The sequence below is a fragment of the Runella sp. genome, assembly GCF_027484545.1.
Lineage (GTDB): Bacteria > Bacteroidota > Bacteroidia > Cytophagales > Spirosomataceae > Runella.
Window position 1 is genome coordinate 1 of record NZ_JAIXST010000244.1, and the last position, 55,638, is coordinate 55,638.

General features: G+C 41.3%; 33 protein-coding genes. 32 read left to right on the top strand and 1 reads right to left on the bottom strand.

All coding sequences use genetic code 11. From position 1 onward, the window contains the following. Positions 1-487 precede the first annotated feature (487 nt). The 32 genes from Q0081_RS22070 to Q0081_RS22225 all read left to right on the top strand — a co-directional run bounded on the left by Q0081_RS22070 (position 488) and on the right by Q0081_RS22225 (position 51,896). Positions 488-2,140, top strand: a complete 1,653-nt coding sequence (locus Q0081_RS22070; protein WP_298358648.1) for a hypothetical protein — start codon at positions 488-490, stop codon at positions 2,138-2,140. 174 nt (positions 2,141-2,314) lie between these two features. After that, the gene (locus tag Q0081_RS22075) at positions 2,315-2,845 is read left to right on the top strand and encodes a DinB family protein (RefSeq protein WP_298358651.1); all 531 of its coding nucleotides are present in this window, start codon (positions 2,315-2,317) and stop codon (positions 2,843-2,845) included. A 36-nt stretch (positions 2,846-2,881) separates the two neighbouring features. Continuing rightward, positions 2,882-3,640, top strand: a complete 759-nt coding sequence (locus Q0081_RS22080; RefSeq protein WP_298358654.1) for a type III pantothenate kinase — start codon at positions 2,882-2,884, stop codon at positions 3,638-3,640. Then, entirely contained in the window at positions 3,633-4,901 is a 1,269-nt protein-coding gene (locus Q0081_RS22085) for an OmpP1/FadL family transporter (RefSeq protein ID WP_298358656.1), read from the top strand. Before Q0081_RS22080 ends, Q0081_RS22085 begins: the two co-directional genes overlap by 8 nt. 108 nt (positions 4,902-5,009) lie before the next feature. Continuing rightward, the gene (gene lptC / locus Q0081_RS22090; protein ID WP_298358659.1) at positions 5,010-5,678 is read left to right on the top strand and encodes an LPS export ABC transporter periplasmic protein LptC; all 669 of its coding nucleotides are present in this window, start codon (positions 5,010-5,012) and stop codon (positions 5,676-5,678) included. A 124-nt stretch (positions 5,679-5,802) separates the two neighbouring features. Beyond that, complete coding sequence (locus tag Q0081_RS22095; RefSeq protein ID WP_298358662.1) at positions 5,803-6,534, top strand: RNA polymerase sigma-70 factor; 732 nt, start codon at positions 5,803-5,805, stop codon at positions 6,532-6,534. Further along, positions 6,531-7,532 (top strand): FecR family protein, encoded by a 1,002-nt coding sequence (locus Q0081_RS22100; RefSeq protein WP_298358665.1) that lies wholly within the window; start codon positions 6,531-6,533, stop codon positions 7,530-7,532. Before Q0081_RS22095 ends, Q0081_RS22100 begins: the two co-directional genes overlap by 4 nt. A gap of 23 nt (positions 7,533-7,555) precedes the next feature. Next, positions 7,556-10,957 (top strand): TonB-dependent receptor, encoded by a 3,402-nt coding sequence (locus tag Q0081_RS22105; RefSeq protein WP_298358667.1) that lies wholly within the window; start codon positions 7,556-7,558, stop codon positions 10,955-10,957. A gap of 20 nt (positions 10,958-10,977) precedes the next feature. After that, complete coding sequence (locus tag Q0081_RS22110; protein WP_298358670.1) at positions 10,978-12,840, top strand: RagB/SusD family nutrient uptake outer membrane protein; 1,863 nt, start codon at positions 10,978-10,980, stop codon at positions 12,838-12,840. 100 nt (positions 12,841-12,940) lie between these two features. Next, the gene (locus tag Q0081_RS22115; protein WP_298358673.1) at positions 12,941-14,305 is read left to right on the top strand and encodes a DUF1080 domain-containing protein; all 1,365 of its coding nucleotides are present in this window, start codon (positions 12,941-12,943) and stop codon (positions 14,303-14,305) included. 141 nt (positions 14,306-14,446) lie between these two features. After that, positions 14,447-16,153 (top strand): hypothetical protein, encoded by a 1,707-nt coding sequence (locus Q0081_RS22120; protein ID WP_298358676.1) that lies wholly within the window; start codon positions 14,447-14,449, stop codon positions 16,151-16,153. A gap of 10 nt (positions 16,154-16,163) precedes the next feature. Then, positions 16,164-17,702, top strand: coding sequence for a hypothetical protein (locus Q0081_RS22125; protein WP_298358679.1), 1,539 nt, complete (start codon positions 16,164-16,166; stop codon positions 17,700-17,702). Positions 17,703-17,746: 44 nt separating this feature from the next. Beyond that, positions 17,747-20,059, top strand: coding sequence for a c-type cytochrome (locus tag Q0081_RS22130; RefSeq protein ID WP_298358682.1), 2,313 nt, complete (start codon positions 17,747-17,749; stop codon positions 20,057-20,059). A gap of 13 nt (positions 20,060-20,072) precedes the next feature. Further along, on the top strand, positions 20,073-22,358 hold the full coding sequence (locus tag Q0081_RS22135; protein WP_298358739.1) for a GH92 family glycosyl hydrolase: 2,286 nt from the start codon (positions 20,073-20,075) through the stop codon (positions 22,356-22,358). A gap of 31 nt (positions 22,359-22,389) precedes the next feature. After that, positions 22,390-24,771 carry a GH92 family glycosyl hydrolase gene (locus Q0081_RS22140; protein WP_298358685.1) on the top strand — a complete coding sequence of 794 codons (2,382 nt, stop codon included), beginning with the start codon at positions 22,390-22,392 and terminating at the stop codon, positions 24,769-24,771. Between the two features lie 116 nt (positions 24,772-24,887). Next, complete coding sequence (locus Q0081_RS22145; protein ID WP_298358688.1) at positions 24,888-25,640, top strand: alpha/beta hydrolase; 753 nt, start codon at positions 24,888-24,890, stop codon at positions 25,638-25,640. Between the two features lie 10 nt (positions 25,641-25,650). Continuing rightward, positions 25,651-27,165 carry an arylsulfatase gene (locus Q0081_RS22150; RefSeq protein WP_298358691.1) on the top strand — a complete coding sequence of 505 codons (1,515 nt, stop codon included), beginning with the start codon at positions 25,651-25,653 and terminating at the stop codon, positions 27,163-27,165. An 8-nt stretch (positions 27,166-27,173) separates the two neighbouring features. Then, positions 27,174-28,652 carry a sulfatase gene (locus tag Q0081_RS22155; RefSeq protein ID WP_298358695.1) on the top strand — a complete coding sequence of 493 codons (1,479 nt, stop codon included), beginning with the start codon at positions 27,174-27,176 and terminating at the stop codon, positions 28,650-28,652. A gap of 59 nt (positions 28,653-28,711) precedes the next feature. Further along, a complete protein-coding gene (locus tag Q0081_RS22160; RefSeq protein WP_298358697.1) occupies positions 28,712-29,566 on the top strand; it encodes a LamG domain-containing protein in 855 nt (284 codons plus the stop codon). Between the two features lie 250 nt (positions 29,567-29,816). After that, entirely contained in the window at positions 29,817-32,486 is a 2,670-nt protein-coding gene (locus Q0081_RS22165; protein WP_298358700.1) for a DUF6797 domain-containing protein, read from the top strand. Positions 32,487-32,592: 106 nt separating this feature from the next. Next, the gene (locus tag Q0081_RS22170; protein WP_298358703.1) at positions 32,593-33,978 is read left to right on the top strand and encodes a sulfatase-like hydrolase/transferase; all 1,386 of its coding nucleotides are present in this window, start codon (positions 32,593-32,595) and stop codon (positions 33,976-33,978) included. A gap of 49 nt (positions 33,979-34,027) precedes the next feature. Then, the gene (locus tag Q0081_RS22175; protein ID WP_298358706.1) at positions 34,028-35,413 is read left to right on the top strand and encodes a sulfatase; all 1,386 of its coding nucleotides are present in this window, start codon (positions 34,028-34,030) and stop codon (positions 35,411-35,413) included. Position 35,414: 1 nt separating this feature from the next. Further along, entirely contained in the window at positions 35,415-37,013 is a 1,599-nt protein-coding gene (locus Q0081_RS22180; RefSeq protein ID WP_298358708.1) for a sulfatase, read from the top strand. Positions 37,014-37,018: 5 nt separating this feature from the next. Then, complete coding sequence (locus tag Q0081_RS22185; RefSeq protein ID WP_298358711.1) at positions 37,019-38,383, top strand: sulfatase; 1,365 nt, start codon at positions 37,019-37,021, stop codon at positions 38,381-38,383. A 157-nt stretch (positions 38,384-38,540) separates the two neighbouring features. Further along, entirely contained in the window at positions 38,541-40,142 is a 1,602-nt protein-coding gene (locus Q0081_RS22190; protein ID WP_298358713.1) for a hypothetical protein, read from the top strand. 9 nt (positions 40,143-40,151) lie between these two features. Further along, positions 40,152-41,660: an alpha/beta hydrolase-fold protein gene (locus tag Q0081_RS22195; RefSeq protein WP_298358716.1), complete on the top strand. Its 1,509-nt coding sequence runs from the start codon at positions 40,152-40,154 to the stop codon at positions 41,658-41,660. Between the two features lie 6 nt (positions 41,661-41,666). After that, on the top strand, positions 41,667-43,685 hold the full coding sequence (locus Q0081_RS22200; RefSeq protein WP_298358719.1) for an NPCBM/NEW2 domain-containing protein: 2,019 nt from the start codon (positions 41,667-41,669) through the stop codon (positions 43,683-43,685). A 223-nt stretch (positions 43,686-43,908) separates the two neighbouring features. Continuing rightward, positions 43,909-44,865, top strand: a complete 957-nt coding sequence (locus Q0081_RS22205; protein WP_298358722.1) for a family 43 glycosylhydrolase — start codon at positions 43,909-43,911, stop codon at positions 44,863-44,865. Between the two features lie 25 nt (positions 44,866-44,890). Further along, complete coding sequence (locus Q0081_RS22210; RefSeq protein WP_409034089.1) at positions 44,891-47,152, top strand: c-type cytochrome; 2,262 nt, start codon at positions 44,891-44,893, stop codon at positions 47,150-47,152. A gap of 16 nt (positions 47,153-47,168) precedes the next feature. Further along, a complete protein-coding gene (locus Q0081_RS22215; protein WP_298358727.1) occupies positions 47,169-49,625 on the top strand; it encodes a glycoside hydrolase family 95 protein in 2,457 nt (818 codons plus the stop codon). Positions 49,626-49,677: 52 nt separating this feature from the next. Further along, positions 49,678-49,920, top strand: coding sequence for a hypothetical protein (locus tag Q0081_RS22220; protein ID WP_298358729.1), 243 nt, complete (start codon positions 49,678-49,680; stop codon positions 49,918-49,920). Then, positions 49,917-51,896, top strand: a complete 1,980-nt coding sequence (locus Q0081_RS22225) for a S9 family peptidase (protein WP_298358733.1) — start codon at positions 49,917-49,919, stop codon at positions 51,894-51,896. The genes Q0081_RS22220 and Q0081_RS22225 overlap by 4 nt, the downstream gene beginning before the upstream one ends. Before the next feature lie 153 nt (positions 51,897-52,049). On the opposite strand, the gene Q0081_RS22230 is transcribed toward Q0081_RS22225, so the two are convergent. Then, a complete protein-coding gene (locus Q0081_RS22230; RefSeq protein ID WP_298358736.1) occupies positions 52,050-55,598 on the bottom strand; it encodes an AAA domain-containing protein in 3,549 nt (1,182 codons plus the stop codon). Positions 55,599-55,638 lie beyond the last annotated feature (40 nt).

Sequence of the window (55,638 nt, forward strand, 5' to 3'; positions counted from 1 at the left end):
CCATTCCGGATGGTTTTCCTTAAATTTGTTCAATAAGTGAGCGTACATTTTGCGTTGTTTTGGTTGCACAACAACAACACTTCTTTTACCTCACTTATTCATTGTGTACCGTATTATAGATGAAGATAATAAGTTTTTACTTATAAGCTCGGTCCTAAAATCGGGGTACATTATAGTAAAAAGAAAATCACGTCGGTCAATACATTGGGGTGATTGATAGACATCGCTTCTGAATTGGTTTTTCATTTACGGTATCCCCAAACCGAATCCATTTGTTTCTTCAACAAGTAGAAGTTGACCGAATCATCCAAAGGCTATCATTCGGATACTTTTTCCCTAACCCAAGTCAGATACAATTTTTCTTTTATCGGATAATCATGGGCTCAAACCTATTTAGCCGATTTTGTTATAACTTTACTCAAAAAGTAATGTTCAGGCAATCGCACTGACTTTTCTAAAATTAATGACGACTAAGCTATCTCTTATTATGAAGCATCAACTCCTGATATTCCTCTTTTTAATCGGTACATTGGTGATCCAAGCGCAGGATAAGGGCCCGCTTGAAAATGTAGTAATCACCTCCCAAAAGGAAAAAACCCGGGTGTATACCAATGAAAACGGAGACTTGCAGGTAAACGTCTCCCCCAAAAATGTCGTTAAATTTAAAGCCGCCGGATGGGTTCGGTACAGTGACTTTGGCGCCCGAGGTGATGGCAAAGCCGATGATATAGATGCTATTGCTGCCACCCATGCATTTGCCAACCTGCATGGCCTTTTGGTGAAAGCCGACGAGGGAGTCACCTACTACATTGGAGGCAAAGAGCGTACTGCGGTCATCCAGACTGACACTGATTTCGGCACGGCATCCTTCATTATTGACGATTCCGATGTACAAAATCGGAATGCTTCTGTGTTCACGGTAAGTTCAGACCTCAAGTCGTTTAAACTGGAATCAATAGTTTCCTTGAAGAGGAATCAGAAGAAAATCGACGTGCCTTTGCCCGGACCCTGTTTAATCACAGTTACGAATGCTAACGTGAAGCAATACATCCGATTTGGTCTCAATCAAAACAATGGGTCTTCGCAGACCGATATCTTTGTCGTTGACAAAAACGGAAATGTAGATATGAATGCCCCAATCATCTGGGATTTTGACCAAATCACAGACATCACCGCTCTGCCCATAGATCAGACTCCAATGAAAATCACCGGAGGCCGTTTTACCACTATTGCCAATAAAGCCGAATCAAAGTATACCTATTATAACCGAAACATTGCCATCAGACGGTCCAATGTGCTTATAGAAGGACTCCAACATCACATCAAGGGAGAGGAAGACCACGGTGCACCTTACGGAGGCTTCATCAATATCGGTGAGTGCTCGTACGTAACCGTAAAAAATACCATCCTAACTGGACACCGGACTTACAGCACCATTGGCGCGGCAGGTAAGCCTGTTACCATGGGTACTTACGACCTTTCTGTCAACCGTGCGCTTAATGTATCCTTTGTGAATTGCAGCCAGACCAATGATATAAATGACAATACCTACTGGGGCATTCTGGGCTCCAATTTCTGTAAAAATCTTCTTTATGATCATTGTACCCTTTCTCGGTTTGATGCTCATCAAGGCGTTGCCAATGCCACCATCCGTAACTCGACCTTGGGACACATGGGCATCAATGCCATTGGCAGCGGGGTCTTACTGGTGGAAAATTCCACGATTCGCGGCAGGAGCATTGTGAACCTGCGCCCCGACTACGGGAGTACTTGGCAGGGAGAGCTGATTATCCGTAACTGTGTTTTTGTGCCAGCAGACGGAAAACCAATCAGCGCGGCCCTGATAAGCGGTTCCTATTCCAGTCAACATGATTTCGGCTACACTTGCTATATGCCCGAACGAATCACCATTGAAAATCTTCGTATCGACGACTCCCGACATCCTGAAAATTATCAGGGGCCTGCCATTTTCTCAAATTTTAATCCGGAAATGACGGACAATTCCTACCGCGAAAAATTTCCCTATTTCGTAACGAAAGAGGTCATTCTCAAGAATATAACAACCGGCAGTGGAAAAACACTGAGAATCAGCGATAATTCGTTCATGTTTCGGGATGTAAAGGTTAATGCTGGTCAATGATGTTTAAGAGTCAAAATAAAAGCACCGAAATAATACCACTTCCCTATCTGCCCAAAAAGCGATAGAACATGAGTGAAAAGGCAAGGGGGCTAGGCGCAAAAATGCAACTCAGCAAGAGGATTAATAATTCTCGAATCATCAAAAAACAACTTTCATTACTAAAACCCATTTACAATGAAACCTTTCTACTTGCTTTTTAGTCTTTTAATTGGGCAAAACACGTTTGCTCAAAATCCATTTGTCAAGGATGCTCTCAGCAAGTGGAAAAGCATGAAAAGCTATACACTTGCCGTAGCAGAAGCCATGCCCGAAGAAAAGTATGCTTACAAGCCCACTCCCGAAGAAATGACGTTTGGTTTCCAATTTGTCCACATGGCTGGTAAAATGTATTTTCTTTCGGCCAAACTCATCAGAGGTATTGACACTCCCATTGACATAAATGCTCTGTTAGCCAAAGCCACAGAAGGGAAAATGTCAAAAAAAGAAATTGTTGAGTTGCTATCCAACGCTTTCGACTACGCCGAAGCAACTATTGCCCAAATGACCGACAAAACGTTGGAAGAAGAATTGGATTATTGGGGAGGTCATTCGACCAAACGAAAAATTGTCTTTTTGCTCAATGACCACCAAACCCACCACCGTGGCCAATTGATTGTCTATCTGAGGTTAAACGGTATCAAGCCACCTACTTATATTGGCTGGTAGTGAGTTTTTATTTATACTTCTCAAACCTCTATACTTGTGAATGCAGCCATTGATTTAGGAAATACATTTGCCAAAATTGGCTATTTTGAAAAGGAAACACTCATCGAAGCCCGCTATAAAATTCCGTTGGAAGAATTAGCGGAAGTATTGACTCAGCAATTGCCGGAGCAAGCGATTTTGTCGTCTACGAGTCAGGATACGCAGCCTTATGCCGATTTGCTGCAAAAGTCAGGAGTCCGCGTTGTTCAGCTTTCGCCGTCACTTCCCCTGCCGATTGGTAAAGAATATGATACTCCTCAAACCCTCGGGGCTGACCGTTTGGCGGCGGCGGCAGGAGCAAAATCGCTGTTTCCCGAAGCCAATTGCCTGGTCATTGACATGGGTACGTGTGTTACCTACGATTGGGTAAGTGCCGATGCGATTTTTCAGGGCGGAATAATTTCTCCGGGGCTTCGTATGCGATTTCAAGCCATGCACGCGTTTACTAAAAGGTTACCCTTGATTGATGTTGAGACGCAATATATTCGGTCCGCCGATGCGGTGTCTTTACCTCTGATTGGGAAAAGCACCCGAGCTGCCATGCAGAGCGGAGCATTCAATGGTTTGCTGGCAGAAATGGATGGTTTTATTGAGCGCTATAAGCGAGAAGGGGGTGAATGTCAGGTGCTTTTATGCGGGGGCGATGCCCCTTTGTTTGAAAATAGCCTCAAAAATTGCATCTTTGCGGCACCAAATCTGGTTTTGGTAGGTCTGAATCGAATTTTACAATATAATGTTAATTTACAAAATGCGTAAGCTTTTCTGGTGGAGTTGGGTAGTCGTTCTGTTTTTTCTTCAAACAAAAATTTTCGCCCAGGGATTAGGCAACTCTCCTTATTCGGCCATTGGACTTGGTGAATTGTTAAGTTCCGCGTATTCGCCAAACAATGGAATGGGAGATGCAGGGGTGAGCAGTGCCAACCCACTTTATATAAACGCATTGAATCCGGCATTGTTGGCCCGCAACCGTTATACCATGTTTGACGTGGGGGTTATCGGTCAATACAAAGGATTACAGGATTCCAAACAAAATCAGCGTGATTTCGGTGGTAACTTAGGATATTTGGCATTGTCGTTTCCGGTAGCACCCAAGTGGTCGACTGGGATTAGCCTTAAACCTTACAGTTTTGTCAATTATCAACAAAACTCTTACAGTCGTATCGGGACTTCTATTTACGAAGCCCAATATGTGTACAGTGGTAAAGGCGGTTTGAACCAAATCAATTTTACCAATGGATTTCAAGTAACAAAAAGCCTGAGTTTAGGTGTTGACCTTGCCTATTTATTCGGCAACTTCAACCGAAGCGTAACCTCACAATTACGCATTGGTGATGGCCGCGATTACATTGTCAGTCGCGATGACCGCTTGAATTTGGGCGGAGTCAAATTGAAGGCGGGAGCAGCTTGGAAGCAAAAATTGAAAGGGGATCATTACCTTAATTTTGGCGCTACCTACAATTTACCGACTTCGTTGTCTACCACACGAAATACCACTGTCGAAGTATTGAACAGTGCCGGTTCGCCCGTGACCAACCCGGATACAGTCACACAAACAAATTTGCACGTAAAACTTCCTGCCACCTGGCGAATAGGAATGAGTTATGAGTTCCAATACCGACTGATGATATCGGCTGATTATGAACGTCAAAACTGGTCAGAGTACGTAGGGGTTTCAAATACTAATGAAAACATGCGGAATAGTCAGAGTTACCATTTTGGATTGGAATACATGCCTAAATACAACTCCACTAAATACCGGGATTTGGTGCTGTATCGAGCAGGATTTACCTACAAACAAACTCCTTTGGTGATTGGCACGAAGCCCGTAGATGACATAAGTGTGTCGTTGGGTATGTCGCTTCCCGTGGGGCGTGGTCTTGTTAATCTAATCAATTTCTCTTTCATTGCGGGTCAACGGGGAAGTGTTTCATCCCAAACTTTTCGTGAGCGATACGGAAGAGTGGTGGTCGGATTTTCTCTGAAAGACGAATGGTTCAGGAAGTTTAAAGTGGATTAGTAGAGTTGAATCAAATGTATTTGTTTGTTAAAAAAGATTAAAAACGGAATACAAGGGCTTTATTATCAGCATATTTGTATGCAAGCATACGATTAACTGCTAAGAAAAATGAAAAAAAATCCCTTAAAAAAACAATTGTTTTTGGAAAAGATTCTAAAACCCCTTAATTTTACAACCAAGATGTTAAGGTGGGTTAATACAACATCTGCAAAGATGCAAATGGGAGATAAATTTTTATCTCCTATTTGTTTTTTACTCCTCTCCCTTTTTTTTGTTGCCTGTCAGGAAGAAAAGAGCAATCAAAAATTTATTCCCTACAAAGGTCCCTTAGAAGAAGCTGAAAACATTGAAGTGCTCTACAGCGAGTCCGGAATGCTGAAAGTACGCATGAAAACGGCCAAACAAATCAAGTTGGGCTCCGAAGATAAAGTCTTTCCAAAGACCGTTTTTGTTGATTTTTTCGCTCCAACAGGGCAAGTTACCACAACCCTGCAATCGGATTCCGGGCGGTATGAATACCATACGGGGCTTTATAAAGTGAAGGGGAATGTGAAGGTGATTAATACCGCTAAACAGGAGCGCCTGCTTACGGATGAGTTGACTTGGAATCCACAAACCCAAAAGGTGTATACCGATAAACGTGTAGTAGTGGAAAATCAAGTGACGGGCGAGCGTCTCAACGGATTGGGATTAGATGCCAATCAGGACTTTACTCAATATAGCATTCGCAAACCTACGGGCTTTTTCAATGCCCCTGCGGGAATGACTCCCAACTGAGTTTTTTACGTTATTATCACTATCTAAAGATTTATTTTAAAATAATCATAAAATAGGCAAGGGTAAACGGGGGTGAAAACACTCTTAGTAATTAAACGTCTGTTATCGCACGACTATTTACCCTATGCCCTTTATGGATGCCAATGAGTTAAATTACCTCCAACCGGAAGAGAACCATCGTTTAGGTCCTAAATTGGAGGACGGTACTCCCGGCATTATTGATGCGGAGCTCTTTATAAAACGTGCCTTTGAGACAAATAACGAAAAGGGATATGAATTGCTTTTTAAGCGATACTATCAGCCCCTTTGCAGTCATGCAGTCCGTTTTGTTTACTCGAAGGAGGTGGCAGAAGACTTGGTAATGGAAGTCTTCAGTCAATTTTGGCAAAAGCAACTGCACCAAATCGTTACTACTTCCTACCGCGCTTATTTGTTTACCACCGTTCGCCATGCGGCCTATGCCTATCTCCGCACAGAATTCAGCCGTGAAAAGCCGACAGAATTTCCTGCGGATACTGATTCGGTGAACGCCCCGGTAACCCCTCAACAATTGCTTCAGTTTGATGAATTGTACATAAGAATTGAAGAAATCATTCGTTCCACATCCCCTCAAAGTCAAAAAGTGTTTGTAATGAGCCGGTTTGAAGGAAAAAAGAATGCAGCTATTGCCGAGGAGCTGCATCTTTCAACCAAAACGGTTGAAGGACACATTACAAAAGTTCTTTCCCTGTTGCGACAGTCATTGCGTAATTATGGGCTGGTTACCACGGTATTAGTCAGCACATTTTTGAGTCAGGGACAAGGATTTTGCGCTATTTTTTCTCTTTTCTTAACAGCAATCTATCCACACTTATGAGCCGGAACATATACAAACAAATGCTGCAATCGCTGTTTGAGGGGCGAGCGACGCCTTTACAAAAAACGTTGATTGCCGATTGGTTGTCCGACCCAAATCATCAGGAACTTTATTTTCAATGGCTGGAAGAATGGGAACGGCAAAACCCACAATTGATTGTGGATGCGGATGTAGCTTACCTGCGTTTACCGAGTCAGAACGATTCAGAGGAGGTAGCAGTCATTCCAGTACATCCCTTGCCAAACCGATTGAATTTCTTTTGGGGATTAGTAGCTTCGTTACTTTTATTGATGACCACTGCATACCTCCTGCGTGATTCTATCCTGTATTTACACTACAAGACTACGAATGGAGAGTTGAGCACCATACATTTATCGGATGGAAGCCGAGTCATTCTAAACGCCAACTCTACTTTAAAAGTACCCAGATTTGGCTATTTTCAGAATGCCCGCGAAGTGTTTTTGACGGGAGAGGCTGAATTTTCGGTTCAGCATTTGCCTGACCATCGTCGGTTTATCGTTCGTACTCCTGATCAGTTGGAAGTATTGGTGTTGGGTACTGAGTTTATGGTTTATAGCCGAGCACGAGGCAGTAAAGTCGTGCTGAACAAAGGAAAAGTGCAGCTTCGTTCTCTCAAAAATCAGGAAATTAAACCCTTGGTCATTACATCCGGTGATGTAGTAACGATTTCCACTCAGGGACGTCTTACGTTGAGGCATAACCAACTTACTGCGATTTATGCCGGTTGGAAAGAACATCGTTTCACGTTTGAAAATACATCGGTTTCAGAAATAGCGTATCAATTGACCGAGCAATTTGGCGTACACATCGTCATTGGTGATTCTTTACTCGCCAAACGAACATTGGGCGGTACTTTCAAAGCCACTACGGCCGAAGACCTGCTTCAAGTGATGGCCGAAATGCTGGATGTGAAAATTACCCGAAGTGCTCCTTCCGAAAACAATCCACTAACCTATACTTTAACGTATTCAAATTAGATTTTAAAACCCCTTTATTGATTATGAATCGATCTATACGCATTCCTGTTCTGCTACTGAGCATCGTTGCGTGGCTACTCACTGCGCCACGACTTTCGGCCCAATTGCTGGCATTTAATCAACAGTCAGCCCCCAATTTGGATGTGCCCATGCAATCCAATAAAGTTTCTTTGCGAGATGCGCTGCTTCAATTTAAAAAACAGCAGGGCATTGATATTTTGTTTGAAGAAAAATTGCTCGAAGGTATTACCGTAACCGCCAGCCAGCTCAAAACTGCCAATAACGTGGAACGGAGTTTGACGCCTGTGTTGAAACCCTACGGGCTGCGCCTGAAAAAGGTAAGTAAAGATACTTTCGTGATTGTTGCCGCAAAGGAAACTCCGAAAGTTACGTCGGTGGAAACTACATCTCCCGTTTTGCCTACGGCCGCAATGGTCAATCGCCCAAACGATCTTACGGCGCACCTTTCAAGAGCAAGCACGTTGGCCACCATCAATGAAGCTCTTGATAAGACTATTTCTGGGACCGTCACAAGTGAGTCTGGCGAGCGTTTGCCAGGGGTAAACGTGGTTATTAAAGGCACACAGCGCGGTACAGCTACTGACCAAAACGGCAGCTTTCGCATAGAGGTCTCTAATGAAAACAGCGTATTGATTTTCAGCTTTATCGGTTATGTAAAGCAGGAGGTCATTGTGGGAAACCGCACCGCCGTCAATATTTCATTGAAGCAGGATGATTTGGCTTTGAATGAGGTAGTTGTGGTGGGGTATGGTGAACAGAAAAAGAGCGATTTGACTGGTGCAGTAGCTTCTGTGCAATCAAAAGATATCATCAGAGCAAACCCTACGCTTGCGGCAAAAGCAATCCAAGGGCAGGTAGCAGGGGCAACGGTCACTAAATCTGATAACCGTCCGGGGAGTGGTTATAACATTACGATTCGCGGCGAAAATACAATCAATAACTCAACGGCTCCTTTGGTCGTGATTGATGGGTTGATGGGGGGAGATATCAACAACCTTAACCCCAATGATATTCAGTCGATGGACGTTTTGAAAGATGCGTCGTCAACGGCTATTTATGGAGCGAGAGGAGCGAACGGGGTGATTATCATTACCACTAAAAAGGGAATCTCAGGTAAACCTCGCGTGAGTTACGATGCGTACGTGGGTGTAAAAACGCCCGCACACGTTCCGAAATTGATGAGCAGCGAGCAGTTTTACAAAGCCACTTATACGGATAGAATCCTGGAAGGCTCAACGGGTAGCACGTTTACCGCGGCTGAATTGGACAATATCAAAAATAACAGAACGACGGATTGGGTAGATTTAATTACCAAACCGGGGATTCAGACAAGCCAAAATATAAGCGTTTCGGGCGGTACTGAAAAAACAACCTATCGGTTTTCGGGCGGTTTTTTGAATGAGGATGGCAACGTATTGAGTACCAATTACAAACGATATAACATGAATGCCGGCCTTGACAGTAAATTGGGCGAGCATTTCAAGGTTGGATTTACTTCGTATGTGACGTACTCCAACCAAAATTTGGGTTCACAGGAATCATTGAGAGGCGCGTATCGGGCAAGACCCACGGGAGTAGCCTACTATGCAGATTTGGCTAACCCCTCTGAAAATCAGGATTTGAACGTCAATGGGATTGCCTTCTGGATGGGAATAAACGACAAGCAGGTACCCAATCCATTGCTTGATGTGGACCCTAAACAATCTAAATTACAAACCACTACGGCCAACATCATGGGCAATGCCTACGTTGAATACTCACCCATCAAAGGGTTGAGCATTCGTTCGTCACTTTCGGCTACGTATGGTTCTACTCGGGTAGGCGATTTTAGAGGTATGTGGACTAAAGCGCAGATTGGTGCCAAACCAAGAACTCAATTTGATAACCGTACGATAGGAAGTTATACCCTCGATAACATCATTAACTACAATATTGATTTAGGAAAGCATAAAATCAATTTGACAGGTTTGCAAAGTGCGTTCTATCAGCGTAATGAAGCCTATACAGTAGCCGCCAAAGACCTGCCTTTTGATTCGTATTGGTATGCCTTGAATACCGGTACCATTACAAGTTTTGGAAGTTCATTGGTAGAGCGTTCGCTATCCTCTTTTATGGGAAGAGCCAACTATACATTTAACGACAAATATTTATTGACCGTAACGGGCCGTTCCGACGGAGCCTCTCAATTGGCAGACGGTAACAAATGGGCGTTTTTCCCATCGTTAGCTTTGGCGTGGCGATTGGGTGATGAGTCATTTATAAGAAACATAAAAGCCATCTCAAATCTTAAATTGAGAGCAAGTTATGGGGAAGTGGGCAACTCAACGGTCAATCCGTACAGTACACAGGCAGGCTTGTTGAACACTGGTTATGATTTTGACGGAACGGCCGCTTACGGTTTTGCGCCATCAAACTTGGGTAATAAAGATTTGCGTTGGGAAAGAAGTAAAGAATTTAACTTTGGTTTGGATTATGGTTTCTTAGAAAACCGCATTTCTGGAACCATTGAGTTGTATGATAGAAAAACGGTTGACTTGATTTTGAACCAGAAAATTCCAACGGCTTCTGGCTTCTCGCAAGTGACGTCAAACGTTGGTAAAATTCAGAATAAAGGAATTGAGATTTTACTGAACACTGTCAACTTTGCGACCAAAGACTTTAGCTGGAACACGACGATTACTTTCACCAAAAACAAAAACAAATTGCTTGAATTGTACGGCGACGGTCAAACCGTTGACAAGGGCAATAAACTATTTGTAGGCTATCCGATCAAAGCCAATTTTGATTACAAATTTGATGGTATCTGGCAAACAGCTGATAAAGATTTGGCGACCAAATACAAGCAGGTACCGGGCTCGGTTCGGGTAGTGGATGCTAATAATGACGGTGTGATTTCATCGACAGAAGGTATTGATGACCGCATGTACTTAGGAACCCAACTTCCCAATTTCCTAATGGGGATGACCAACCGTTTCAAATACAAAGAGTTTGATTTTTCATTCTTTACCTATTATCGCAACGGAACCCAGTATAACAACAATACGTTGTCGGGTACATTTGGTGACATGGGAACTCGCTATAACAAATTAGCTTCATTGGATTACTGGCGCAGCGACAATCCTTCCAATACCTATTATGGTGTAGTGGCAGCCAACCCTTATAGAAATGCTATCAACTACCAAACCGCGAGTTTTTTGAGAATCTCGGATATTACCTTAGGATATAGTTTGCCAAAAGGAGTAATGAACCGTATGAAACTCTACAATGCTCGGGTGTACGGACAGGTGATTAACCCTATTATTAAATCAAAATTCACAGGATTTGACCCGGAATTCAATTCAGCGATTTATCAGGATGATGTTCCATCAATGACGATTAGTTTGGGGCTGAATGTTAGTTTTTAATACCTTTAATCTGAGAAAAAATGAAATTACTTCTTAAAAAACAATATAACCTCTTGATTGCACTTGGCTTACTGCTCGTGTCAACAAGTTGCAAAGACGAATTTTTAGTTGAAACCCCCGTTTCTACCTTAACGACCGACGTTTATTACAAAACAGAAGCCGGTTTTGAAGATTTAGTACGCTCGTGTTATCCACTGTTGAGAAACATTCATCAAAACAGGGTTTTGGTGTTAAATGGAACCGATATTTTTGCCTCGCAAAGCGGTTGGAATCCTTCAGCAGTTAATGGGAAAGAAAATACACCGAGTCAGATAGACGTGTATGACGCTCGTTTTAATGCGACGCTGGCAGAACTTCAAAGCCTTTGGCAACTTTTGTACGCTGAAATAGCCAGAACAAATACAGCCATTACCCGTTCTGAAGGTATCACCACCATGGCGGCGGCATTGAAAGATACGAGAGTTTCAGAAGCGAAATTTTTGCGGGCTTTGAGCCTGTTTTACGCCGTACAGCAATGGGGCGATATTCCAATGCCTTTGAAAGAAGTAACTACGCCGAGCAAAGACTTCCCGAGAGTAGCTTCGGCAGAAGTGTATAAACAAATCATTGCTGATTTGCTGGATTGTGAAGCGAAATTGCCCGTGGCCGCTTCTAATTACGGACGTATTACTAAAGGAGCTGCCCACTTTTTGTTGTCAAGGGTTTACTTAACCAGAGGCTGGAACTTCAACAATGCCTTGGGCGGTACCGCCGCTGATTTTGATTTGGCACTTCAATATGCCGACAAAGTCATTGATACCTATCCATTGGCGACTAATTATAAAGATTTGTTCCCAACTCGTTCCAACAATCCGTTGACCCAATACACTGGCGCTCAGAATGACAAGAATGCCGAAATCGTCTTTGCGGTTCAATACAATTCGGATGTACTGACCAACAAGACCGACGCAGCTTTCAGTCCGGATCCGGCAGGTGGAAATGATTTGCACTCCAAATTCGGCCCAAGCGGGGAAGGTTTTATCGGAAGCAAAGGCAGAACAACCGACTATAATCGCTGTTTAGGTGTGCATCAGGTGACACCCGCCGGCTATCGTTTCTTTGATCCGGACAATGATACTCGTTATGCGCACAATTTTGTAAACGTTGGGTATGCGTTGGCGGCAGTAAAAGACTACAAACCCCTTCCATTGTCCAATGCCAACCTGAAAATTAACTTTGCAGTGGGCGATACTGTATTGGTTTGTCGGCCTTGGAATAAACCCGCCACTACGCTTGCGGAAAGAGGTATTGATTTAGGCGGTAAGAAAAATTACGCAGTGGTCAATACCGACGAGTACGGCGGTGGCTATCCCATTGATAACTCCGGATTGAACATTCAGCCGCCGTTGATGTGGAAATTCTGGCAGCCGGGTATTCCTTACGGAGACGCCTTTGGTACGTTTAACGAATGTATCTTCAGAGCGGCAGAAGCCTATCTGATTGCCGCAGAAGCGATTGTAAAAGGGGCAAAAAATGGTAAATTAGGCGGAGCAGAGGTTTATTACAACAAAGTGTTGGATCGCGCTTTGGGTGCTAAAAAAGGAACTGACCCTAAATGTGCAGCCGCGCCCGAAGATCAAAAATCATTGGCTACTGCCTCCTACAGAGCCACTGCTGCCAATATCACCGTCGACTTGATTTTGGACGAAAGAGCCAGAGAATTGATGGGTGAATACAGCCGATGGTTTGATTTGAAACGTACCAGCAAATTGGTGGAGCGTGTTAAAAAATACAACCCTTGGGTGAAAGGACAGTCCATTTCTGCGATTCACAATTTGAGACCTATCCCTCAGTCTGAGTTGGATTTGTCGTTCCCTAAGATGGCTCAAAATCCCGGGTATTAAAAAGTAATGCATTCCCTGAAAAAGAGAAGAAGAAGCCATTTTTCTTCTCTTTTTTTTAACTCTTTTGCGTCTTCCTCCCCAATTTTTATTCAAAAACACAATGAAATCCCTTCATTTACTTTGTGCAATTACCCTTCTTTCCTTCAACTCCTTAGCTCAATGGAAAGACCTTTTTAATGGAAAAGATTTGAACGGTTGGGTAAAGAAAAACGGCAATGCCGAATACAAAATCGTCAATAACACCATTGTAGGCGTTTCACAACTCAATACTCCCAATTCGTTTCTATGTACCGAGCAGATCTACGGTGATTTTGTGTTGGAACTGGAATTAAAAGTAGAGGCGGGGCTAAACTCAGGCATCCAAATCAGAAGCATCAGCGACCCCGCGGTCATGGCTGGAAAAGTACACGGCTATCAGGTGGAAATCGACCCGGGCGATCGGGCTTGGTCGGGTGGGATTTTCGACGAAGGACGTAACGGTTGGTTGTATCCGTTGTCCGTAAATCCCAAAGGCCAAAAGGCATTTAAGATGGGTCAATGGAATAAATACCACATCGAAGCGATTGGTAACAACATTAAAACGTGGATAAACGGCATTCCGTGTACCAATCTTTTGGATCCTCAAACCGCTCGCGGGTTTATTGCTTTGCAAGTACATCAAATCAAGAGAGAGGAGCAGGTAGGGCTGACGGTTCAATGGAAAAATATTAGAATTGCGACCGACAACTTGAAAGATGTCGTTATTAAAGGAGGCGAAGAAGCACCCGAAGTAAACTATTTAATCAATCAATTGTCTGAAAATGAAGCAAGAAAGGGCTGGCGCTTACTTTGGGATGGCAAAACCACGAATGGCTGGCGTTTGGCCAATGATGATAAATTTCCAACGGTGGGTTGGGCCATTCAGGATGGAGTGTTGAAAGTATTGGGTACGAAAAAAGATACGTTGGTAAAAAGCGGTGACATTATTACCGACAAAGAATTTTCCAACTTTGAACTCGAAATGGATTTTAAAGTAACCACCGGTGCAAACAGCGGATTGAAGTATTTTGTGGTGGAAGACCGTAAAAAAAGAGCAGGTACGGGTTTGGGTCCTGAATTTCAAATCCTTGACGATAAAGTACATCCCGATGCCAAAGAAGGCGTAGGGGGCAATCGAACTACGGGGTCGTTGTATGACTTGATTACGGCCGAAAACCTATCGGAAGGCAGTAAAGACAAACGCATGAATCCCCCGGGAAAATGGAATAAATTACGATTGGTGGTGAAAGACGGTCACGTAGAGCATTGGCTCAACAACCTCAAAATGGTGGAATACGACCGTTATTCGCAGATATTCCGCAATCTCGTGGCCAAAAGTAAATATACTACCTATCCGAATTTTGCACAGGCTCCCTCAGGACATATTCTATTGCAGGACCACGGCGACGAGGTACATTTCCGAAGTATAAAAATTAGGGAGTTTTAAGAATACGATGTCCAATGCGGCAATCAGCGATGGATTAATTGCTTGGGAAAAGAGTAGAAGAGTGATTTTTTTGCTCTTTTTCCAATACCTTTTTTGCCGTGTTCAATTTTTTAAACTACCCCTTAAAACCACTCATTTCGAATGAATAGAAGAACTTTTGTCACCACAGGGGTTAGCACACTCTGTGCCATGCCGGTATTGGGATTTCAACTTTTTGAAAAATATACTACTGCCAAACCCGCCTGGTTGTTGGAGTGGATTAAAATCTATGACCAAAATGTGCCCAATTACAAACCGCTGAAGGTTACGGATATCAACCACAGGTATGTGGGCGGTTACATGAATGACGTGGAAATTCCCAATCCTCATTCTACTGCGGGCATTATTGCGGCTTCCTGTATGCTAATGTCCTGCCCCGAATCGGCATATTATCAATCAAAAGAATTACTCAAAGAAGTGGAATCTGCGGCGTGGTGTATGCTCAAATTTCAGCATACCGACGGTACCATTGATTTATTAGATACCAATTTTCACTCGACGCCCGACACGGGTTTTATTTTGGAAAATATCGTTCCTGCGTATAAATTTTTGAAACTGGCCAACGTCAAAGGCTCGGAAACGACGCTTAAGCTGTTAAAAACGTTTCTAAAAAATGCCGGCGAAGCACTCACCGTGGGAGGAATTCATACTCCCAATCACCGTTGGGTGGTATCGGCGGCGCTGACTAAATTGAATGAATTATTTCCCGACCCCCGCTACGTCAATCGCATTGAACAGTGGTTGGCCGAACACATTGATATTGATGCCGATGGACAGTACAACGAGAAAAGTACTAACAGTTATTCGCCGATTGTCAATCGGTCGCTCATCATCATTGCCAAAGGATTGAACAAACCGGAGTTATTGGAACCGGTTCGCAAAAACCTGATGATGACGTTTTACTACGTCCATCCCAACGGAGAAGTGGTGACCGAAGCCTCCAATCGACAGGACAAAGGCACGATTGGCAACATGGCTAAGTATTATTATTGCTATCGTTACATGGCGCTGTTGGACAACAACGGCGAAATGGCCGCGATGTGCCGCCTGATTGAAAATACAAGTACCAAGAATCAATTAGCTGGGTATCTGGATTATTTTTTGGAGGACCCCAACCTTTGGAAAGAATTGCCCGCGAGCAAAGCCTTGCCAACCAACTACGCCAAGGCGTTTCCGTATTCGGGCGTAGTGCGGATTCGGCGGGAAAATTGGGACGCCACTATTTTGTCTAATAATGCGAGCTGGCTCACTTTTCACAAAGGCAATGCCATTTTACAAGCGATGCGGGTAGCGGCATCTTTCTTCGGGAAAGGGCAGTTTGACTCCGTAAAGATTGAGCAGCAGGGAAATGTATGGGTATTGCAGAAATCGCTCGAAGGGCCTTATTATCAACCGATTGCTAAAGAGCAAATCGTTGCCGACGGTGATTGGGACAAAATGCCGAGGGCGAATCGTCCGCAGAGTGAAATTCAAAAAATGGAAACCATCGTAAAAATCAGCGAAGTCAATAATGGATTGCAAATAGACATTGACATGAGCGGAACGGAAGGTGTTCCTGTCTCTTTTGAGTTGATATTTCGGGCGGGAGGTACCTTTTCGGGCGTAACCAAACATCCCAAAAAAGACAATGCCTATCTCTTAACAAGTGAATCAGGTTCGTATACGGTCAATACAGATACCATTCAATTTAGCCCCGGAAAAGCCGAACACAAAGGGAGCCAATTGAGAGGGGCGTTGCCAGCAATGGATGCCCCAACGGTTTACCTTACCGGTTTTACCCCTTTTAAACATACGATTACGTTGAAGTAATTCACCCCTCATGGTAAAAAATCCGATTTTAGTATTCTTGTTTCTTATTTGTATTGGCTTTGCTCGAACAAGTCAGGCGGATGAATTATATCAAAAACACTTTGAATACAAGACGTTAAGTCCACTTCAAAAACAAATATTCGACGAATTTATTGAAGAAGAACTTCCGAAAGGTTCAGCGTTGGTATTGGATGAAAAAGCAGGGGCCAGAAACAAAATGCGCTTGGCTTGTGCCTTGTTTTACCGAAACCAAGCGGGAGATGTTCAAAAGGCAGTACGCATCATTCAATGGATTTTTACGCTTCAAAATGTAGACGAAAAAAGTAAGAATTACGCAGTTTGGCGCGGAGACAGCAAACCTACCGAAAATTATGACCAAAATATGCGTGAATTTATTGGTACTGATTTGATTACCGTTTACCATAAATACCGCGAAAAACTGCCGAATAATGTTAAAAAAGAGTTGGAAACGTGCTTGATTCGGACGGCAAAAGGCGCTTTAATGCGAGATGTAAATCCTGATTACAACAACATTTCTATCATGAGTTCTTTTATGATGGAATACATCGGAACTGCCTTTGCCATTCCTGAACTCAAAGAAGCAGGAATTGCGAAAGCAAAAGCCATTTATACAAATTTTCAGCAATACCATACCTTATGCGAATACAATACGCCCACGTACTACGGGGTTGATTTTGTGGGACTTGCGCTCTGGCGAGAATTGTCTTTTTCAAACGAAATGAAGGAGATGAGCAAAGTGCTGGAAAAAGAGCTATGGCTGGATGTAGCTGCTTTTTACAACGCCAACCTGCAAAATATGTGCGGACCGTATTTGAGAAGTTATGGGATTGACATGAAAAAATACAATGCCATTGTTGGTACTTGGATTGCCGCCGCGGTTGATAATCCTCGGATTGCCAACTTGCCTGATAAACACGGCGTTCATGACGAATGTAATTTCATCGTTCCCATCGTGGAATTGGGCATTTCGATGCCAGTCCAAGCCCTTGCTCAATTTAATAAATTTGATTCGCCAAGATTCATTACCCGCACTACCTCCAATTATTACGAAGGCGATAGATTGAAACGAGTGACGGCTTACATTCAAAAAGACTGGATGATGGGCGGATTGTGGGGGAATAGAAAAGTGTCGCACATTTTAAAAACGGGCACCATGCACTGGAAATGTGCCAACGGTGATATCGGTTGGTTGTTTGTGCCCGGTGAGGGAAAGACAAATGTCAAAGTGGATGAAAAACGAATGGAAATTTACCTGGCCGACACCCTTGCCACGACTTTTCAAATTTTTGTTTACGCTAAAAACGTTACCTCCGAAAATTTCAAAGACCATTTATGGCAATTACCCAATATGAATTTGGGCATTAAAAGTGAACTGTCAAAGGTGAACGCAGCTGTTTTGTCCAAAGAATTAATTGATTCAGAAGGAGTTGGTACAAAAGACTATCCTTTCGTTATCAATGTAGAATATACCGTACCACCTCATTGGAACATCAAAAATCCACTGGTAACCATTACTCCCAATTATTGAAACATCATTTGTTTGAAATATTTTGAATCCTTACCAAAACCAACATGAAACGCATTTATCTAAAATACAGTGTATTAGCTTTTGCGGTCGTCATTTATGCCTGCTCGGTGAAAGTTGCCCAAAAAGGCACGACAACGAATACGTCAGTGGTTGCTGCTTCGAGCAATGTACCTACTGCGGAACTCAAAGCGGAGACTAAAAAAGACACGGTTCCGTCGCTTGGCGAATTTTCCTTAGTCCCCCTTACGCCTGAGCAAAGCCTGAAAAAATTTATCCTCCCAGAAGGGTACCATTTGGAATTGGTGGCCAGTGAACCCATGATAACGGAGCCCGTCGCCATTGCTTGGGACGGGAATGCCAAAATGTACGTGGCCCAAATGGAAACCTATACGCAAGACGCCGACGGCACGGGCACAAAAGACCCAAAAAGCCGAGTAATGCTGTTGGAAGATACGGACAATGACGGTAAAATGGACAAGAGCTCGGTCTTTATTAAAGATTTGATTTTGCCCCGCATGATTCTTTGCGTCAATCATGAGTTGCTGGTCAATGAAACCGATACTTATGATATTTTCAGCTATAAAGACACCAACGGCGACGGTATTGCCGATGCAAAAAAGCCCGTTTATACCGTAGGAAAAGTAGCCCCCGGCAACTTGGAGCATCAGCGAAGCGGATTAATTTGGAACCTTGATAATTACATTTACCAGACGGTTGACCCCATTCGTTTTCGGTACGTAAATGGTGTACTTCAGCCCGATTCACTGCACAGCGGTTCCAATGGACAATGGGGATTAACTTCAGACAATTACGGTCGTTTATTTTATAGCCGAGGTGGGGGCGAAAATGCCGGTTCAGGTTTTCAGATCAACCCAAAATATGGTCAATTGGAATTTGCCGATGCCTACAGCGAAGAAAAATTCAGCCCTGTTTGGTCAAAGATTCAAAATCCTGATGTGCAGGGTGGTTTACCAAGAGTACGTTCCGACAGCACCTTAAATCATTTTACTTCTGCCAATGGGCAATCCATCTTTAGAGGAGATCGCCTTCCCGCCGATCTGGTCGGCGATTATATTATCAATGAACCTGTTGCCCGTATCATCAGACGCGCAAAAGTCATTAACCGAGAAGGAAAAACGTACCTTGAAAACGTATACGATCACAAAGAATTTATCGCTAGTACCGATACCTATTTCCGACCGGTGAATACCTACACTGGGCCTGACGGATTGCTGTATATTGTGGATATGAGCCGAGGGATTATTCAGGAATCCAATTGGACGCAGAAGGGCAGCTACCTGCGTGGGAAAATTGATTATTACGGATTAGCAAAAGTAAATCAACGCGGACGGATTTGGCGATTGGTGCACGACGGTTATAAAGCAGGGCCGAAACCTACGATGCTGGATGTGCCGGCAAGCAGTTTGGTGAAATACTTAGACCATCCCAACGGTTGGTGGCGCGACAATGCACAAAAACAAATCATCATTTTGGGCGATAAATCAGTAGTGGCTGAATTAAAGTCCATGGCAACCGGTCAAAAAGGAGTGTCAGCTTTAGGACGGCTACATGCTTTGTGGACCCTCGAAGGACTCAATGAAATCAACAAAGAAACATTAACTACAGCTCTGAAAGATACGGACCCCCAAATCAGACGGGCTGCTATTTGGATGAGCGAACTGTATATCAAAAAGAATGATAACCAATGGATTGAGCAGCTTGGTCACTTAATGACGGACGAGAATTTTGATGTTAAAACACAGCTTCTTTTGTCCTTTGGGGCAAGTAAAAATGAATTGGCTAAGAAGATTGTGCAGGACATTTTAGCCCAAAATCCGAATAACCAAATGCTGGCAAGTGTAAAAAAGAGCACGGATAGAAACGAAGATGCCAAAATATACGGTGCCAAATTGGCAGGCTTTACCCCGGTCGAAAGAAAACTGATTTTGGGTGGCGGAGAAATCTATAAAGGGATGTGCTCACCTTGTCACGGGGGCGACGGCAAAGGACTCCCCACCAATGCGGCTCCTCCGTTGAGAGGTGCCAGACACGTCAACGCCGATAAAGAAATTGCCATTCGGATTTTGTTGCACGGGTTGAAGGGACCCATTGAAGGGAAAACCTATCCGAGCGAAATGGCTTCGATGAAAGATAATTCTGATGAATGGATTGCCTCGGTCTTGAGTTATGTTCGCTATGAATTTGTGGGAACGTCGTTACGTGCGGCCAAAGGTCGGCAATCGGCGGTAGTGCAGCCTTCCGATGTAAAAGCGCTGCGTGATAAGTATTCAAAAGTAAAAACGGCCTGGACGATTGACGCGTTTGATGACCTGTTTGCCCCCACCATCAGAAATTGAAAAAGTCGGTATGATGATAAACCCTTTACGTTCGACAGTCGTACTTTTAGTATCCTTGCTTGGCAGTGTTTTTTCGGCAGTAGGTCAATCTGATTTTAAGCCCGAAGAATTGGTCAATCCGCTGATGGGAACCGATTCTAAGATGACGTTCTCCAATGGGAATACCTATCCGGCCATTGCACTGCCTTGGGGAATGAACTTCTGGACGCCACAAACCAACACGAACGCAAACGGCTGGCAATACCAATACACTGCTGAAAAAATCAGAGGTTTCAAACAAACTCACCAACCATCACCTTGGATTGGTGATTATGGACAATTTTCGATTTTGCCCATGACGGGCAAAATGCAAATCAACGAAGAGAAGCGAGCCAGTACCTTTTCGCACAAAGCCGAAGTGGCTCATCCGTATTATTACAGTGTTTATTTGTCTGATTATAACGTGCTTACTGAAATAGCCCCGACCGAAAGGTCTGCCTACTTTCAGTTTACATTTCCAAGGTCAGACAGTTCATATCTATTGGTGGATGCCTATGACAGAGGGTCTTACGTAAAAATAATTCCCGAACAAAACAAGATTGTAGGGTATTCAACGCGCAATAGAGGGGGAGTGCCCGCGAATTTCAAAAACTATTTTGTCATTCAATTAGACAAATCGTTTCAATGGACATTCACCACAAAAGACAGCATTGTGTCGGCCTTTGACAAAGAAGCCACTGGTTTTCATGCCCAAGCGGTGATTGGTTTTAAAACAGTAGGCGGTGAAAAAATAAACGTCCGGGTTGCGTCTTCCTTTATCTCGTTAGAGCAGGCTGAATTGAATTTGAAAACAGAAATTGGTACTCAATCTTTTCTGGAAGTTAAGCAAAAAGCAAAAGCGATTTGGCACAAAGAGCTATCAAAAGTAAAAGTCGAGGGTGGGACAATGGATCAACTCAAAACTTTTTATTCGTGTCTCTATCGCATGATTTTGTTTCCGCGAAAACTGCACGAAATCAACGCCGAGAATCAAGTGGTGCATTACAGTCCTTTTAATGGAAACGTAGAGAAAGGGTTCATGTATACCGATACCGGTTTCTGGGATACTTTCAGGGCCTTATTTCCTTTTTTAAGTATTGTGTATCCCGAAACAGACGCCCAAATTATGGAAGGATTGACCAATACCTACAAAGAGAGCGGTTGGTTACCCGAATGGGCAAGTCCCGGTCATAAAAAAAGCATGATTGGCAGCAACTCCGCATCGGTTATTGCGGAGGCTTACTTAAAAGGAATTCGGGGCGGCGATATCGCTGTTTTGTACGAGGGGCTTTTGAAAAACTCCGAAAATGAAGGTCCTATCAATACACTGGGCAGGAATGGGGTAAAATCGTACAATACACTTGGTTATGTACCTGTAGATGAGACAGGTGGAAGCGTAGCCAAGACGTTGGAGTATGCTTACGATGACTTTTGTTTAGCCCAGTTGGCGAAGTCGTTGAAGAGACCCCAAGAAGAAATCGAACGATTTGTAAAACGGTCTCAAAACTACCGCAATGTGTTTGACCCGAACCTGAATCTAATGCGCGGCAAAAAGAAGGATGGTACATTTCAACGGGATTTCAATCCTTTTGCTTGGGGAAATGAATTTGTGGAAGGAAATAGCTGGCACTATAGCTGGTCGGTTTTTCACGACTTTCGGGGCCTTTATCAATTGATGGGCGGACGAAAAAAGATGGAAATCATGCTGGACAGTGTGTTTACATTGCCACCGATTGTCGAGTACAGTTACTACAAACGCATTATCCACGAAATGACCGAAATGCAGGTAATGAATATGGGCCAATATGCGCATGGCAATCAGCCGATTCAACACATGCTATATGTTTATAACTATTGCGGGGCACCTTGGAAAGCCCAAAGCCACGTGCGGGAGGCGCTAGATAAATTGTATAAACCAACTCCCGACGGGTACTGCGGCGACGAAGACAATGGACAAACGAGTGCGTGGTACGTATTTAGCGCATTGGGTTTTTATTCTGTTTGTCCGGGAAGTCAGGAGTATGTGATTGGCTCACCATTATTTGAAAAAGTAAGTTTACAATTGCCGCGTGGGAATCGGTTGGTAATCAATGCCGTCGGCAATAACGAGCAACGGGTGTATATACACTCGGCTGCTCTGAATGGGAAAAATTTAACGAAGAACTTTATCACTCATTCCGATCTGTTAAAAGGCGGAACGCTTACCTTTAAAATGAGCGAACAGCCTAATTTGAAGAGAGGAACAGAAGTGGAAGCAGAACCTTTTTCGGTTTCTAAATGAATTAAATGTCAAGAATAGCTTAACCTACAAAATGAAAAAATTACTCCTTTACTTTTCGTGCCTTTTCTGTTTTTATGTAATAGGGGGCAACCCGACTTTCGCCCAAAAAGCAAAAGTTGAACCTGTTGATTTAGTCTATCCTTTGGTCGATGCGGCCAATTCTCGATGGTTCTTTTTTAACTCTGCAACAAGACCATTTGGCATGGTCAATTTAAGTCCCGATAATGCCATTGAGGCTGACTGGAATGCAGGTTATCGTTATGAAAAAGATAGTATCAAATGTTTTAGTCATGTGCATGGATGGCAGTTATCAGGCATTCCTGTTCTGCCCACAACTGGTGATTTTAAAGGACATTTAGGCTCAAATATATACGGTTCAAAGTTTTCACATACAACCGAAACCATTAAGGCTGGCTATCATAAAGTTGTTTTAGATGCTTACGGAATTACAGCCGAATTGACCTCAACAACTCGTGTTGGTTTTCATAAATATACTTTTCCGAAATCAGCAAAAAGTCAAATCCTCTTCGATTTTTCTACTTTTCTTGGCCCTTCTGACACGCAAAAAGGATTTGTAAAAAAAGTAAGCAATCAAGAGATTGAAGGCTACGCAATTATGGCACCGACCGTTCGCCGACCAAAAACCTTGACTGTTTTCTTCGTAGCTCAATTCGATAAACCTTTTGATTCGTTTAAAGGCTGGCGAAAAGGACAATTAGAAGAAATAAATAATAGTATTGAAGGCGAAAAAGTTGGAGCGTATGTAAACTTTACAACACAAGCTGGCGAAGTTAGAAAAATGAAAGTGGCGATTTCGTATGTAAGTGAAGAACAAGCAAGATTGAATCTGACAAGTGAATTACCTTATTGGGATTTTGAAAAAGCGGTAAAAGATAGCAGAGAAGATTGGAACAAATGGCTGAGTAGAATCGAAATTGAAGGCGGAACTGATATTGAAAAAAGACGATTTTACACCGATTTATGGCATGCTTTGCAAGGAAGACGCATTATTTCGGACGTGAATGGCAAATATTCTGACATGACAGGCCCCGAACGCCTCATCAAGCAAATTCCGTTGGATTTCCAAGGCAAGCCCAAGTACAACCACCACAATTCAGATTCATTTTGGGGAGCTCAATGGACAATCAATACTCTCTGGCATTTGGTTTACCCCGAAGTTACCGAATCATTTGTCAATTCGATGGTGATGATGTATCAAGACGGCGGGCTCATTCCCCGTGGCCCTGCGGGTGGCAATTATACCTACGTGATGACAGGAGCAGCAACAACGCCTTTTATTGTCAGTGCATATCTAAAAGGCATCAAAGGTTTTAATATTGAAAAAGTCTATGAAGGCCTACGAAAAAATCATTTCCCAGGCGGAATGATGAGCAAAGCAGGCTACGAACACAACACTTTCAAAGGCGGTGGGATTGAATATTATTTAGAGCGTGGCTATGTGCCGCACCCTTTGAGCAAAACCAAATATGGTTTTCACCAAGACGGTTCTACCCAAACACTCGAATATGCCTATCAAGATTATACTTTGGCACAGATGGCTAAGAAACTGGGCAAAAAAGATGATTATGAGCTATTTATGAAACGTGCTACCAACTATAAAAACATTTGGAACGCTGACATTGGTTGGATGTGGAATAGAACTTTAGATGGAAAATGGGCAGAACCGGTTGACATTTTACGTTATGACAATGGTTGGGAAGAGGGCAATGCCGCCCAATATGTATGGTTTGTGCCGCACGATGTGCAGGGCTTGATAAATTTGATGGGAAGCAGAGAGGCATTTACGACTAAGCTAAATACTTCATTTGAAAAAGCCCAAACACATGATTTTGTTTCGGGAAAATCGCACTATAAAGAAACGTTGGAGGAATTACGTCGGGTTTATATCAATTATGGCAACCAGCCGAGCATTCAAACGGCCTTTTTGTTTAATTATGCGGGCTCTCCGTGGTTAACTCAATATTGGTCACGCCAAGTAATTGACAAAGTTTATAGCGGCATATCGCCTCAATTTGGTTACAGCGGCGACGAAGACCAAGGTCTAATGGGCAGTTTGTCTGTTTTAATGAAATCGGGTATTTTTTCTACGAATGGCGGCACTTCTCCTGAGCCATTTTACGAAATCAGTAGCCCAATTTTCAATAAAATAACCTTTCATCTAAACCCAAAATATTATTCGGGCAAAACATTTACGATTGAAGCAAAGAATAATTCTTCAAAAAACCTTTATATCCAATCAGCACAGCTGAATAGTCAAGCGTTAAATAAACCCTGGATTTTGCATGAAACCGTTGTGAAAGGCGGAAAATTGACCTTAAATATGGGCGAAAAACCCAATAAATCATGGGGAAGTAAACCAGAGCAAGCACCGCCTTCAATGACTGGAAAATAAATTTAACAGCAGTATTTTGAGTAAAAACTATGAGATGTTTTAAAAACTTTCGGCTCGTTTTATCTTCGTTACCTATCCTTTTCTCCTTGAATTGTTTTTCACAAGAAAAGAGCAATATGGTAGAGTTGATGTATAAGCAGGTGGATACCTTAAAGTTAGGCTTAAAAGTCTATTATCCAACATCTTTACAGAAAGAACAAACTTATCCAACCATCGTTTTCTTTTTTGGGGGCGGCTGGAATGGGGGTTCTACAAAACAATTTGAAACCCATGCCTTGCACTATGCTGCAAAGAATTTTATTACGGTTTTGGTAGATTATCGGGTAAAAACAAGACACAACACCACGCCATTTGAAAGTTTAAAAGATGCGAAATCAGCAATTCGATATTTGAGAAAAAATGCCACAAAATTGGGTATTGATGCCAATCGAATCGTCGGGTCGGGCGGTTCTGCGGGTGGGCATTTGGCGGCAGCCTGTTTTACTAATGAATCTATTAATGAAGCTAATGACGATTTGACAATAAGTGCAAAGCCGAATGCCTTAGTCTTGTTCAATCCTGTCATTGACAACGGAATAGGCGGTTATGGCTTTGAGCGAATTGGAGATAGATACATGGAGTTTTCGCCTATACACAACATCCAAAAAGGTTTTCCACCTACCATTTTCTTTTTGGGAACAAACGACAACCTGATTCCAGTGGAAACGGCTCAGAAATTCACGAATAAAATTGAGGAAGTCGGAAGTCGCTGCGACCTTTATTTGTTTACAAATCAAGTACATGGTTTTTTTAATAAAGAACCCTTTCTGTCAGAAACGATTTTGAAAACCGACGTTTTTCTTCAATCAATAGCCTATTTGAAGCCTTAATCCAATTGATATGAAAAAACTTATCCTGATTTTTTCTCTTTTTTCAACTTTAACTTTTGCTCAAAAAATCGCAAAACCCAACATCGTTTATATTCTTTCTGACGATTTAGGCATTGGTGATGTTTCTTGTTATAATTCAGATAGCAAAATACAAACGCCCAATATTGACAAATTAGCCAGTAGAGGAGTAATTTTTACTGACGCTCACAGCAGTTCATCCGTATGCACACCTACTCGTTATGGTATTCTGACGGGTCGTTACAATTGGCGTACGAAACTGAAAAGTGGGGTTCTATTTGGATACGATATATCTTTGTTAGACCCAAAAAGACAGACAGTTGCTTCATTTTTACAAACCCAGGGCTATTATACTGGTGTGGTAGGCAAATGGCATTTGGGTTGGGACTGGGCAAATATTAATGCGGGCAAAGAAAAGGTGGACTTCTCAAAACCAATTCAAAACGGGCCAAACACTTTTGGCTTTGACTATTCCCATTGCATCATTGGGTCGTTAGATATGAACCCTTATGCGTATGTAGAAAACGGAATTTGCACCACTATACCCGTAGATACCTGTGCAGCCGAAAAAGGTGTGCAATTTTATCGGGCAGGAATGGTGGCACCTGATTTTAAACACGAGGAAGTATTGCCCACTTTTACTCAAAAGGCAATCAGTTTTATCAACCAAAAGGCCAACAAAGCCAAGCCTTTCTTTTTATATTTTCCACTTCCTGCACCTCATACTCCTGTTTTGCCAACGGGCGACTTTAAAGGTAAAAGTCAACTTTCGCCCTATGGAGACTTCGTTTTGATGGTAGATGATGTGGTAAAGCAAGTGGTTATGGCTCTCAAAACCCAAGGAGTTTATGAAAATACCCTCATCGTATTTACTTCAGACAACGGTTTTTCGCCCGCGGGAGATTTAAAAGCACAGTTGGACAAAGGCCATAATCCTTTTATGCAACTCAGAGGAACTAAGGCCGATATTTTTGAGGGAGGGCATCGAGTGCCTTTCATTGTGGCGTGGGATAAAGAAATAAAAAAGGCTAAAACGAGTACTCAATTGATGTGTTCAACCGACTTCTTTGGAACAATTGCAGCACTTTTTAATCAAAAATTATCTGATAATACCGCCGAAGACAGTTTTAGTTTTTTGCATGAAATTCAGCCCCAAAGAACTACTAAACTAAAGCGTGAAGCCATTGTTCATCATTCAATAGATGGATTTTTTGCGATTCGAAAGGGTGATTGGAAGCTAATTATGTGCTCACATTCGGGCGGATGGAGTAATCCCAAGCCAGATAGTGAGGAAGCAAAAAAGCTGCCTCCTATTCAATTGTATAACCTTACAACAGACATTGGCGAAACGCAAAATGTGCATGACAAACATCCTGAGATGGTCAAAGAACTTACCGACTTATTGACCCAATACGTAAAAAATGGACGAAGTACCCTTGGGGCATCCCAACCCAATGACGGCAATCCTTATTGGAAACAATTGACATGGATACCAGAAGCTAAATAGAAAAAGCGATGATAAAATCACTCATTTCAAGTGTCGTTTTGCTACTTTGTTTTTCAAGTTTCAATCACGATGCTCAGCAACAATCACCCAAAAAGCCCAATATCCTTTTTGTTATTGCTGATGACCAATCGTGGGTACATACCAGTATTGCTGGTGATAAGGTCGTAAAAACCCCAGCTTTTGATAGAATTGCCAAAGAAGGCGTACTTTTTACGAATTCTTTTACGGCATCTCCATCTTGCACACCTTCTCGTTCGGCTGTTTTGAGTGGGCAAGCTATTTGGAGAGTCAAAGAGGCAGGGCTTCTCTATGGCTCTATTCCACCCGACCTTAAACTGTATCCCCAACTATTGAATGAAGCAGGGTATCATGTGGGCTACACAGGCAAGGGATGGGGCCCAGGCAAACCCAACTACCAAGGATTTAAAGGAAGTCCTACGGGCAAAGAATACAACTCAAAAATCACTGATAATGTGCCAAAGGGCATTTTTAAAAATGACTACACGGCCAATTTTGAAGCGTTTTTGACGGATAAAGCCAAAGACAAACCATTTTGTTTTTGGTTTGGCTGCTTTGAGCCACACCGTATTTACGATGAAGGCATTGGCTTGCGAAATGGAAAAAAATTGGAAGATGTGCAAGTTCCATCTTTTTTGCCCGACACCAAGGAAGTAAGAACAGACCTGCTGGATTACTATTACGAAATAGAATGGTTTGACGCCCATCTGGCAAGAATGTTAAAAAAATTAGAAGAAATAGGAGAGCTGGACAATACGCTCATTGTCGTAACGGCTGACAACGGTATGGCGTTTCCCCGTGCCAAAACTACCTTGTACGATTGGGGAGTAAGAATGCCTTTGGCCGTCATGTGGGCTAACAAAATAAAAGGTGGACGAGTGATTAATGACATGGTGAGTCATACCGATTTTGCGCCTACTTTTTTGGAAGCGGCTGGAGTACCAATCCCAAATGAGATGACTGGAAAGAGTCTTTTACCCATTTTATTATCACAAAAACAGGGTGCGGTTGACCCTAAACGTAACCGCGCTTTTACAGCCATTGAACGCCATACGCTTTGCCGTCCCGACAATGGTACGTATCCCTCCAGAGCCATTCGTACCAAAGATTATCTCTATATCCTCAATTTTGAACCCGACCGCTTTCCTACGGGTGGACCCGATTTTGTATCGTCCAACAATACCTACCACGGCGATGTGGATGCAGGAATTACCAAAGAATTTATGGTGATGGAGGCCAATCAGAAAAAATACCCAAAAGAGTACCAACTAAGTTTTGGCAAACGCCCCAAAGAAGAATTGTACAGAATAGCCTCTGATAAAAACCAAACCAACAATCTGGCTAACGATAAGTCTTATGCTAAAATTAAAAATGAATTAGCGGATGCTTTGACAAAATATTTACTGGAAACGGGCGACCCTAGGGTTAGAGGGGAAGACCCTTGGCAAAAATATGCCTACCTGAAATAAGTATGTAAACCTATAGTTTTAAATCTCAATGACAATGAAGCAATAAAAATCCGTTGAATATGAATAAGTTACTTGTATTATTTCTGTTCTTAACAAGCCACTTTTTGTTTGCTCAAAAATCAATAAACATTGAGAAAATAAAAGCGATGAAGGGTTTTGTGGCACTATGGGATTTTAAAGAACCCGAAGGCCAAGACCGAAGAGCCGTTGGTAAAGGCGATTTTCCTTTGAAAGAAACCAATGGCAGCATTCAACGCATTAACGAGGGGCCTTTGTCGGGTTATTCTGCGTTGTTTGGCGGTAGTAGTTTTTTGTCATTACCCAATGTCCAAACGGGGGCATTGAACATTTATGGCCCCAATCAAGGGGTTACGGTGGTGGCTTGGGCAAAATGGACGGGCGAACAAACGGGTTTTGTGGGCGGAATGTGGAACGAGTACCAAGACGGTGGCAAACGCCAATACGGACTGTTTGTGTCGTTGCCGCACTACAACGGCAAAAACCAAGTCTGTGGACACATCTCGCATACGGGAAAGCCTACGCCACCCTTTCCATATTCAAGTGATTATTCGGCAAGTAAACAGCAAGTACCTGCCAATGAGTGGGTTTGTGTGGCATTTACCTACGATGGTAAAAATATTAAATCGTATCTGAACGGTGTTTTTGAGAAACGTGAACCCGAACTTATCAACAATACCAAAGGCTTTGATGGCTATCCAGAGGGCTTGGTTCAATCCAAAAATCCCTACTATTTTCCCTACGGCATGGGCAACAACGGCTCTGATTTCACCGTTGGGGCGGTGCTTTTGAAAAGAGGAATGGGTAATTTTTTCAAAGGACAAATAGGCGGGTTAGCTGTATTTGACAGAGCGCTCACCGAAAAACAGATTAAAATGTTTAGTTTGAAAGATTGATTGCATGTTACTATTTTTTTTAATAACAAATAAACAAATCCTTGCGCGTGAGGAATGGCTGTCCAGCGTGGTGCGCGTGGGATTGCGCGTAGAAGCTTTGGACAGGCTGCCCTTTTCTTTGGTTCGTTTCTTTTGGGCAATCGGAACGCCGAAGCGTCAAAAGAAATGAACGGGCTTACCAAATTAAATTTGGCAAGTTGGCTAATCCGAAGCAAAAATTTTTCAAACATATTCTTAAATCCCCATAACGATGAAAAAGAGTCATTTCTACCTTTTGTTTGGACTTGTATTGATGCTTGTCAATTGCAAAACGAGCACCAACATCGTTTATAATCTTTCCTCAAAAGACCTTCCTCCGACCGAGAAGGGCTTAGACCATGTGGGTTTCATTAAAGATTTTGACAATAAAGCATTGACCCGTGGCGAAAGAGTCTATAATGCCACATGCATAAGTTGTCATGGAAATGAAGAAAACGAAGGTTCGATTCCGATGTCCTTAAAGTTTTGGTCAGAACCTTTCAAAGCGGGTGGTGATGCCTATTCCATGTACCAAACGGTTACCAGAGGCTATGGTTCTATGCCACCGCAAGTGGCACTTAGTCCTCAAGAAAAATACGATGTCATTCACTACATTCAGCAGGAATTTGTTTCAAAAAACAAAACTGTAACCCTTCCAAAAGTAACCCCCGACTATCTTTCATCTCTGCCAAAAGGCAAATCCAGAGGCCCAGCCGTTAAACCTTACCAACCTTGGGCCGATATGGATTATGGGAATTTCCTGATGAATACTTATGAATTGGCCGATGAAAAAACAGGCATTCCACGCTATCATTCCCCAAGCCCGTCGCCTTTTCGGGATGAAGATTACTCAAAAAACAATTTTGCCTACAAAGGCATTGCGGTACGTTTGGACAAAGGTACAGGCGGGGTGTCAAAAGGAAAATCTTGGATGGTTTTTGACCATGACCTCATGCGAGTAGCGGGAGCATACACGGGCGAAGGTTTTATAGATTGGAACGCCATTTTGTTAAACGACAAGCACGAAACCTACCCCCGCACCATCGGAAAGCTACATTTTGAAACACCCGTAGGCCCTGGCTGGGCCAATCCCACTACTGGGAAATTTGACGACCCCCGTTTTGTAGCTCGTGACGGGCGTGCTTTTGGTCCATTGCCTAAATCTTGGGCAAATTATAAAGGACTTTATCATTTCGAAGACCAAGTTATCATTTCTTATACCGTAGGCGAATCTGCCGTTTTAGAAAAATTTGGGTTTATTAGCCCTTCCGTTTTTACCCGAACACTCAATATTTCGCCATCCAATTCCATTTTGAAAATGCGGGTAGTCAATTCCTCTGCCAAAGTGAGTGTAGTGGGAAATGGGGCTACATTGGTAGAAGAAAACGGGCAGATTTTTGTGAATATCAATGCCAAAGAAGAAATAAAAATCACTTTGGCAATTAGTGAAAAAGGGGTTAATTTTTCTGAAAAAGAGCTACCTACCCCCGAATCGTTGACAAAATACACCTTGGGTAAAGGTCGTGCCCATTATCCCGAAATAATAAAAACATTCGTAACAAATGGCAAAGAAGATGGCCCCTTTGCGGTGGACCAATTGACCCCGCCTTTTGAGAATCCTTGGGCTTGTCGAATGAAACTAAGTGGTATTGATTTTTTTAAAGATGCCAATGTAGCCGCTGCCTGTGCTACTGACGGGGATATTTGGCTGATAAAAGGGCTACTCAACCCTGATGGTGTATTGACTTGGCAGCGAATTGGCTCGGGGCTTTTCCAGCCTTTGGGGATTAAGGTAGTAGAAGAAAAAATATATGTTACTTGTCGAGATCAGCTCGTTTTGCTACGAGATTTGAACGGCGATATGGAAACCGACTTTTATGAAAGCTTTAATCATGACCACCAAGTGACAGACCATTTTCATGAGTTTGCGATGGGACTTCAAACCGACAAAGAAGGCAATTTTTACTATGCTAAAAGCGGCAGACACGCTCGTGAAGCCCTTATTCCGCAACATGGTACGCTGCTAAAAGTGAGTGCCGATGGCTCAAAAACTGATATTATAGCCACGGGTTTTAGAGCAGCCAATGGGGTTTGTATCAATCCCGACGGCAGTTTTATTGTAACCGACCAACAGGGTTATTGGAATCCAATGAACCGAATCAACTGGGTGAAAGGCGTAGGGAAGTTTTATGGCAATATGTGGGGCTACAATCCACCCAAAGACTCTTCAAGGGCGGCTATGGAACAGCCTTTGGTGTGGGTAGATATGAAATATGACCGTTCGCCTTCGGAAATGGTTTGGGTAGAAAGCCAAAAATGGGGTGCCTTAAATGGCGGCCTTTTGAGCCTTTCCTATGGCTATGGTAAAATTCAATATGTTTTGAATGAAACCGTAAACGGACAAGAACAAGGAGCAGTGATTGATTTACCTGGAGTTAAGTTTCTGACGGGGGTGATGCGGGGCAGGTTTAATCCAACCGATGGTCAACTCTACGCCTGTGGGATGTCGGCTTGGGGAACCAATCAAATGATGCGTGGTGGTGGATTGTATAGGGTAAGGTACACAGGCAAAACCATTCCAATTCCTGTCAAAATGAAGGTGCGTGAAAAAAGTGTAGTGCTTGATTTTGATAGCCCAATAGACCAAAATACGGCATCTGATTTGTCCAATTTTGAAGTAAAAACTTGGCAATTGTTGCGAAGTAAAAAATACGGTTCAGACCGCTTAAGCCAGAAAATATTGAAAGTGACTAAATCGCAGGCCGAGGGTAAAAGCCTGAAATTAAGTATTGAAAACTTAGAAAAAGTCGATGTAATCACGATTGACTACAAAATCAAGAATCTCAAAGGTGAGTCACTGAGTGGCTCGATACAAGGCACAATTCATCAATTAGGTAAATAGTTTGGCATCAAAAATAGTCGTCGAATTTTTGATTGAATCATGCCCGAAAGGTCTATTAATTAATGAGAGAGTATGAGGTTTTTTATTTTTTTAATTTAAGCAAAAAATGGTAAGGTTAATTTTAGTAATATATCTACTTTTTGGAGTTAGCAGTTTAAAGGTTCCTTCAAAAAGGCAATTAGAAAATCGTCCAAATTTTATTTTGATTTTGACGGACGATTTGGGTTGGTCGTGCTTTTCATCAAAAATGGATGATCGTGTAAATGATTCAAAAAGCGATTATTATGAAACGCCAAAAATAGATTTATTTATTAAAAAAAGTATGAGGTTTTCAAAAGGTTATGCACCTGACCCCATCTGTTCGCCTACACGCAGAAGTATTCAATTTGGGCGAACTTCTATTAAAATGGGTGATGATGATGATTTTCCTCAAAAATATACCACGGCTTTACACACTATTCCCCAAGTATTAAAATCAATAGATAATAGATACAAAGCCGCCCATTTTGGTAAATGGGATTTGCGTGCAAAAATTACCCCCGAACAATTGGGCTATGATGTAAGCGATGGCGATACTGGAAATGTAAATGGAAATATTGGTCAAGGAAAAGAAGAAAAATGGGAAAGACATTTTTTTTCTGAAAATCCTAAACAAATGGACAGCTTAAATGCTCGAGCCATAAAATTTATGAAGGATCAAGTGAATTCTAAAAACCCTTTTTATTTGCAGGTCTCACATTATGCCACTCATGTAGATTTTGTGACACGACAAAACAGCTATGATAAATTCAAAGCCAAGCCCGTGGGCAAAAAGCATGACAATCCAGCTTGGGCAGGAATGCTTTATGATTTAGATACCAAGATTGGAGAGTTGGAAAGAATGGTGGAAAACTTGGGTATAGCAGATAACACCTATATTGTTTTGATGGCAGATAATGGTGCAGTTGAATTTATTCCGCCTGTTAGTAATAAACTGGACTTACCCGCATCTTTTAGTAAACAAATGAGAAACTTCCCGCTTCGAGGAGGCAAATGGACATTGTATGAAGGGGGAATTCGAGTGCCTTTTATTGTGAAAGGACCGGGTATTCAAAAAAACACCCTGTCGGATGTGCCAGTGGCTGGATGGGATTTAATGCCCACTTTTAGCGAATTGGCTGGTGGTAATAAATCAATAGAAAATTTAGATGGAGGAAGTTTTGCAAATGTTTTAAAAAACAAAGGAAAAGGGGAAGTAGAGCGAGCCAATAAGGCATTTTTCTTTCATAGGTTTGCGAAAGCCTATCCTCATTCGGCGGTGATTATGGGTGATTACAAATTGATAAAATTTTGGAAAACAAATAAAATAGAGATGTATAATATTTCCAAAGATTTGGGGGAGCTTAATGACATTTCGAAGGTAGAAAAAACCAAGTTAAAAGAATTGGAAAGCACATTGATGAGTTACATTGCTAAACACAATCCCGATTTGATAGGCAAATTTTCCAAATAATTTTTAGCTTTTTAATTTGAAATAATTACCTTCAATTGAGTCATTAAATATGAAAAAATATTCGGCAATCCTGATTTTGGCAATTTTATCACTAACGGCATTTCAGATAGATGTAAAGCAAGAAATCGAGTCCAAAAAGATGAATGTTTTATTTATCCCCGTGGATGACCTAAATCATTGGATTGGTTATTTTGGGCGAAATAATCAGGTAAAAACACCCAATATGGATAGACTTTCGGCAATGGGTATGAGCTTTACAAATGCCTATTGTGCTGCACCAGTTTGTTGCCCTTCCCGTGCCGCATTGATGTCTGGCCTACGCCCAAGTACCTCGGGGGTGTATGATAATGACGACGATTGGCGTAAAGCAATTCCGAAAGAAATAACATTACCCACTTTTTTCAAAAACAACGGATATGCTGTTTTAGGAGGTGGTAAAATCTATCATGTGGAGTATGACCGTGAAGAAGAATATGATTATTATTTCCATAGTCCAACCAATAATCCAAATAAAAATATTACAAAAAAAGGAAATTTTGGTGGCGTAAAATGGGCTCAATTAGATGCAGAAGATGATGTTTTGGCCGATTTTCATGTGGCAAAATGGGCAGCTTCAGAATTGTTGAAAAAACATGACAAACCCCTCTTTTTGGCAGCTGGGCTTTTTAAACCTCACTTGCCCTGGCACGTTCCAAAAAAATATTTTGATTTATACCCCATAGACAAAATTGTTTTGCCGCCTTACAAAGAAGACGATTTGGAAGATTTGCCAGAAGAAGGAAAAAAAATGTCGAAAAACACCCATGCTCAAATTCAATCTGAAACCCAATGGCGTGAAGCGATTCAAGCATACCAAGCTACTATTTCTTATGCCGATGCCCAATTAGGAATTATACTGGACGCTTACGAAAAAAGCTCAGAAAAAGAAAATACGATGATTGTTTTGTGGGGCGACCATGGTTGGCATTTAGGTGAGAAACACCATTGGCGGAAATTCGCCCTGTGGGAAGAAGCCACCCGTTCGCCATTGATTTGGGTAGTGCCAAATCATACAAATCCTGGCTCTAAATGCAGTAGAACCGTCGACTTTATGAGCATTTACCCCACTTTGGCTGACCTTAATGGACTCAAAACGCCTACACATGTGGAAGGTAAAAGCATCAAAAAACTATTGGCCAATCCCAATGCCGAATGGAATATTCCAGCATTGACTACCTATAAAGAAGGAAACCATGCGGTGCGTTCGGAAAACTATCGATACATCAGATATGCGAAAGGCGGGGAAGAATTTTACGATGAAAAGAATGACCCTTATGAATGGGTAAATATTATTAATGACAAAAACATTCTTACTCAAAAAAAAGAATTATCTAAAATGATACCTAAAACGGAGAAAAAAGGAATTGGAAATAATGGTAATAAAGTCGAAGAATAATATGGAAGACCTGACACTTTTCAAAAAAATTGGATTGGTTTTGGCCTTTTTATTGGTGGTTTTATCATCATTTCAGAATCAAAATGATGCAAAGCCGCTGACAAAACGCCAGCCAAATATCCTTTTTGCCATTGCCGATGACCAATCGTTCCCTCATGCTTCGGCATATGGTCAATCCACTTTTCAAACACCTATTTTTGATAGTATTGCGGCACGAGGCATACTTTTTAATAACGCTTTTGTGGCAGCACCTCAATGCAGCCCATCAAGAGCGGCTATTCTAACTGGTAAACAAATTTGGCAATTGGAAGAAGCAGGTACGCATAGCAGTTTTTTTCCTAAAAAATTTCCTGTTTTTACAGATGCACTTGAAACTGCAGGCTATACATTAGGCTTTACTGGCAAACCTTGGGGACCAGGTAATTTTACAGATTCGGGCTGGAAAAGAAATCCAGTTGGCTCAGAATATAATTCTCAAAAGTTTGAAAAAGTACCAACAAGTGGCATTAGTAAAACAGATTATGCGGCCAATTTTAATGATTTTCTAAAAGACAAACCCAAGGATAAGCCTTTCTTCTTTTGGTATGGTGGGCAAGAACCACATCGAGAATATGAAGAAGGATCGGGAAGGGTAGCGGGTTTGTCTGAAAAAGACCTAAAAGTACCAACTTTTTTGCCAAATACAGATTTAGTGAAAAACGATTTGCTTGATTATGCCTTAGAAATAAAGTGGTTTGATACCCAATTAGGTAAAATGTTGCAAATCTTAAAAGAGGCAGGTGAATTAGAAAATACCATTATTGTGGTTACTGCCGATAACGGTATGGCGTTCCCTTATGCCAAAGCCAATTTACAAGAATATGGAACACATGTTCCATTGGCCATCGCTGGGCCGATGATTACAGGCAAAAACAGAAAAGTAGATGACCTCATTAGTCTGATTGATTTAGCCCCTACTTTTTTGGATGTAGCTGGCATCAAGCATTTTGAAGGCATTTCTGGTAAGACTTTAATGCCCATTTTTAAAAGTCCGAAGTCTGGCTATATTGATGCTTCTCGAAAATACGTGTTTTCAGGTAGAGAAAGACATACCCATGCTCGCCCCGACAATTTGGGGTATCCAGCCCGAGCAATTCGTTCAAAAGAATACCTTTATATCAAAAATTTAAAGCCTGAGCGGTGGCCACTTGGTGACCCTGCCCCAGAGATATCAACATCTACTAATGGTGTTAAGGGTATGAAACCCATTTTGGAAGGTTACGAAGATATTGACGATTCGCCAACCAAAACATTTATGATTAAAGAAAAAGCTACTTATGCTTCACTATTTAAAATTGGCTTTGAAAAACGGGATTCCGAGCAATTATATGACATCAAAAAAGACCCATTTTGCCTCAATGACCTTTCAAATTCCGAGAAAATGAAGCCTATTTTGCAGAAATTGAGCAGAGAGTTGGAGCAAAAACTAAATGAACAAAACGACCCAAGAATGACGGCTGATGGTGATATTTTTGACTCTTATCCACGTTTCGGGGCAATGCGGCCCTTTGACGGATTCAAAAAACAAGGAAAATACAACCCAAAGTATATGAAGAAATAGTAATTATGAAGAATATGAACTTTGAAAAAATATCAACTTTAAAACTGAGCATTTTTTTAGTAGGCTTATGTCTGGGCTATACACCCATTAAAGCTCAAATTAAACCCAATGTAATTATCATTTATTCCGATGACCAAGGGGCAATCGACCTCAATTGTTATGGTTCAAAGGATTTAGAAACGCCCAATATTGACCGTTTGGCAAAAAATGGGACGATGTTTACGCAGTTTTATGCTTCGCCTGTTTGTTCGCCTTCAAGGGCTTCATTACTTACAGGGCTAAATCCTCAAAGGGCAGGATTGCCCAACAATGCCTCAGAGGCAAATAAAGCCGATGGATTGCCAGCCGATCGATTTACGATGGCCGAACTTTTTAAAAGTGCAGGGTACAAAACCGCTCATATTGGCAAATGGCACTTGGGATATACCCCCGAAATGAGTCCGAATGCCCAAGGGTTTGATCATTCATTTGGATATTTAGCTGGGTGCATTGATAACTATTCACACTTTTTTTATTGGAATGGCCCTAATAAGCACGACTTATATAGAAATGGAAAGGAGGTACATTATTCTGGACAATTTTTTCCTGATTTGATGGTGAAAGAGGCGGGTCAATTTATGAAACAAACAAATAAAAGTCCGTTTTTTATGTATTTTGCTATAAACCTACCCCATTATCCCTACCAAGGCGACCCCAAATGGCTGGACTATTATCAGAAAAAAGGGCTCGCTTATCCGAGAGATTTGTACGCAGCTTTTATGTCCACCTTAGATGATAAAGTAGGTCAATTACTCAAACAGGTTTCGGACCTTGGACTAACCGAAAATACCATTATCATTTTTCAATCAGACAATGGCTATTCTACCGAAGAACGAGCTCATTTTGGTGGGGGCAATGCTGGTATTTATAGGGGTGCAAAAGCCTGTCTTTTTGAAGGTGGAATTCGTGTACCATCAATTATTAGTTGGCCCGGCAAAATCCCGAAAGGACAAGTTAGAAATCAAATGGCCATCAATACCGACTGGTTTCCAACTTTGGCAGAATATTGCGATATCGAAATTCAACAAAAAGATTTAGATGGAAAAAGTTTGGTTTCGGTTATCAAGGACTCAAATGCAGCTTCTCAGCATGAAGAAGGCTATTGTTGGGCATTCAGAAAGTCGTGGGTGGCTCGAAAAGGCAAATGGAAGTTACATGCAAATCCTGAAGACACCAGTAAAAAAGGGTCATTGACAGAGGCGGATGCCTTTTTTTTAGTGGATTTAGTAGCAGATCCAGGCGAAACCAAAAATCTGGCGGCAGCTCATCCTGAACTCGTAAAGGATTTAAAACAACAATACCAAATTTGGGAACAAAAAAACAAGAAATAGCACATTGAATAATCTAAAAAACATGATCCTTTTCGTGGACGTAATCACGATTGATTTCAAAATCAAGAATGTAAAAGGTGAGCTGCTGAGTAGCTCCATTCAAGACACAATTCATCAACTTGGTAAATAGAATAATTTTAAAAAGAATCAGCCGTAAATGAGAGTTATCCTTTTGACTTACTTAACTATTTCATTGTTTTCGATACAAAGCAATGGTCAGTCAATGGTGCAAATACCGCACCAACGAACAATTGCGTGGAAGACAAACGCTGATTTGGCAATTCAGGTTTATCAATCGTTTGCGAGCAAAAAAATCAATTTTGACAAATTGAGCGAACGAGGTAATACACCCAGAATTTTACTCGCAAAATTGCTTTTGAAACAAGACATCGAGGACGTAAATAAGGCAATCCAACAAATGAAAGTTCGGGGCGTTACGGGTTCGCATTGGGCATTGAATCCCAAAGGCGATTATGATTTTACGCTCATGCCCTTGACCACCATTCTGTTTTTGTTCGATAATCAACCTGATTTGCTTTACCCCAAAACAAAAGAACATTTGATAAACACATTGCTCACCGAAGAAGGTGGTAAATACCGACGGGCCACGCCACGTACATTAGGTTTAGTGGCCGATACCGAAAATCATATTTTAATGACCGAAGGCTCTCGTTATCTAAAAAATCGTTGGAAGATGCTTCATGGCAATTCGTCGCCCACCTATGATAACGTCTCAAATGGTATGGAAGTTAAGATTTTGGCTTATTTAAACCGCATGAAAACCAATGGTTTGTATGAATATAATTCCATTCCTTACATTGGCTACACCATAGCAGCTTTGTTAAATTTAGAAGCTTTTGCTTCTGAAAAAGTGAGCACCGAAGCCCGCAATGTATTGGATTACATGAATTGGACTTATGCCTTGGGGTCTTACAAATTAAGGCATTATCCACCCATGCGTAGGCGGTACGAAAAAGCTAAAATTCAAGAGTTAACCACTGACTATCAGTCTGTTTTCGTAAAAGCTTGGTTGAGTTATGCCCCCATTGAGCCATTTAATACCGATATTTCAAACGCAGAAGTACACGCCTTAGTGGGTTCGTGCATGCCTTATCGGCCTGCTGATAAAGTGGTAGAAGTAATTTTTAACAAAGGCGAAGGCTATTTCGTAAAATTAGGCCACGGCAAAAAATCTTGTCCTGAAATATTCACGGCGGGCAAGCACTTTTTGCTTTCGGCAGGTGGAGCCAATCAAGGCAAAAACTCATTGGTGGTAGCACGCCCAACTACACTTTTTCTGAATGACATGGCCGATCAACTGCCTAAAACTTTTCATTTGACAGGAAAAGGCAATGATTTTATGAAATGGAACAATACAGGCGTTTATAAAAACTTTGCTTGTGCTTCGGGCAAAGTCTTTGTGCCAGAAGGGTTTAAGCCCGTTTTGGAAAGAAAAAATTGGGCGATTTATGAAGGAAATAGCAATGTCAAAATCGCAGTTTATGCTACCGAAAATGTAGGTTTGATGTTGGTGTTTGAAGACAAGAAAGCCGAAGATTTATTGGCAAATCTTGAAAAATCCAATCCGAGTGATGAGCAATTAAAAACCCAATTTCAATTCCCTGATGGCCAAATCATCACTTACGATGTCAATGCCCCTCAAAACAAATGGGTCATAAAATCTATTGATGGCAAATCAATAGAAAGAGATTTTAGTAAATGGGAATTGATAAACAACGAATCCAATGTTTTAAAGTAAACGAATAGCATGAAAAGAGCAAATTTCATTTCCCTGTTTTTTATTTTGTTAAGCCATTTGTTGCACGCCCAAGATGTAATTTCTTGGAAAGTCAGCATTGCAGTGGCTCCAGAAATGAGACAATCTTTTATCGAAGGTGGGAGATTAATTTTTCATGTAACCAAACAGCATGAACGAGAACCACGCCTTCGTTCAGAAATCACTTTTGGCGTAACTCCTCAACATTGGGAGGCTAATTTGCCATTTGTTTTAGATTCAAAAGATAAAAATGGTTTAACTATTGGCTTGGATAAACTAAAACCGAATGCTTCGGATAAGTACTATTTTCAGGTTGTTTACAAGCAAAATATAGACGATGGACAGGAAAACGTGTCGGGCAATTTGTACAGTAACATTGATTCGGTGTCGTTTTCAACACAAATTCAGCTTAGCCTGACCCTCAACAAAATCATTCCCGAAGCCACAGTTATTAAGCATGAATTTGTCAAGTTGGTAGAAATCAAAAGTAAATATCTATCTGAATTCTCGAGTAAGCCTCGCTATTTGAAAGCAGCCATTTTGTTACCATCAAGTTATTTTGAAAATCCTAATAAAACGTATCCGATTTGTTACCGAGCGGCGGGTTTGAATGGGCGTTACACTGCCATCAATGGTTTGGTCAATAACAAAGATTTTACAGATTGGTGGTTTACCAAAACAGCACCTCAAATCATCTATGTCTTTCTTGATTCACAAGGTCCTTACGGCGATACCTATCAAGTCGATTCAGAGAATAATGGCCCTTGTGGCAAAGCATTGACCGAAGAATTGATTCCCGAAATTGAAAAGCAAGTTCGCTACAAGGCAGATTCAAAAATGCGTTTTCTGACTGGCAATTCTACTGGTGGATGGGTGTCGTTGGGTTTACAAATTTTGTATCCCGATTTCTTTGATGGTACGTGGTCGTATAGCCCCGATCCCGTTGATTTTGAGCATTATGGATTGATAAATATTTACGAAGATGAGTCCATTTTTTATAATCGCTACGGCTATTTACAACCTGGCCGAAGAACAATTTACGGTGAACCAACTTTTTCAATGAAGGATTGGATTGCGGGAGAAAATCTCAACAGTCGGACGGGCAACTACTTGGTTTCGGGCGGGCAATTTGGTGCATATAATGCAGTTTTTGGGCCAAAAGGCAGTGATGGTCTACCTTCCTTAATGTTCGATCCGATTTCTGGAAAAATCGACCATAACATTGCCAAACAGTGGGAAAAGTATGATTTGAAGAAGGTTTTAGAAAAAAACTGGTCAACGCTTGGTCCTAAATTGCAAGGGAAAATATGGATTTGGATGGGCGATATGGATGGACTTTACTCGAATGTAGCAACACGTTTTTTACAAAAATTCATGGATAAAACCGAAAACCCAAAATCAGATGCTAAGATTTCGTTTACGGCAATGGCAGGGCATGGACAAGAGTGGAGCGATAAGGCAGTTTTGACTTTGATTGCCGAAAAAGTAGATAAAAAATAAGATTTAATGAAAAATTTAATAAAAAAAATAGCCTCGTTGTTAATTATCTGCCTGTGTTTTAGTTCTGGCATTTTTGCCCAAAATACTAAGACAATTTGGTTAGATGATTTACCAATTAAGTCATTTTCTGAGGGAATTCCTTCGGTTTCGGCCAAAACAAATGCAGGTGGTGATTCTATTCGGATGAATGGAAAACTTTTTAAACATGGTATAGGTGTAAGTTCAACCAGCGTTTTGTCATTCTTTTTAGATGGACACGCCACCAAATTTACAGCAATAGTTGGCGTGGATGATAAAGGCGTGAAAGATTTACCTCTCAAATTTTATGTAATTGGTGATAGAAAAGTTTTGTTTGAGAGTGGTGAAATGAATTTAGGTGATGAACCAAAAACCGTCAAAGTTAATTTGACAGGAATTAAACGTTTAGGGCTTTTGGTAACTATCGAAGAAAAAGGATTTAATAGGTCTTATTCCAATTGGGCAAATGCAAAGTTTGAAATGAAAGATGATTTTATTCCTAAAAATACGCCTAATGTTGATGAAAAATATATTCTAACGCCTCAACCTGACAAAAAACCTAAAATCAATTCACCAAAACTTTTCGGGGCAAGACCCAATAGCCCTTTTCTTTATTCGATTGCTGCCACTGGCGAACGCCCAATGAGTTTTTTGGCAAAAAACTTACCACAAGGTCTTTCAATTGATTCAAAAACTGGACTAATTACTGGAAAAGTAGCTAAAAAAGGTACTTACTTAAGTACTTTAACGGCTAAAAATGCCTTTGGTGAAGCTACAAAAGAACTAAAAATTATCATCGGCGATACCATTGCACTTACTCCCCCAATAGGGTGGAATGGGTGGAATTCTTGGGCAAGAAACATTGACCGAGAAAAAGTAATAGCCTCAGCCGATGCCATGGTAAAAATGGGACTCAACCAACATGGTTGGACTTACATCAACATTGACGATGCTTGGCAAGGACAACGTGGTGGGGCTTTTAATGCCATTCAACCAAACGAAAAATTTCCGAATTTCAAAGAAATGGCCGACTATATTCATAGTTTGGGTTTGAAACTTGGGGTTTATTCTACACCAATGATAACAAGTTATGCAGGATACATTGGTGGTACATCAGATTTTGCCGATGGAAAAATCACTGATTCCATTAAGAATAATAAGCGAGCATTTCGCTATGTCGGAAAATACCGTTTTGAAGAAAACGATGCCAAACAAATGGCTGCATGGGGCGTCGATTATTTAAAATACGATTGGAGAATTGAAGTGCCATCTGCCGAAAGGATGTCGTCAGCTCTAAAAAATTCGGGACGAGATATTGTTTACAGTATTTCAAATTCTGCCCCTTTTGCAAATGTGATAGATTGGGTACGATTAACAAATACTTACCGCACAGGCCCCGATATTCGTGATTCTTGGCTCAGTCTTTATGTTTCGGCTTTTACACTTGACAAATGGAGTCCTTACGGTGGGCATGGGCATTGGCTCGACCCCGACATGATGATTTTAGGAAATGTTACCACTGGCTCTGAACTTCATCCAACCCGACTTACGCCCGACGAGCAGTATAGCCACGTAAGTCTATTTAGCTTACTATCAGCACCATTGCTAATTGGCTGCCCGATTGAGCAATTAGATGCTTTTACCTTGAATTTGCTTACAAATGATGAAGTTATTGAAATTAATCAGGACCCTTTAGGGAAATCGGCCCGATTGGTTTGGGAGAATGATGGTATCCAAATTTGGTTAAAGTCCCTGGAAGACGGTTCGTATGCGGTGGGACTTTTCAACGTGGGAGATTTTGGAAAAACACCCGAATCGTATTTCCGCTGGGGTGATGAAGCCGCTAAATCGTTTACGTTTGATTTTGCCAAAGTAGGCTTGAAAGGAAACTATAGGTTGCGGGATGTCTGGCGTCAAAAAGATTTAGGCAGTTTTAAAGAGGTTTTTAAAACAAATATTCGGCATCATGGAGTTATATTACTGCGAATGTTTCCTTCAAAGAATTGATAGCTGTTTATTAGTGTACTTGAAGTCCTTTTAACCACTAAGAACACTAAGGGTCCACAAAGAACAAAAGAAAAAATCTTCATGCACTTTGCGTAAAACTCTTTGTGTTCTTTGTGGTTTTTGTAAACAATATCAAACAGAGCAGAGCCAATTATATTTCCTCTTTTGGGGCATTTTTATGAGAAACGAAATTCGACTGAATAAAAAAACAGTACTAAACATTTTGCTTTTCTTTCTATTTATAGGGAAGGGAGAAATGCTGTTTGCTCAAAACCCCGAAATGTATTACGGAGATTTGGACGTTCCTGCAAGACCCTATGCCAAAGATCCTTACGTGATTTTTTTTCAGGGAACGTATTGGATGTATTATTCGGTGCCAAGCGAGGACCGCAAAGAATGGTATATTGGCATTGCTAACAGTAGGGATTTGGTACACTGGAATAAAAAAGGGGATATCAAAGGTCAAAAAGGAACTGTGGAAGAAAAAGGCATTTGTGCGCCGGGAGCATTGGTAAAAGACGGTGTTTTGCACCTTTTTTATCAAACCTACGGGAACGGTAAATTGGATGCTATTTGCCACGCTTTTTCTACCAATGGTATTAATTTTGAAAGAGATGTCACCAACCCCATTTTTAGACCAAAAATAAGCGATTGGAGTTGCGGCAGGGCGATTGATGCAGAAGTGATTGCTTACAAAAACAACTATTTTTTGTATTACGCCACAAGAGACCCGGAATACAAAATTCAGCAACAAGGCGTAGCTGTAGCACCGATTACTGCTAATTTTGACCGCAACAGCTGGACTGAATTACCCAATATGCCCATGCTGAAACCTGAATTGACTTGGGAGAAAAAATGCATAGAAGCCGCATCTTGCATTCAAAAAGGGAAGTATTTGTACATGTTCTATGCAGGAGCTTATAACAATGAACCTCAGCAAATAGGAGTTGCCAGAAGCCAAGACGGGATTCATTGGAAACGGTTATCTAAAGAGCCTTTCCTGAAAAACGGCGAGGTCGGAGCATGGAATGAAAGTGAAAGCGGGCACCCCAACATTTTTAAAGCCCAAGACGGTCGATATTATCTGTTTTTTCAAGGCAATAATGACAAAGGAAAAACGTGGTATTTGTCTAAAGTTGAAATCGGTTGGAATAAAAAAGGACCTTATTTGAAAAAATAAAACCAGTAGCATATAACAAATGAAAATGTCCAAATTCACCATTAAAAATCTTAACTATAAGATTGTATTTCTCTCCATCTTAGGGCTTTCCGCCTTCATGGTAAGTTTTAGAAACCTCACTTTTGAACAACCCAAATTTTCTCTTGAAAACTATAAAGTGGAAGAAGGGTTTGAACTAAAGCTAATCGCTTCCGAGTCGTTGTTGAAAGCTCCCGTCAGTATGGATTTTGATAACAAAGGCCGTATGTGGGTGGTGGAAATGATTGGGTACATGCCCAATCTCGAAGGCATCGGTGAGGAGATACCAAACGGCAGGATCAGTATTTTGGAAGACGTAAACAAAGACGGCGTCATTGACCGTTCCAAAGTCTTTTTGAATAAACTCGTTTTGCCGCGCGGACTGGCTCACGTCTACGGCGGATTGTTGTACGTGGATGGTCCCAAACTGTGGTTTGTAGAAATAAACAACGACAAGCCCGGCAAAAAAACACTGGTCGACCCGGTCTACGCCGAAGGCGGCAACGTAGAGCATTCTTCCAACGGATTGATGATGAACATTGACAACTGGATTTACAATGCCAATTACAATTTCAGGTATCAGTTAAAAAATGGGAAATGGGTAAAAGAACCCACCTCAAACCGGGGTCAGTGGGGGATAACGAAAGACAATTTTGGACGACTGTACTACAACAACAACAGCACCCAGTTACAGGGCGACTTTGTGTTGCCCAATAAAGTGATTCGGAACCGTTATTTTAAGCCTACCATCGCTGAAAATCAACGATTGACCAACAATAAGGTATTTCCAATTCACCAAACCTCGGTCAATCGGGGGTATCAAAAAGGAGTTTTGGACGAAAAAGGAATGCTGGTGGATGTGACCGCAGCTTGCGGTCCTTTGGTGTATCGGGGAGGGGCTTTTCCAGAAACGTACAATCAGAATGCGTTTGTCTGTGTTCCGGAAGCCAATTTGATCAAACGAAACATTCTCACCTTTAAAAGCACTCAAACTGCTGCTAACCAGGCCGTTGAAAAGACAGAGTTTATCGCCTCTACCGATGAAGGTTTCCGTCCGGTCAATCTGTTTAACGGACCCGATGGGGCCATGTATATTGTTGATATGCACCGGGGCATTATTCAACACAAGGCGTATATTTCGCAGTACCTTGCCGAACAGTTGGCCGCTAAAAAACTGGATACGTTACAGAATGCGGGGCGAATTTTGAAAGTAACCCACAAAGAAACCAAACTCAATCCCGTACCTGATTTATCAAAAGCCTCTGCTGCTCAATTGGTGACGTTGCTCAGTAATCCAAATGGCTGGTTACGAGACCGTTCGCAGCAATTGTTGATTCAAAAGAAAGACCCTTCGGTGGTTAAAAACTTAATGGATTTAACCAAAGTAGCCAATGATTTTTCAACGTCCATTCATGCTTTGTACGTATTGGATGGGATAAATGCGCTGACCTTTGACGTTCTGAGCGATGTGGTAAAACAGTCAAAACAGCCCGAAACCATTGCCCATGCATTAGGACTGTTGGAGCGTTTTGCAACCACGCAGCAGGTGGCGAAAATGAAAGAGAACAGCACCCAATTGTTAGCTCAAAACAATGAGACTATCGACCTTTATTTGTCAATATCCCTTGCTCCCTGGCTCAAATTGTCTGAAGCGATATTCCTGCCCATTCTCTCAGAAATAGAAAAAAAATACGCTGACCGACGCATCTTTCAGGAGGCCATTGTCAGCAGTCTGGAAGGAAAGGAGGAAAACTATCTTGCTACTCAGAATCCCAATTCGATTCTTAAAAGCAATTTGACATTGGCCGTCAATAATCACCAAAAGAAAGAACTAAATCCCATTTTTGTCAAGGAAACGAATGTGGTGGACAACAGAACAAAAGGCTTGCAACTGTTCAGAAGCATTTGTGCTACCTGTCACGGGGCCGACGGTAAAGGCATTCAGGACTTGGCGCCGCCGCTTAAAGAATCCGAATACATTGACGGTTCGATGAAGCGTTTGGCCGCCATCATTCTGCACGGCGTCAGCGGGCCGATTCATGTCAATGGGAAACTGTACAAATTAAACAACGAAATGCCGGCGCTTATCAATAACAAGTCCATCAGCGATCAGGACATTGCGGACATTATTCGATTCACCCAGAATGCCTTTGCGAAAGTAGGAAAAGGTATCTCTACTGATGATGTTAAAAAAATGAGAGAGAGAAAACCCGCAGGAAACGGTATTTTGACCGAAAAACAATTGATGGAAGATGATTTCGAAAAGTGATTACCTACAAAATAGTATGAAACTAAACACCCTTCTGTTCTTTTCAATTGTCTTTCTATCAGTAATTTATACCAACGCACAGCACGTTGATTTTTCTAATAGACTCAATGCGAAAGCTTTTAATCCATCTACGGTAAGTTGGTACAATACGCCAGCCAAAAAATGGGACGAAGCCCTGCCTGTCGGCAATGGCAGATTAGGTGCAATGGTTTTTGGACGAAGTGGCGAAGAACGGATTCAACTCAACGAAGAAACCTATTGGTCAGGAGGGCCTTATTCTACGGTTGTAAAAGGCGGTTATAAAGTGTTGCCCGAAATTCAAAAATTAGTTTTTGAAGAGAAATATTTAGCGGCTCATAATCTATTCGGGAGAAATTTGATGGGTTATCCTGTTGAGCAACAGAAATACCAAAGTCTTGCCAATCTCCATTTGTTTTTCAAAAACCAAGATTCAACCACCGAGTACAAACGATGGCTAAATTTAGAAAGTGGAATCACTTCTGTTTCGTACAAATCAAACGGAATTGCCTATCAACGTGAGGTGTTTGCCTCCGCTCCCGACCAAGTAATTGTCATTCGGCTGACGGCAGATAAACCGGGTAGCATTTCTTTCAAAGCCAATCTCAGAGGGGTGAGAAACCAAGCCCATTCCAATTACGCAACCGACTATTTCAGAATGGATTCGTATGGCTCAGACGGACTGGCTTTGACAGGCAAATCGGCTGATTATATGGGTGTGGCAGGAAAGCTAAAATACGAAGCCCGAATAAAAGCTATTCCCGAAGGCGGAACGATGAAAACTGATGGAGTGGATTTAATCATCGAAAATGCCAATGCCGTCACCTTGTATTTTGCTGCGGCTACCAATTTCGTGAACTACAAAGACGTGAGTGCCAATCAGCACCAAAGAGTAGATGATTATTTTAAAAAGATTCAAAACAAATCCTATACCACCATTTTGGAAGCCGCTGTGGCTGATTATAAACACTATTTTGACCGCGTTTCGCTTCAATTACCCACCACCGAAAACTCATTTCTTCCTTTGCCCGAACGAATTCAAAAAATACAAACAAGTCCTGATCCCTCACTGTCGGCACTCAGTTATAACTTCGGCAGGTATTTGATGATTGGGTCTTCTCGGCCTGGAACTGAGCCTGCTAACTTACAGGGTATTTGGAACGATGACATGAACCCGTCGTGGGATTCAAAATACACGACCAATATCAATACCGAAATGAATTATTGGCCTGTGGAAAGCAGTAATCTTTCTGAATGTGCGGAGCCATTGGTTCGCTTCATCAAAGAACTAACCGACCAAGGTACACAAGTTGCCCGGGAGCATTATGGCGCAAAAGGCTGGGTTTTTCATCAAAATACTGACGTATGGCGCGTGGCCGCCCCCATGGACGGCCCTACGTGGGGGACATTTACCGTAGGTGGTGCTTGGCTATGCACCCACCTTTGGGAGCATTATCAATACACCATGGACGCAGCATTTCTCAAAGAAACCTATCCATTGATGAAAGGCTCTGTGCAGTTTTTTATGGATTTCTTAAAGCCACATCCTAATGGTAAATGGTTGGTAACCAATCCTTCTACCTCGCCCGAAAACTTTCCTGATGGCGGGGGCAACAAGCCTTATTTTGATGAAGTAACGGCAGGGTTTAGAGAAGGCACAACGATTTGCGCAGGTTCTTCGATAGACATGCAAATTCTCTACGATTTGTTTGGCTATTACTTGGAAGCTGCTGCCATTTTGGGCGATAATGGTACTTTTGTGCAGCAGGTAAAAGCCGCACGAGAAAAATTAGTGCCGCCCCAAATCGGCAAGGATGGTTCATTGCAAGAATGGGCCGATGACTGGAAATCGTTAGAAAAAAATCACCGACATTTTTCACACATGTATGGCCTATACCCAGGCAAGGTATTGTACGAAAAAAGAACGCCTGCTTTGATAGAAGCCTACAAAAAAGTATTGGAGGAAAGAGGAGATGCCTCCACGGGCTTTTCAAGGGCATGGAAAATGGCACTGTGGGCAAGGCTGGGCGATGGCAACAGGGCCAATAAGATTTACAAAGGCTTTATCAAAGAACAAAGTTGTATGTCACTGTTTGCTCTTTGCGGAAAAGCCCCGCAGGTGGATGGTACATTTGGTGCTACTGCCGCCATTACCGAAATGTTGCTGCAATCACACGATGGTTTTATCAAATTACTCCCCGCTTTACCCGACGATTGGGGTTCGGGAGCGTTCAAAGGCGTATGTGCCAGAGGGGCTTTTGAATTGGATTATGTTTGGGAAAATAAGCAAATCAAGCAATTGAAAATTACCTCAAAAGCGGGTGGACTTTGCCGATTAGAAGCCTTACCCAATGTAAAGATTACCCAAAATGGTAAAACGGTAGCATTTCAAAAATCACCCAATGGAATCATCGAGATTAAAACCGTGAAGGGTGACGTGTATGTTGTTGAGTAAATGTTGTAATTTGATATTGTTTCCTTCTTTTTAACATTTTTACCCTAATAAAATGAGTAAGCACCTATCCCTTTGGCTATTCTTTGCCGTAGTTATTTTGTTGAATAACAGCGCATTTGGGCAAAAGTCAACCAAAGTGCTGACCTTGGAAGACATCTACAAAAACAACTTGTACAGCGCCAAAGGATTTGGGGCCATCCGATGGATGAAAGACAATGCTGGCTATTCAACGATTGAAAATAATGCATCATCTCAAGGGAACGAAATAGTGAGATACGAGGGAAGACCCTCGTGAGTGCAACCCAACTCACGCCTACGGGGGCATCAAAATCGTTGGTAATTGCCAATTATAGTTGGTCAGAAGACAACACCAAACTTTTGATTTTTACCAATACACGTAAAGTTTGGCGACAAAATTCGAGGGGAGATTATTGGGTTTTAGACCTCCAAACCAATAAATTGAGCCAACTTGGCAAAGGATTGGAAGAGGCTACGCTGATGTTTGCTAAATTCTCGCCCGATGGCACACGTGCTGCCTACGTGAGTAAACTCAATATCTATGTAGAAGACCTTATTTCTGGTAAGAGTACAAAATTGACGACCGACGGCGGTGGCAATATCATCAATGGTACTTTTGATTGGGTTTACGAAGAAGAACTTGATTGCCGAGATGGTTTTAGGTGGAGTCCCGACGGAAAGAACATAGTCTACTGGCAGTCGGACACCAAAAACGTGGGGACTTTTTACATGATTAACAATGTGGACTCTATTTATTCAAAACCCATTCCGTTGCCTTATCCCAAAGTAGGAACGGCCAATTCTGCCGTAAAAGTAGGGGTGATTTCGGCTTTGGGTGGTGAAACCGAATGGTTTAATGTACCTGGCGACCCAACAAATAACTACTTGGCTCGCATGGAATTTATTCCGGCATCCGACGAAGTGATGATTCAGCAATTGAACCGTTTGCAAAACACCAATACTGTCTGGATCGGAAATACCAAAACGATGGCTCTGAATATCATTTTGACCGATAAAGACGCTGCCTATTTGGATTTGCACGACAACATTGTTTGGCTGGAAAACAATCAATCTTTTACGTGGACAAGCGAAAAAGATGGTTGGCTACACCTCTACAAAATGTCGAGAGATGGCAAACAATCAAGCGTAATCACGAAAGGGAATTTTGATGTAGTGAATATCAATTGCATTGACCCTAAGGGAGGATACGTGTATTACATCGCCTCGCCCGAAAACTTTACCCAACGCTACTTGTACCGAAGCAGAATAGACGGCAAAGGCGAAGCGGAACGAGTTTCTCCAAAAAATTTGGCTGGCCAACACAGTTATCAGATTTCTGACGATGCCCAATATGCCATTCATACGTTTGAAAACGCGACCACACCCCGAAGAATTTCGCTTATCAATCTCAATACGCACACAGAAATCAAGCTTTTGCAAGACAACGCGGACTTAAAAACCAAAATGAAAGAACTGGCGCTGCGTCCCAAAGAATTTTTTAAGGTGGACATTGGAGAGGCGGTTTTGGACGCTTGGATTATTAAACCTAAGTCTTTCGATCCAAAGAAAAAATACCCCGTTATTTTTCACGTTTATGGCGAGCCCGCTGGCTCAACGGTACAAGACAATTGGGGGACGGGCGACAATTTTTGGCACCAATACCTCGCCAACCAAGGCTATGTAGTGATGAGCGTGGACAACCGAGGAACCAAAGTGCCGAGAGGCCGTGATTTCAGAAAGTGCATTTACCGGCAAATTGGTCTTTTGGCGGCTGATGACCAAGCCAAAGCGGCCAAAAAAATCATAACGATGTATCCATTTGTTGATGCCAAACGCATTGGTATTTGGGGATGGAGTGGCGGAGGTCAAATGTCGCTCCATTGTATGTTTCGCCATGCTGATGTCTATAAAACGGGCATTGCGGTGTCTTTTGTAGCACATCAAACCCTTTATGATAACATTTACCAGGAAAGATACATGGGCTTACCTTCTGACAATGTGGAAGGCTACAGAGAAGGCTCACCTGTGACGCACGCCGGCAAACTAAAAGGAAATTTGATGATCATACACGGTACCGCCGACGACAACGTGCATTATCAAAACTTTGAATTACTGGCCAATGAATTAATCAAAAACAACAAACTTTTCAGCATGTTGTCTTATCCCATGCGCGACCACGGCATTAGTCAGCGTGAAAATACCACGTTGCACATGCGGCGCTCGATGGAAAAGTTTTGGAAAGACAATTTGTGAGACATGTCATTTTATTTTGAAAATCCTGATTGTAGCATTACTTTATTGTGGTCTGTGTTCTCACGGACTTGCTATTTTGTTAGCTGAAAAGAAGGTCTGTGGAGACACACGGAGTAGCTCTTACCTCACTTTGTCATACCGAAGGTATTTACATCAGGGGCTTTCACTGTCTGTTTGTTTTAAATTGCTTTCCACTGTCAAGCCGTTTATTTTATGTTCTTTTAAATCTCTTAATTGTATGTCTATTGCTGTGTCGTTGGCTTTGATGAAATATTTCATTTCAGAAAGTCCAAAAACATTTACATTGTCGTGTCCTGAAACGTAACTGTTGCTTTCTATATAGTTTCTGTCATTGAACAATATATTTTCAATGTCGTTAGTATTTAAAATTTTTGCGTTGCCAAAATTGTTTTTGTATGAATGTCCAATTTTGTTGATGAAATTATTGTTTGGAATTGCTGAGTATGGGTGTAAAACAACCAAATAGTCCTTTGCCCTGCTGATTGCAACATTGTATATGTATTCTTTTGATAACAATGCTTTTTCGTGGCTTGAAAAGAAATAGTTATTTGGATTACAAACAAAAAATACAATGTCACATTCATCGCCTTGAAAACCGTGAACCGTGTCAGAAATCACTTTTATGTTTTCAGAAATTCCGTAAGATGTTATCAATTTGTTGAGCAACATTGCTTGTGCTTTGTATGGTGCAATTAGTCCGATTGTCCATTGTTCGTCTTTGTTTGTGGTGTCAAAATATTTAATGATTTCGGAAACTAAAATTGCACAATAAGTATGATATGAACTGTAAAACAGTTTATTTACCCTGTAAATAGAATTGTCTTGGTTTAACGGAATATCTACAAAAGTTACGTTTGATGAAATTAAGCTTCTAAATTCTTCGGGCAACTGTTTTGCTTCTTTTCTATTTATTGCTCTGTCGTGCTTTAATAGACTTGAATAGGAGAGTTCACTAAATAATTGTCCAATATTGGGAACACTTCTGTATTGAGTTGCAAGATTTACAATGCTGTCATTATCTCTAATCACCTGTTCTTCGGGTTTAAAACTTTCAAGATTCATCATTTTATAAATGTTCTCGTCTTGAAAGTCAAAATTTTCTAACTCTTTTTCATCAATTTCAATAACAGGCGGAATTTGTTTTGGGTCGCCTGCAATAATGAAATTTGTATCTGGATTCGTCTTGAACAATGCCATTATTGCAAAAGTTATGTAATGCAAACCTGTCATTGATGATTCATCAAAAATTACATAATCCCACTTATATTGAAACAATAAACCGATTTCTTGGATATCAAAATATGGCAAACGGTGAATTGTTGATGCTACAACACTTATATCTTCAATATCCACATCATTCAGCGTATCTCGGTAAATAGCTTCTTCCTCTAAGTCTGGGTCGGTTGGGCTACTCAATCGTATAGCAAAGATATCCGAGTCTATATCCCAAAGTTTTTTACAAACTACGTCCGCAGCCTTGTTAGTTGGCGTAAGCACCAAAATTTTCGCATTTGGATTTTCAATTAAAATGTCGTTTATGTTATTGCATAATGTTGTTGTTTTGCCTGTTCCAGGTGGCCCATAAATGTAATTTAAAGAAGGCATTGCTTCTTCAATATCTTGCCACTCGTTAATATTATGATTGTTTGTAAATGCTTTGTATAACCTGTCGAGCAAATCAATTACTGGTGTAAAGTTGATTTCAACTTTAAATATGTTTGAAAGTCGTGATAGCGTATTACTTGACAAGGGTTCACGGCAATAAATCAATAAATCTTGCCCTTTTTTAGAAACGCCTTCAACCGTTATATTTTCTCTTTTGCCACCTGCAAAAACAAGCGAAACTTTAAAATCGTCTGCATTTTCAATTTCAGGCGATATGTAACTACTTGCACCACAAAGTAAAAAGTATTTATTGTCTGTTTTGTAGGGTTTAATTTCTTGAAACGAAATTGATTTTTGTTTCTGTGTGCCTTGTTTTTCTCCGTATGTTGTAAGTAACTGCAAGTATGCCTTAAACCAATCGTAAGAGTATTTTACACTTTTATCGATGTTTTTAGCTAAATCAACTCTGCTTTTCTTGATTTCAAGTTGATTTTTTAAATCTTCAATTCCTTTGGCAAATTCTTCGTCAAAGTTTATTTCGGGCTTATTTTCAATTTCTTGACTTTCGTTTTTCTTGACTTTTTGTTTAGGTGTAAATTCACTTTGTAAATCGTCTAAATATTTGATAGTCTTTTCAATTTTTGATAATTTAGGAGTTGAATCAACTGAATCATTTGAATTTGCATTTTTAGGATTAGTTAAATTATTACTATGTTGTCTTGCTTTATACTCATCTAACAGTTTTTTTGCAAATTCCGCTTCTTCTTCACTTTCAAATTTAGAGGCAATTCTTTCGGTTTTGGATAATATAACAGTTGGCTTAAACCCAAGTAAACGTTCTAATTCTGGATTACATTGGTAATCACTTGCTAATTCTTGAATAGTAATTTTATTTGGGGCGACAAGTTCATTGTTATTTGATAATAACCATTTTTTTGTTTTTAATAGAGTTAATGTAGTGGCTTCAAAAGATTGACGTTGTTGCGAATAATAAAAATATCTGTGTTCTCCTTTTAATTCTGAAAGTTGCAGTTTTCCTAAATACCGCCATAATAACAAAGATTTATCTATTTCAATTTTATTCAAAACTTCCTTACAACCGTCTATTATTCTGTCAAATGTGCCTTGTCCGCTGTGACCAGAAGTTCCATCTATTAAACTATCTCCCCGATCAGATTTTATTTTGCTTCTTTCTTCCCAATCATTCCATTCAGTAATTTCTCGTTTCAAAATTCTTGGCAAATCTACAACACCAAGTTTGGTTAAAAATTCTTTCAACAAATGCTTGTCTTCTTTGTCTGTAATAAAGCTGTGGTAATCTTCCAAATCAACAAACTTGGTGTCTGGTTTTGTTTCAAAATATTTCAGTAGCTCATCTGTTGGATAATAGATTGTATTGGCTAACCCTCTATATCTCGTCTCGGTATCATTCGTCTTACACAAAATAAATGACTTGTCTTTTATCGAGCTAATAAAATCTTCTGGTCTTCCTTCTTTTTTCCAATATTTAAAAAACTGTTGGAAGTGTGGTCTCGTATCTATACCCTCATCTGTGTTATATAATGGCAAAATAGAGTTATAGATTTCATCTTTTAAACTTGGTTTTTTAATTCCGAAGTGTTCAATAAATTCTTTAGTCTTTCGGTTTGTCAGCAATACTGGGTCAATGGTTTTGCAAGTCGCATTTGTTTCGTCTAAGGGCAAAAACAAAATACCGTGCAATTCATTGCCCTTTTGTTCAAATGCAGGAACTGCATTTCCTTGTGTATCTTTAAAAATAGGTTTTGTTTTGAATTTATCTTGGTATGATTTTCTTTCAGACAAATATTCGTAAAACGTATGAAGCCATTCATTTGATTGACTTTTTATAAAATTGCTTGTTATTAAGTCAGCAATCTTATTTTCAAAGTCCAAATTTGATTTTATCAAATTTGGTTCTTTTCTGTCCCAAGACCTTTCTGAACCACCGTCAATATAATCTGTAATTTCTTTGTCTTTTGTTCTACCGATTGTTGAGAAAACCCACTTTGCGTTTTTATTTTTGACTAATTCTGCAAGTTGTTCGTTAGTGAACAAGTTTGCCAAATCAGGCGAATCAGCCCAATATGCGTTTGGC

Coding starts and splice junctions, on each gene's coding strand:
- Q0081_RS22210 (WP_409034089.1), top strand. CDS start 44,891: ATGTCCAAATTCACCATTAAAAATCTTAACTATAAGATTGTATTTCTC.
- Q0081_RS22120 (WP_298358676.1), top strand. CDS start 14,447: ATGAATAGAAGAACTTTTGTCACCACAGGGGTTAGCACACTCTGTGCC.
- Q0081_RS22155 (WP_298358695.1), top strand. CDS start 27,174: ATGATAAAATCACTCATTTCAAGTGTCGTTTTGCTACTTTGTTTTTCA.
- Q0081_RS22190 (WP_298358713.1), top strand. CDS start 38,541: ATGAGAGTTATCCTTTTGACTTACTTAACTATTTCATTGTTTTCGATA.
- Q0081_RS22170 (WP_298358703.1), top strand. CDS start 32,593: ATGGTAAGGTTAATTTTAGTAATATATCTACTTTTTGGAGTTAGCAGT.
- Q0081_RS22195 (WP_298358716.1), top strand. CDS start 40,152: ATGAAAAGAGCAAATTTCATTTCCCTGTTTTTTATTTTGTTAAGCCAT.
- Q0081_RS22185 (WP_298358711.1), top strand. CDS start 37,019: ATGAAGAATATGAACTTTGAAAAAATATCAACTTTAAAACTGAGCATT.
- Q0081_RS22085 (WP_298358656.1), top strand. CDS start 3,633: ATGCGTAAGCTTTTCTGGTGGAGTTGGGTAGTCGTTCTGTTTTTTCTT.
- Q0081_RS22145 (WP_298358688.1), top strand. CDS start 24,888: ATGGTAGAGTTGATGTATAAGCAGGTGGATACCTTAAAGTTAGGCTTA.
- Q0081_RS22160 (WP_298358697.1), top strand. CDS start 28,712: ATGAATAAGTTACTTGTATTATTTCTGTTCTTAACAAGCCACTTTTTG.
- Q0081_RS22200 (WP_298358719.1), top strand. CDS start 41,667: ATGAAAAATTTAATAAAAAAAATAGCCTCGTTGTTAATTATCTGCCTG.
- Q0081_RS22175 (WP_298358706.1), top strand. CDS start 34,028: ATGAAAAAATATTCGGCAATCCTGATTTTGGCAATTTTATCACTAACG.
- lptC (WP_298358659.1), top strand. CDS start 5,010: ATGAAAAAAAATCCCTTAAAAAAACAATTGTTTTTGGAAAAGATTCTA.
- Q0081_RS22070 (WP_298358648.1), top strand. CDS start 488: ATGAAGCATCAACTCCTGATATTCCTCTTTTTAATCGGTACATTGGTG.
- Q0081_RS22125 (WP_298358679.1), top strand. CDS start 16,164: ATGGTAAAAAATCCGATTTTAGTATTCTTGTTTCTTATTTGTATTGGC.
- Q0081_RS22140 (WP_298358685.1), top strand. CDS start 22,390: ATGAAAAAATTACTCCTTTACTTTTCGTGCCTTTTCTGTTTTTATGTA.
- Q0081_RS22220 (WP_298358729.1), top strand. CDS start 49,678: ATGAGTAAGCACCTATCCCTTTGGCTATTCTTTGCCGTAGTTATTTTG.
- Q0081_RS22150 (WP_298358691.1), top strand. CDS start 25,651: ATGAAAAAACTTATCCTGATTTTTTCTCTTTTTTCAACTTTAACTTTT.
- Q0081_RS22115 (WP_298358673.1), top strand. CDS start 12,941: ATGAAATCCCTTCATTTACTTTGTGCAATTACCCTTCTTTCCTTCAAC.
- Q0081_RS22180 (WP_298358708.1), top strand. CDS start 35,415: ATGGAAGACCTGACACTTTTCAAAAAAATTGGATTGGTTTTGGCCTTT.
- Q0081_RS22100 (WP_298358665.1), top strand. CDS start 6,531: ATGAGCCGGAACATATACAAACAAATGCTGCAATCGCTGTTTGAGGGG.
- Q0081_RS22105 (WP_298358667.1), top strand. CDS start 7,556: ATGAATCGATCTATACGCATTCCTGTTCTGCTACTGAGCATCGTTGCG.
- Q0081_RS22130 (WP_298358682.1), top strand. CDS start 17,747: ATGAAACGCATTTATCTAAAATACAGTGTATTAGCTTTTGCGGTCGTC.
- Q0081_RS22135 (WP_298358739.1), top strand. CDS start 20,073: ATGATAAACCCTTTACGTTCGACAGTCGTACTTTTAGTATCCTTGCTT.
- Q0081_RS22165 (WP_298358700.1), top strand. CDS start 29,817: ATGAAAAAGAGTCATTTCTACCTTTTGTTTGGACTTGTATTGATGCTT.
- Q0081_RS22075 (WP_298358651.1), top strand. CDS start 2,315: ATGAAACCTTTCTACTTGCTTTTTAGTCTTTTAATTGGGCAAAACACG.
- Q0081_RS22215 (WP_298358727.1), top strand. CDS start 47,169: ATGAAACTAAACACCCTTCTGTTCTTTTCAATTGTCTTTCTATCAGTA.
- Q0081_RS22110 (WP_298358670.1), top strand. CDS start 10,978: ATGAAATTACTTCTTAAAAAACAATATAACCTCTTGATTGCACTTGGC.
- Q0081_RS22095 (WP_298358662.1), top strand. CDS start 5,803: ATGCCCTTTATGGATGCCAATGAGTTAAATTACCTCCAACCGGAAGAG.